Genomic DNA, 54973 nt, shown 5'->3' on the forward strand with positions numbered 1-54973 from the left:
CACCGTCCAGACCAGCGGCGGGGCCACATTCTATTTCGTCATTGACTACGACAAGCCCGTGGACGAGGAGGGCGAACAGTACGAAACCTATATTCTGAATGTGGTGGACGAGGCCGACCTGCTGGCCGCAGCCGAGGCCGCTGGCGTGGAACAGGCGGTGTGCTCCTGCTCCGAAAAATGTGCGGCGGGTGCCGTCAATACAGATTGCGCCGTCTGCTCTGTCAATATGGGAAAATGCGTGGGCGTTGCCCCGGAGCCTGCGGAAACTGAGGAGCCTGCGGAGGAGCCGGAAACAGGCGGTAGCATGGGGACGCTCCTGCTCATTCTGGCGGTGGCTGGGATCGGCGGCGGGGCCGCGTTCTATTTCAAGGTGCTCCGGCCCAAACAACAGCAGGCCGCCGAGCCGGAGGAGGACTACGGTGAGGAGGGCTATGAAGACGACGGCCCGCCCTGGGACGATGACGAGGAAAACGGCGAGGAGGAGGAAGGATGAATTTTACCAATAGCCCCTACGAAAAAATGATGAAGCAAAAGCCCCGGCCCCTGGCTCCCTCCATCCCCAAAGCGCCCAGGGGCTCCCGGTGCGCCGGGTGCCCCTACTGGCGGGGGATCGGCTGTGTTTCCTGCTACCGGGAGCTTATGCGGGCCCCGGCTGGCGGGAGGTGACGGTTTGGCCCGTGAGCTGACCCGCGAGGAAAAAAAGAAAATCCGCACCCTGGTGGTGAAGTGGTGCGCCAACTATGACAAGGAATATGGCTGCCTGCCGCTGGAGCAAGAGTGCTATATGTTCGGCAAATGCTGGACGGGGGCCTATTGCCGCTATTTCCGGGAGGCTGTCCTGCCCCTTGATCCGGCGCTGGAGGCCGCCCTTTTGACCGAGGGGCCGCCCCCGGTTTTCAAGCCCTGCCCTATCTGCAGCGGTGCCGTCCCCGTGGATGGGCGCATGGCCTACTGCTCCGAGGCTTGCGCCCGGATCGCCCTGCGGCGGCAAAAGCGGGATTATATGCGGAAAAAGCGGAGGTGATGTGTGGAAAATTAGGCCCCGGAAAACCCTCTGATCACAGGGCTTTCCGGGGCCGGTTTGGGGGTAGGCTATATGTTTCTATGGCCCGCCCCTGTTTTGCAGAAATGCTTTCCACATCCCCGCGCTGTCACTTCTGGACACTTTGTCCAGAGGTGGCAGCCTATCTGATTATGACAAGGAGGCGGTATTCTGGAAGAAAATCAAGGCTATGTGATCCGCCGCACGATCCTGTTTGACAACAAATGCGGCTTTGTGCTGGGGGAAAACCCAAAAGCCCCCAATCCCTATGTGACGTGGCAATTCAACGAACAGGACGGACACCGGGACTACTTTTGGGGCCATTACCACAACGAGCCGGATATGGCGGAACGGGATTTCCACAACCGGGCCGAGGACTATCAGCGGCGCTACCATGTGTTCGAGGTGGAGCAGGCCCCGGACAAGGAAACCTACAAATACTATTCCACCCAGCGGCCCATTGACATCGGCACCTACCCCAACAGCTACTTTAATCGCCCTATCCACATGGATTTATATTTCACCCGCCAGGACGTGACGGGCGAGGCGTTCCAGGCGTGGGGTGCCATTACCTATGCCCAACCGCTGACGGAGCGAGAAATGCAGGACTATGAGCTGCGGCCCGCCCGTGAAAATCTGGACATCCGGCGGCAGATGGATGCCCAGGCCCAGGTGGTGGGCAAATGGGAGGATGCCCACCATGTCCCGGAACAAAGGCGGCTGACCTGGTTTTACCCCGACTTTGGCAGCTATGTGGCGAAAGAGTATGTCACCCCGGAACAGCTCACCGCCCGCGCCCGTGGGGTGGAGCGTCAAGCGGCGTCTAAGGCCCACAAACAGACGAAAGAGAAACAGCCGATTGCCGAACAGATCAAGGCCGCCCAGCGGGAGGCCCTGGAGCACCGGGAGCCGGAGGCCCCGAAGAAGAAAGCCCCTGACCGGGGCGAGCGTTAGGAGGTGCGCGTATGGAAAAACAGAGGGAACAGGATCGGGCCGACCTGGAAATGAAAAGGCTGTGCGGCGTGTTTGGCTCTCCCCAGCCCCCAGAGGAGGAAAAGCCGCTGGACAGGGTAAAGGAGCCGCCCTGCCCCTATCGGAGCCGGGAGCGTGAGGAACGATGAGCCAGAAAAAGCGCCGCCGCCCTGTCCACCTTCATGTGATGGTGTCCGAGGAGGAGCTGGAGCTGATCCGGGAGCGCATGGCCGAGGCGGGCGTCCGCAACCTGGGGGCCTATGTGCGGAAAATGGCCCTCAACGGCTATGTGCTCCACGTTGACCTGTCGCCTGTCCGGGAGCTGGTGTCGCTCCAGCGGCGGTGCTCCAACAACTTAAACCAGGTGGCGATCCAGGCAAATACCTACGGCGGCATTTACCCTGAGGAGATCAAGGCGTTGCAGCAGGACTATGAAAAACTCTGGGAGCCCCTAGATAATCTTCTCAAAAAGCTAGCTGATGTGGTATGTTTGTGACATAGAAGGAGCGGCTCATGCCGCTCCTTCGCTCGCCAAATATCTATCGTAATTCATACCTACAACTTAGTTGGATAGCTCTTTGTAGTTGTTTAATTAAGGCTTCCTTATATCCTTTTTTTCGGTCCAATTCTGCATCCTTTGGACACGAATACTGCATAATTCTTTTCCCACGCAAATCAAAAGGAAGATCCTCAATTTTGCCAAACGCTGAGTTAAAGATCATAATTATATTTTCTTCATTAAGCACACCTTGTGCATACCCTAATTCAATAAGCACATTGGGATTTGGAGACATTTTGCAACTATCAGAGCCCACTGTTATCAAAGATATGTCCGCGATGAATAAAAAGCAATCATCTATTTTTTCAAATATTGTGTGAGCAATATCAGGAGATCCAGCTTTGTTTGAAGTGTCTTTATCAATGGCAAGGGGGATATTTGTCTCCTTGTTTATATTCAAGATGGCTTTTTCTAATGCGCTTTCAATAAAGCCTCTATTAGTTGTATTAGGCAAATCGCTTTGCCATGAGTAGAAGATTTTAAAACTGTTTTGAGTAATTGCTTGTTTTAAATAGTGATTAATTGTATTTAGATTGCTTATCAAATCAGGGACAGTAATATTAATTCCTCCACTGGGACCAGATATAAAATCTGGCCCGGTTCCAGCAGCTGTTTGAATGGCTCGGAATATACGACTAATATTCTCAATCTGCTCAATAGGAAATAAGAAAACAAACAAATCATCTAACTTGTTTCCGTCATAAAAAATATGATAAAAGGTGTTCCTAACTTCAAAAATGGGATCAAAGGACTTGCTTTCAGAAAGTCGATTTATAAGCAAATCAATTAGTTGAATCCCTTTTTTTATTTTCCTAAGTTCATTTTTAGTCATTAACTATCACCTTACATAAAAAGATTTTACATTATCATTTTTAAAGGCTACTTGCATTTTACCATTCCACATAATATGTATCAAGCAATATGAACTTATTGCTTTTGGATATTTTGTCCAGAGGTAGGGATAGCCGAGCCATCCTTGTTGGCCCCCTCCTGCGGAGTTATAATATACATATAGGGGCAAATATCAAACTTTTGTAGGAGGTATGAACCATGCGTATCCTTTTGAAAATCATCGCGGCCCCCTTTGTTCTGGCGCTGATCCTCGCTGTGGCGGTGCTCTCGTTCCTCTCCTGCATCGCGGGCGCGTTCTGCTGGCTGACGTGTACGGTTTTCGTTCTGCTGGCGGCCTGCGGTTTTTTCGCAGGGCTGCATACCGGGTGTATCGCCATGCTGGTGCTGGCGTTTTTGGTTTCCCCCTTTGGGCTCCCGGCCATCGGGGGGTGGCTGCTGGAGAGCCTGTATGGGGTGAAATACGCCTTGCAGGATTTTATGTTTAGCTGATGACCTCTGGACAAAGTGTCCAGAAGTGCCGGGCGGCGGGATTTTCCCGCCGCCCGCTTTTCGTCTATCTGGAGGAGGTGAGCCCTACGGCCACAACACGCTTGATCACCCACCACATCAGCAAGGGAGAAACCGTTGCCCAATCGCTGAAAGACCGTTTCGACTACGGCCAAAACCCGGAGAAAACCCAGGGCGGGGAGCTCATTTCCGCCTATGAGTGCGATCACCGTACCGCCGACGTGGAGTTCCTTTTGGCAAAGGCAAAGTACAAGGCCGTCACAGGCCGGGAGCAGCGGCGGGATGCGGATGTGCTCTGCTATCAGATCCGGCAGTCCTTCCGCCCTGGAGAGATCACCCCGGAGGAGGCAAACCGGGTGGGCTATGAAACGGCGATGCGCTGGACAAAGGGCAAGCACGCCTTTTTCGTTGCCACCCATACAGACCGCCAGCACATCCATAATCACATTTACTACAATTCCACCACCCTGGACTATACCGGAAAATTCCGGGACTTTTTCAGATCGGCGGCTCCCCTGCGGCGGCTCTCTGACCGGGTGTGCCTGGAGCATGACCTGTCTGTGATCCAAAACCCGAAGCTCCACAGCAAGGGCCGCTTTCTCCACTACGGCCAATGGATCGGGGAGCGCTCGCCCACGGCTCAGCAGCGGGTTCGGCTTGCCATCGTGGAGGCCCTGGGGAAACGGCCTGCCGACTTTGCGGCGTTCCTGCGGCTCATGGAGGAGTCCGGCTTTGCAGTGAAGCATGGCCGGGGCGGGGTTATCTCATTCCTGGCCCCTGGGCAGGATAAGCCCACCCGCCTGCGCTCGTCCACCCTGGGCCCCGGCTTTGACCCGGAGGACATCCGGGCGGTGATCGCCGGGGAGCGCCCGATCCCGGAGCTGCCCCAGGAGGGAGCGCCCCCGCCTCGGCGCGTCGATCTCATCATCGACATTCAAAACCGTCTGGCCCAGGGCAAAGGCCCAGCCTACGAGCGGTGGGCCAAAGTTTATAACCTCAAACAGATGGCCGCCGCGCTCCTGTATCTCCGGGAACATGGGATTGCCGATTACGAGGCGCTTACGGCCAGCACCGAGGCGGCGGTGGATCGCTTTCACGCCCTGGCCGGGGAGCTGCGGGACACCGAGGCCGCCCTTTCCCACACTTCCCAGCTCATGGGGGCGGTGGTGCAGTACGCAAAGGCGAGGCCCGTGTTTGACGGCTACAAGGCGGCCCGGTATTCTAAAAAGTATCTGGCCCAGCACGAGGCGGAGCTGGCAGACTATCGGGCGGCAAAGGCCGCTATGAGTGAGCTTTTGGACGGGGCAAAGCTCCCAAAGATGGACACGCTGAAAAAGCGGCGGCGGGAGCTGGCGGAAAAGAAAAAAGCCCTCTATACGGAATACCGCAAGGCCCAGGCGGATATGCGGCAGGCCGTGGCGGTCAAGGGCAACATTGACTTCCTGCGCGGCTATCCAGACGGGCGGGAAGATAAGACCCAGGAGCGGTAGCGCCGGGGCCGCAGACAACAAAGACTTCTGATTAAGGGGCCCCCGCAAAGCGGATGCTTTGTGGGGAGAGGAGGAACAGCGGAATGAATGAGAAAGCAGCTTTTGCCGCTTGCGAATGATATGGAGCTTGTGACGACGAGTCCAGAAGTCCGGCGGGTTTGGGGAGCTCCCCAACAAGCATTTTTGTGGGGCCCCGGCCACGCAAAAATAGCAGGTGTGGGCACACCTGCCCTGCTTGCCGAAACGCGCAACTCCGGAAGTAGTACGAAAAAGCGGCGGGCTTTATCCCTCCGCTTCTCGGGCTTTCAGTATTCCTTTTACGGTGTCTGATACGATCACAAGGTCATTTTCATGTACTTCGTCCAACAGTTTATCAAGCTGTCGGCGCTGCGTGCTTTTCTCAGTTGGACGTTGTGGGAAGAAAAATTGATCGACGGAAATGTCAAACAGTGTAACCAGTTCATAAAACACCTGCAAGCTGGGATGCTGTCCGTAGTTCTCAATTGATAACAGGTATCGGGGTGCCAAGTTTACCATTCCAGCGACTTGTTCTCTTGTCCACTGACGATCTTCGCGGGCCTTTTTGATTGCCGCACCAAACGCCTTGAAATCATAGATTTCTTTCTCTTTCGCCATAATATCACCCTATATCATTTTATAATTCCATTCGCAATCCTTAAATGATTTATAAAATCATAAAAGGTTAGATAATATATCCTCTCAATGCCTCAACATCCTTGTCGTAGGGTATTGGTGACGCTATAATGAATTACAAGAATATTCGAGTCTTAGGAAATTCTTAATCTTTTCTGAGGGGAAAGATAATCTTTGCGGAAACAGGGCTTGATATAATGGTTGTTATATGCCACATGAAAGGGACGGTGGGAAAATGCCAGATAAAATTCTGATCGTAGATGACGAGCGGGAAATAGCAGACCTAGTGGAGTTATATCTCCAAAATGAAAACTACTCCGTGTTCAAATTTTATTCGGCCAGAGATGCGCTTGCTTGTATTGAGTCCACGGAACTTGACCTTGCTATTCTGGATGTTATGCTTCCCGACCTAAATGGGTTTACGCTCTGCCAGAAAATCCGGGAGCGGTACACTTACCCCATTATCATGCTGACGGCCAAGGATGCAGAAACCGACCAGATTACCGGGCTTACTCTAGGGGCTGATGACTATGTTACAAAACCATTCCGCCCCCTGGAACTGGTGGCGCGGGTAAAGGCTCAGCTACGGCGGTATAAAAAGTACAATCCGACTCAGGCACAGACAGATGCTCCTTCTGTTTTTCTGTACGCTGGGTTGGAACTGAACTCCAGCACACATGAGTGTATTTTGAATGGAAAAGCCCTCGCCCTCACACCAACTGAATTTTCTATCCTGCGTATTTTGCTGGAAAAGAGGAGCCAAGTGGTCAGTTCAGAAGCACTATTCCATGAGATTTGGAAGGACGAGTATTACAACAAGAGCAACAATACAATCACGGTTCACATCCGGCATCTGCGTGAAAAAATGGGAGATACCATAGATGATCCCAAATACATCAAAACGATATGGGGGGTTGGGTACAAAATTGGAAGCTAAGAATAGAAAAAATGAGTTTGCCCGGCTGAAATCAAAAGTCTTTTTGCGGGGCTTTGGCATTGTTGTACTCTCATTCGTCGTTATCAGCATTATTTACACTCTTTTATGGCGGGGTCACGGTGGAGAGTGGCTGGTTTCTATCTTCCAATCCTTGTTTAAGATGGACTACGAAAACGCGCTGAATTTATATCAGCAGTTGATCCGCAATAACATGGGCATTGTGTGGGGCGGTTCGATCCTGCTTGTGTTCCTGATCCTTTACTATGCGATGCTTACTTGGTTCATCCGATATTTCAACCAGATTAACCAGGGGATCGACGCTTTGCTGAAAAATGAGGCCGGAGAAATTACCCTGCCCGCTGAGATGTCTGCTGTGGAGAAAAAATTAAATTCCGTTCGCCAGACCTTGGACCGGCGGGCCGTCGAGGCCAGGCTGGCTGAGCAGCGGAAAAACGATCTAGTCATGTACCTGGCCCACGACATTCGCACTCCGCTTACCTCCGTGATTGGCTATCTGAGTCTGTTGGATGAAGCACCGGATATGCCAACAGAGCAGCGGGCGAAATATGTCCATATCACGTTGGAAAAGGCCCATCGTCTGGAAAAGTTAGTCAATGAATTTTTTGAGATCACGCGCTATAATCTGCAGCAGATAAATCTGGAAAAGGAGCAGATCGATCTCTACTATATGCTCGTTCAAATGAAGGACGAGTTCTATCCCATCCTCAGCGAGAGGGGAAATACGGCGGTCCTCTGTGCCGATGAAAACCTGGCCGTCTATGGTGATCCCGCTAAGCTGGCAAGGGTATTCAATAATATTTTGAAGAATGCGGCGGCATACAATACGCCTAATACTGAAATCTTAATCCGGGCGGAACAGCGGGAAAACAGTGTGGTTGTCACCATTCAAAATCAAGGGCCGACGATCCCGGCAGACAAACTGTCCGCTATCTTTGAAAAATTCTATCGTATGGATGAGGCCAGAACCTCAGACACAGGCGGGGCCGGGCTGGGCCTTGCGATTGCGAAAGAAATCGTCACCCTGCACGGTGGAACGATCACAGCGGAAAGCCATGAGAATACCACTACATTCACGGTCGCGCTTCCCATTCTTCATTAGGAAAACCTCAATTCTGTGTTAGGATTTTCTTAGGAATCAATCAACTGGATATTAAAACTTGGAAGGCTCCTGTTCGGTATGATAAATACCAACAGGAGCCTTTCGCGTCCGAGTCCCTCAAAGGAGGATTATTCCATGATAAATGATGATACAGACAGTCATACCGATGTGCGGGGCCGCCGAAGGAGCCGAGCAAGACGGCGCCATAGAAAAGGGAACGCTCTTTTTACCTGCTTCTTGGCCGTATTTGTTTTGCTTGCTGGATTTTGGGCTTTATGGAAGGGAACCTCTCTTTTCCTGACCATGGATGCCGAAGAGCCAAGCACAGCCCAGGAAAATCGTCCGCCCACTGGCGGCAAGGAGGTGGAAGCGGATGGGACCAGGTGGAACCTGCTTCTAGTCAACAGGTGGAACCTGCTTCCCGACCAGTATGAAGTAGATCTAGTCGAACTGCCCGGCGGGGAGTCCGTTGACACAAGGATATACTCCGCTCTGCAGGAAATGTTTGATGCCATGCAGACCGATGGGGTCTATCCTGTTGTAGCGTCCGGGTATCGGACGGCAGAAGATCAGCAGCGCATCCTGGATGAATGGATCGCTGAATATCGGGCGCAAGGCTACTCTGACCAGGAGGCCCAGGCGGAAGCGGCGGTATGGGTGGCCCTCCCCGGCACCAGTGAACATCAGTTAGGGCTTGCGGTAGACATCAACGCGGACGGAATCCACTCCGCAGGCTATGAGGTCTATGACTGGCTGGACGAAAACAGCTATCAATACGGCTTTATTCAGCGCTACCCTGATGGAAAGACAGAGATTACCGGCGTTGGAAATGAGCCTTGGCATTACCGCTATGTCGGAGTAGAGGCAGCTAAGGATATGAAAAACACGGGCCTTTGCCTGGAGGAATATCTGGAAGCTATGGAAGAAAGCGAGCGTGAAACATGAATCAGAAAACAAATGTTGCCATCCTGTTTGGCGGCTGTTCCCCGGAGTACAGTGTATCTCTCCAATCGGCCCACGCGGTCATCGCACACATGGACCTTCAAAAATACAGGCCGGTGCTGGTGGGTATTTCCCCTGCCGGAGAATGGCTCCACTTTACCGGGAAGGTAGAGCAGATTGCAACGGACACTTGGCATACTCCCCAGGACTGTGCCCCTGCTTTTGTATCGCCCAGCCGTGGGGAGTGTGCCCTGTTGGTACTGGAGGGCGGCACTGTCAAAAAAATTCATCTGGACGCCGCCTTTCCAGTCCTGCACGGAAAGAACGGTGAAGATGGGACGGTCCAGGGGGTCTTTGAAACGGCAGGCATCCCTCTGGTGGGATGCGGCGTGTTGTCCTCCGCCCTGTGTATGGATAAGGACAGGGCGCATAAACTGTCCCATGCTGTCGGGGCGGCTGTCCCTGCGTCTTTTACGGCGGAGCGGGGCATGGATGCCGGAAAGGTGTTGGAGCAGGCGGAGCAGCTGGGCTACCCTCTTTTCGTCAAGCCCGTCCGGGCCGGGTCGTCCTATGGCATCACCAAGGTCATGGCCCGTAACGAACTACCCGCCGCAGTCAAGCTGGCGTTTGCCTACGATGACCGCATTATTCTGGAAGAGGCGGTCTCCGGCTTTGAGGTTGGCTGTGCAGTGCTGGGAAATAACCGCCTGACGGTGGGCGAACTGGACGAGATTGAACTCTCCGGCGGCTTTTTTGACTATACCGAAAAGTACACCCTCAAAACGTCGGCGATCCATGTTCCGGCCCGGATTTCCCCGGAGAAAGCCTTGGAAATCAAGGAATTGGCAAAGCGAATTTATCGGGCACTGGACTGTCGCGGCTTTGCCCGTGTTGACTTCTTTTTGGACAAGTCCGGACAGGTTCTGTTCAATGAGGTCAATACCATCCCCGGCTTCACAGCGCACAGCCGCTACCCCAGCATGATGAAAGCCGTGGGCCTGTCCTTTGAGCAGGTGATCTCCGCCGTGATCGGATTGGCGGTGGGACAATGAATTATTTGATCTTGGTCAACCGCCAGCACCCCTGTCCGGCAGATTTGCCGCTGGACCTCATTCCCGTCCATCCGGGCTATCCAAATATTCTGCTGGAGCGGGAGGCGGTGCGTGCCCTTGCCCGGCTGATGGAAAAATTGGACGGCTGGCGGTCTATTGTACCAGTCAGCGGCTGGCGGTCTATGGAAGAACAGGAAAAATTGTACCAAAATGCTCTGGCAGAAAGCGGCCCTAAATTTGCGGAGCAGTATGTGGCTCTGCCGGGGCACAGTGAGCACCAGACCGGACTTGCCATCGACCTGGGTCTGCGTCAGCCTGAGATTGATCTGATCCGCCCGGCGTTTCCCTACGAGGGGATTTGCCAGAAGTTTCGGAAACTGGCTCCGCTTTATGGGTTTGTAGAACGGTATCCGGCGAAGAAAGAGGCCGTCACGGGGATTGCCCACGAGCCATGGCACTTTCGATATGTGGGGCGCTCCCATGCCCAGCGCATGACGAACCTGGGGCTGACCTTGGAGGAATATCTCACATGAGCATCCGGGAAGCACTGATCGACTACTCAAGGGGGGATAATCTGCGCCTATACTGGCGGCTGTCCCGCTGGCGAGAACGGACCCGACGGAAACTCATCCAGGATGTCTTGACCTTTTTTCTGAACCGAACGGCCCATCATCACGGCGGATACATCGGAAATGGGGCCGTGTTCAAAGGTAATCCGGTTCTGCCCCACGGACTTCATGGTGTCTTTATCTCCCGGTATGCCCGTATCGGATCGGACTGCTGGATTTACCAGAATGTCACCATAGGCGAGGTGGAGCGGAAAGCCCCGCAGATCGGCGATCACTGTTTGATTGGAGCAGGGGCTGTGATCGTGGGCAATGTCAAGATCGGCGACCATGTCAAAATCGGCGCGGGCGCGGTGGTGTGTTCGGATGTTCCCGACTATGCGACGGTGGTCGCCCAGCCGCCTCGCCTGATCCTTCGGGGGTGAGGAAATGCCGGAATTTTGGAAAGGACGGGCCTGGATCGAACTTGACCGGGAGGCCCTTCGCCATAATGTGTCTTTCCTGCGCTCCCGGCTTCCCGACGGATGTGAACTTATGCCCGCCGTCAAAGCCAACGCCTACGGCCACAGTGCCGTCCTGATCGCCCAGGAATGTGAAAGGCTGGGAATCCGCGCCTTTTGCGTGGCGACGGCACAGGAGGGTGCAGAATTGCGCCGGGCGGGCATCGGCGGCGAGATCCTGGTGCTGGGTTACACGCACCCGCAGGAGTTCCCCCTGCTTCTCCGCTATGGATTGACCCAGACGGCCTTGGACCTGCCCTATGCGGAAACGCTTAATTCCTGGGGGCAGACAATCCGTGTCCATATCAAAATCGACACCGGGATGCACCGGCTGGGAGAATGCTGTGAGCATTTGGAGACGCTGCAAAAAATCTTAGATTGCCGAAATCTCCATGTCACCGGGACATTTACCCATCTCTGCACCGCCGACGGCGTGTCCGCTGAGGACCAGGAATTTCTGATGGTGCAGTGCCGCTCCTTTTACAAAACCGTAAATCAGTTGGAGCGGCTGGGCTATAACTGTGGGAAACTGCACCTTATGTCCAGCTATGCGCTGCTACGTCACCCTGAGATTGGCGGTAACTATGCAAGGGTGGGAATTGCCCTCTATGGTGTGTTGAGCGTAAAAGGGGATGCGGATCGTTTTGGATCGGAGCAGCTGCGTTCCGTCCTGTCGCTGAAGGCGCGAGTCGCCCTTGTCCGGGATCTTGTTCCGGGGGAAGGCGCAGGCTACGGCTTGCAGTTTCGGGCGGACAGGAACACAAAACTGGCCGTCTTGTCTATTGGCTACGCAGACGGACTGCCGCGAAAACTGGGAGGCGGTATCGGAGCAGCCCTGCTCCATGGCCGCAGGGCACCGATTGTGGGCCGTATCTGCATGGATCAGACCTTGGTAGATGTGACGGACATCCCAGCAGTTTCTCCTGGTGATGTAGCGGTTCTCATTGGCCGATCAGGAACCCAGGAACTGACCACCTGCGACCTCGCAGAACAGACTGGTACGATTTCAAACGAAATATTGAGCCGCCTAGGTGAGCGGCTCAAGCGGATGCTCCAATAAAAAGGAATAGGCCGCAGGACGGAAATAAAAAAAACGTCGTTCTGCGGCTCATTCACCACGCAATCTTAAAAAGTCAAAACGGCGGTTTGATGGATTCAAACTGGCCGTTTTATTTTGGCGGCAGAGGCGACGACAGGAGGATGTCCTATGCCGCCAATCTGCAAGCCTGACCCGAAGCGGTCAAAAAAAGCCCGGCCTCCGCCTTAGAGATTTGCGGATACGAAGTTACCTACACACATCACAAATCAGGAAATAATTTCCCTTGCGCTCGTACAGTTTTACCATGCTGTGCGAGCGTTTTTATACATCCGTACCTCTGGATACTTTGTCCAGAGGTGCGGTGCCGCTCCCCAGGGTGCCGCTCCCCGCCAGCCCTCCATTTTGTTTCCGTTCAACCCACCCACCGAAACAAAATGGAGGACAAGCTATGACAACGATCAATCTGAAAGATTTTTATTATTGGTACTTAACGGACGAGCTGGTGGAGGTGCCCGATGAAGTGGCCGAGGCGCTTCTGGCCAGCAAGCGGGCCGAGGCCGCCTATGCGGAGCGGGTGCGCTACAACAAGGCGTACTATTCCCTGGACTGCGACGATGGGATCGAATATTCCGCCTGCCTGCACGAGCCCAGCCCCCAGGAGCTCATGGATCGCAAGGAGATGTTCTTCCGGCTGTGGAACGCCCTCAACTCCCTGCCGGAGATCCAGGGCCGCCGGGTGGACGCTTATCTGATCCTGGGAAAGAGCTGCCGTCAGATCGCCCGCGAGGAGGGCGTAGACAAGAACGCCGTCCGCCGTTCCGTGAGAACGGGTATCGAGAGCATGAAAAAATATTTGCGAGAAAATTTCTAAATCGCCATCCCCATTTGGCCCTCTTTTTCTGGTGGTATGTGAGAGGAGGATTTCTCCCTCTCCGCAAAGGAGGCGCGGGGGCCGCAGGCCGCCGCCCGCCGCCCCCTTTGCGGGGGAGCGCCGCCGCCGAGGATGCTGTCTTATGACGGGGCAAGAAAATGAGCGAGGCGCTCCCCTATATCTTTCTGAAAAAGGGGAACGCTCTATGAACTACGATCCAGAATTGGCAGCCCTGCTCTCCCAGCCGTGGAGCGAGGGGGCCTGCCGGGGGTATGTGATCTCCGCGATGGAGCGGTGCGGCTTCAAGCCCGCCGACATTGAACAGGTTATGCTGGAACTCCATGAGATTTTTGACTACACCACCCCGGAGGAGGCCCAGGCATACTACGAGCAGAGCCCCTATTGACTCCTGGACAAAATGTCCAGAGGTCACACCGTCAAGCGGCCAGCGCCCTATGTGGGGGCTGGCCGCTGTTCATTTCGCTATGGGACAACAGAGAATTGCTCTTACTGATCCTGCCAGAGAAAGGAGGCTATCCATGCCAGCCACGACTGCCGTTTTTTCTATTGATGGGTACGAAATCTCCGCCACCTTTGCGGAGGCCAAAAATACCGAGGCCATTGGACAAGTCAAGCAGATATTGCTCTCGTCCTTTGCGGCATGTGTACCATCCCACCGGCCCGGAGTCATCCTTGTCAAATCCCCCAAAACAAGGGATAATAATGATAGGGGGTAGCCCCTATGCACCTTGACAAGTTCATTATTCCTGCGTATTAAAAGCATCTTTTCACTTGCCCAAACGACAGTTGAAAGGATGGTTTAATACATGGAAAATCAAATTATAACAGGTACTCGCGTTGACTGTTTATATCGGGTTTCCACCGATAAACAGGTAGATTACAACGACAACAACCAAGCCGACATTCCCATGCAGAGGAAAGCCTGCCACGCCTTTTGCGAGAAAATGGGCTGGACAATCGTTCACGAAGAACAGGAGGACGGCGTATCCGGCCACAAGGTAAGAGCCGAAAACCGGGACAAGCTGCAAATCATCAAGGAACGGGCCAAGCAGGGTAAGTTTGATATTCTGTTGGTGTTCATGTTTGACCGTATCGGACGGATCGCAGACGAAACACCCTTTGTAGTAGAGTGGTTCGTCAAGAACGGTGTCCGGGTTTGGAGCACCCAGGAGGGTGAGCAGCGGTTTGACAACCACACCGACAAGCTCACCAATTACATCCGGTTCTGGCAGGCGGACGGCGAAAGCGAAAAAACCTCCATTCGCACCAAGACCGCCCTGGGGCAGCTCGTGGAGGATGGAGGCTTCAAGGGCGGCGTCGCCCCTTATGGCTATGACCTTGTGAAAAGCGGACGGGTGAACAAGCGCAAGCATGAGGTCTACGAGCTGGCCCTCAATGAAACTGAGGCCGCTGTTGTCCGCATTGTCTTTGACAAGTATGTGCACGAGGGCTACGGAGCCCAGCGGATCGCCACCTACTTGAACAACCAGGGCTACCGGGCCCGGAGCGGCAAGATGTGGCACCACGCCACCATCCGGGGGATCATCTGCAACCTGACCTATACCGGCGTACTGCGGAGCGGAAAAAGCCGCTCCCCGGTGCTCCCGCATTTGCAGATCATTCCCCCGGAGCTGTTCGAGGCCGCCCAGCGCATCCGCACCAACCGAGCTAACGAAACCGAGCGCACCGTTCCCCGCAATATCGCGGGCCAGTCGCTCCTATCCGGTAACGTGTATTGCGGCCACTGTGGGGCCCGGCTCAACCTCACCACCAGCGGCAAGGCGTACCCCTGCAAGGATGATCCCCACCGGGTGATCAAGCGGGTGCGGTATATCTGTTACGGCAAAACCCGCAAACAGACCGACTGTGACGGACAGACGGGCTACACGGCCCATATCCTGGACGGGATCATTGATAAGCTGGTACGCCAAATCTTTGAGCGCATGAAAGCAATCCCGAAAAGTGAGATCGTCAACGCCCGCTACCGGGAGAAGATGGAGGAACGGAAAAGCCTGCTCCAAAGCGTCCGGGCTGAATACACCAAAGCCGCCGCCGAGCTGGATATGCTCAAAGCGGAAGTGATCAAAGCCCTACGCGGAGAGAGCGCCTTTCCCAAAGACTTGCTGGGCTCTATGGTGTCCGAGGCCGAGGCCAAGTGTACTGAGCTGCAACGGCAATTCGAGGCGGCGCAAGCTGCCTACGACGAAGGGGAACAGGTGCTTTGCTCCTTAACGGCGCAATATGATGACATCATTTCCTGGGCGGATATGTACGACACCGCCAGCCTGGAGGCAAAGAAGATGATCGTCAACTGCTTGGTCCGCCGGGTGGAGGTCTACCGGGACTATAAGCTCCACATTGATTTCAATATTGATTTTACGCAGTTCAGCCTGGGACTGGATATTGTAGAAATCGCCGCATAGAACAAAACCTCGCTTCCTTTCGGAAGCGAGGAAAAGCACTTTCCCTTGAGATGGTGGAGGTAAGCGGGATCGAACCGCTGACCTCTTGAATGCCATTCAAGCGCTCTCCCAGCTGAGCTATACCCCCAGATGTGGGAAAGTGCGTTTATTAACTTTTGTGTTCTTTACATGGGGGTGCTGGTACACGCTTGTACCGGGCTCCCAGCTGAGCTATACCCCCGTATAGGAGAACTGCTTGTCTACCAATATTGAGTTGTAAGTGGTGGAGATAAGCGGGATCGAACCGCTGACCTCTTGAATGCCATTCAAGCGCTCTCCCAGCTGAGCTATACCCCCAAATAAAAGCCTTACAGGTCAGGTGTCCCTGTTCAGCGCAAGTGATATCTTACCAGAAAGGCGTTGGTTTGTCAACGCAAAATTCAAACTTTTTTCAACTTTTTTGTCTGTCCTAGTCCAGATGTCCTGTCCCACGTCAGATGGAGAGAGTCACATACCCTTCCATATTCCCACACCGCTCTGAATCATGATTCCCCCGGCACAGACGGGAGTTTTCGGGCTGCAATAAAAACCGCCGCAGTAAATACTGCGGCGGTTTAACTGCTTAATAGAACTTCTTGCGATTCTTACGGGCGGCCTCAGACTTCTTGCGGCGCTTGACGCTGGGGCTCTCGTAGTGCTCGCGCTTACGAACCTCGGCCAGCACGCCAGACTTGGCACAGCTACGCTTAAAGCGCTTCAGGGCGCTCTCCAGAGATTCATTCTCTCTCACACGGACTTCCGACATTTATATTTCCCTCCCTCCGGCGCGGCGGGGCGTCCCCTGCTCGCGTAAGGGCCATTTTTATGGCTTTAACAGTAGTATTATATTCGTTCCACGGCCAGATGTCAAGGGCCAATTATGAACGGGCTGTAAACCTTTTGACCATAGCAGGATAGTCAAGCCTGGGGCTTAAAAATCAGACTAACCAATTTGCCCTTGACCACAATACTCTTTACCAAAGTCATACCCTCGGCCAGCTTGACAATCTTAGGTTCAGCCAGGGCGGCCGCCACAATGTCCTCGTCAGAGGCGTCGGCGGACACTACGATGTTGGCCTTCACCTTTCCGCTGACCTGGACGGCCATTTGAACGGTGGCGGTGACGGTCTTGCTTTCGTCATACACGGGCCAGGGCTGGAGACATACCTGCCCCCCGTAGCCCGCCATCTCCCACAGCTCCTCGCACATATGTGGGGCGAAGGGGGACAGCATCAGCAGCAGTGCCTTCATGTCGCCCCGGCTGGCACCGTTGGCGTAAAAGTCGTTGACCAGGGACATGAGAGCCGCGATAGCGGTATTGAACTTCATGGCCTCGATGTCCTCGGACACCTTCTTGATCGCCTTGTGGACCGCCAGCTCGTTGGCCTGGGAATACGCATCTCCCACATGCTCCTGCTCGGTAGCCAGGTTCCACACCCGGTCCAGGAAACGCTTGCACCCCTTCACCGCATTGGCGGACCAAGCGGCGGCCTTCTCGAAGTCGCCGATGAACATGATATAGGTACGCATGGTGTCAGCGCCGTACATATCAATGATGTCGTTGGGATTGACCACGTTGCCCCGGGACTTGGACATTTTCTCGCCCCCCTCGCCCAAAATCATGCCGTGGGAGGTGCGCTTCTGATAGGGCTCCTTGGTGGGCACAACGCCGATGTCATAGAGGAACTTGTGCCAAAAGCGGCTGTACAGCAGGTGGAGAGTGGTGTGCTCCATACCGCCGTTGTACCAGTCCACCGGGGACCAGTAGTCCAGTGCCTCCTTGGAGGCTAATGCCTTATCGTTGTGGGGGTCCATATACCGCAGGAAGTACCAACTAGAACCCGCCCACTGGGGCATGGTATCGGTCTCCCGTTTGGCGGGGCCGCCGCAGCAGGGACAGGTAGTGTTCACCCAGTCGGTCATCTTGCTGATGGGGCTTTCGCCGTCGTCGGTAGGCTCATAGCTCTCCACTTCGGGCAGGAGCAGAGGCAGCTGGTCTTCGGGGATGGGCTGCCAGCCGCACTTGTCACACCAAACCATGGGGATGGGCTCGCCCCAGTACCGCTGGCGGGAGAACACCCAGTCCCGCAGCTTGTAGTTCACCTGGGCATGGCCGATGCCCTTGTCCTCCAGCCACTTGGTGATAACAGGGATGGCGTCCTTCACAGTCAGGCCGTTGAGGAAGTCGGAGTTGACCAAGATGCCGGTCTCATCCTTGGCGGTAAAGGCGGCCTTCTGCACGTCCTCGCCGCCGGACACCACCTCGATGATCTCACAGCCGAACTTCTTGGCAAACTCCCAGTCCCGGTCGTCGTGGGCAGGAACGGCCATGATGGCGCCGGTGCCGTAGGTGGCCAGGACGTAGTCGGAGATGAAAATGGGGATCTCCCTGCCGTTGACCGGGTTTACGCCCCGCACGCCGTCCAGCTTGACGCCAGTCTTCTCCTTGTTCAGCTCGGTGCGCTCCAGGTCGGACTTGGAAGCGGCGGCCTTCTGATAGTCCTGGACCTCCTGGGCGTTGGCCAGCAGGGGCATCCACTTCTTCACCAGCTCGTGCTCCGGCGAGAGGACCATGTAGGTGGCTCCAAACAGGGTATCCGGGCGGGTGGTATACACTACGATGTCGTCCCCGGTGGTAGCCTTAAAGGTAACCTCGGCGCCGGTGGAGCGGCCGATCCAGTTCTTCTGCTGGATCTTCACCCGCTCGATGAAGTCCAAATCGTCCAGGTCGTCGATGAGCCGCTGGGCGTAGGCGGTAATCTTCAGCATCCACTGGCTCTTCTCCTTGCGGATGACAGGCGAACCGCACCGCTCACAGACGCCTTCCACCACCTCCTCGTTAGCCAGCACGCACTTACAGGAGGTGCACCAGTTTACCGGCATAGTGGTTTTATAGGCCAGGCCGTGCTTGTAGAGCTGGAGAAAGATCCACTGGGTCCACTTATAGTAGCTGGGGTCGGTGGTGTCCACCACCCGGTCCCAATCAAAGGAGTAGCCCAACATATGCAGCTGCTTGGTGAAGTTGGCGATATTGTCCTTCGTCACCTTAGCGGGGTGAATGTGGTTCTTAATGGCGTAGTTCTCAGTCGGCAAGCCGAAGGCGTCAAAGCCGATGGGGAACAGCACGTTGTAGCCGTCCATCCGCTTTTTCCGGGCTATTACGTCCATGGCGGTGTAGGGTCGGGCATGTCCCACATGCAGCCCGTTGCCAGAGGGATAGGGGAACTCAACCAGGCCGTAGAACTTAGGCTTGGTGGTATCGCCAGTCTGGCAGGCAAAGGTCTTTTCGTCCTTCCACTTGGTCTGCCACTTTTTCTCGATCTCGGTAAAATCGTACTTCAAAGTTATCACGCTCTCCTGTATTTCTTAGCCGGGTTTTGGCCTAAAGTTAAAACGATTCCGTAATATTATATATGATAGTGCCTCTGTTTGCAAGGGTCGCGGAGAAAAAGAGCATTCATTTTTATAATTATTTTTTGATTGATTCTTTCGCTTATCATGGTATAATTTATTTTAGATAGCTGTTTGCTTTTTTTATCGTTTGTTGCGAAAATTCACTATTTGAAAGGAGATTTAAAAATGAAAAAACTGTTTCGTCCCTTACTCTGCGCCGCGTTTTTGGCGCTAGCAGTAAGCGCCCCCGCTTTTGCCGCTGAACCTGACATTCTCCAGACGTTCCCCGACACCGTTTCCACCCGCCAGGGCGACTTCTATGTTCTGGTCAACGGGGAGTCTCTTACCTTCCCTGACGCGGTACCCAAGTTGAAGAGTGACCGCTCCTTCCTGCCCTTCGCGGCCACCTTTGAGGCGCTGGGCTATACCGGCATCACATGGGACGGCTCTACTGGCACCGTCACCGCCAGCAGGGATGGACAGCGCATCAGCCTGACCATCGGAGAACCCTCCATCACCTTGTACACAGAGGAAGCGCCGGATGGGCAGAATATCCCTATGGATGTAGCCCCCTATGTGGATCCCGCCACGGACCGCACTTATGTTCCTGTCGGGCTGATCGCTGACGCCTTGGGCTACAATGTAGGCTGGGACGGCTCCAACGGTACCGTCATCATTGACGACGTGGACGCCATCCTGGCGGCCAACACAGAAACCTATGAGCTGATGGACAAATACCTAGATTACAGTCGGACCTTTGCCCAGAAGAACCAGAAGGTCGGCGGCGAATACGCCATGGACATCTCTGTTTCCACCTCCGACGGCGAGCAGGATATGGATATCCAGTTCCTTGCCGACGGAGATTATGACATGATTACCGCCGGGTCCACCGCCTTCCAGTTCGATACTCAGATGGTACTGGATTACGCCGCCTCTCTCAATGGGGTAGACGCCACGGAGCTGTTGGACAGCACCGGTGAGCTCCCCTTCCCCCTTACCATTGACTTCGCTATGCGGGGTGATATGGAACAGGGGGCCCTCTATCTCAACTGCGCCGCCCTGAACCAATTTATCCTTGGGGAGGGTGCCTCGGACGATACCTGGTACAAGCTGGATATGAAGTCCTTTTACGACCAGAGCGCCGCTCTCACCGGCTTCACTTATGCTGACCTGCTGGCTCTGTCCAACGCCAGCCTGGACGCCAGCTTTACTGAGCAGTTGGAAAACGTCCTGCGGACCGCTCCTTTGACCAGCTATCTTACCACCTCTGACTACCTGGACCTGTATAACTCCATCTGTGGCGACAGCCATTTTAAGCGGTCCGGTTCCTCCTATGTGAACCAATTTTTAGCGGAAGACGGTGTCACTGGCACCTTCACTCTGTATACCACCGGCTCCAGAGTCAACGGATACGCAATGGAGTTGACTGCCGTTGACCCCTCCTTCGGCGAGATGGAGATCGGCGTCTCCATGCGGAACAGTAAAATGGAGATGTCCATTGACCTGACTCAGTCCTCCTCTCTCCCCACTGGGGAAGATCCTTCTATCTCTACGCTGCCCGGAATTCTCTCTAGCGAGGTTTCTATGCACATGGAAATGGACGGCGCTTATCAGTCCACAAGCGCCAAGCCAAGCACCCAGCCCCCCGCAGATGCCACCGTCCTGGATATGTTCCAGCTGATGTCCCCTGACGACCAGGTGGAAGTTCCTGATGGCACTGCCGCTTAATCACTGCCCACACGCTCAACAAACAGCCCCCGGAAACCATAAGGTTTCCGGGGGCTGTTCCTCTTTGCCTTCTCTCACATAGCCAGTAGATGGATGGTGTCATCCTCCACCAAGGCTTTCATCTGGGAAACGGGGTGCTGATATCCCTCGATCAAGCGGACCGCAATGGCATCCTCCAGCTCCTTCTGGATGATCCGGCGAAGGTTCCGGGCTCCATAGACGGCGGAATAAGACTTCTTAACCAGATAGTCCAGCAGGGACTCCTCCCAGGAGAAAGAGATGCCCTTCTCCGCCATCGCAGTTGCCAGCTCCTTGAGCATCAGGACGGCGATGGACCTGAAGTTCTCCTCCGTGAGCTGATTGAAGTAGACAATCTCGTCGATCCGGTTGATAAACTCAGGGCGCAGGAAGTCCTGGAGGGCCTTCATGGCCCGCTCCCTCCCCTGCTCATTGGCGGTGCGGCCAAAGCCCACGGAGCCCACCTTGGTATTGCTCCCGGCATTAGAGGTCATGACGATCACCGTGTTCTCAAAGTTCACCGTCCGGCCGTGGGCGTCAGTGATACGGCCATCGTCCAAAATCTGAAGCAGGATGTTGAGCACATCTGGGTGTGCCTTCTCGATCTCGTCGAAGAGGACCACAGAGTAGGGCTTGCGGCGGATCTTCTCTGTCAGCTGGCCCGCCTCGTCATAACCTACATAGCCCGGAGGGGATCCAATGATGCGGGACACGGCGTGCTTCTCCATAAACTCGGACATATCCAGCCGGATCAGGGATTCAGGGGTATCGAACAGGTCCGCGGCCAGCTGCTTGACCAGCTCGGTCTTGCCCACGCCGGTGGAACCTACAAAGATAAAGGATACCGGCTTGTGCTTGGGGCTGATGCCCACCCGGCCCCGGCGGATGGCTGCGGCCACCGCCTTCACCGCCTCGTCCTGTCCGATAATGTGGCTCTCCAGCCGCTCCTCCAGCTTGGCCAGGCGCTGGTACTCCTGCTCCTGGATGCGGCTGGCAGGGATGTTGGTCCACAGCTCAATGACGTTGGCCAAGTGCTCTTGGTCTAGGGCGGGATGGGCCTTCTCCTCCAGCCCCCGCTTCTCTTCCTCCAGGCGCAGCTCCATGCTTTTGATGGTTGCCAGCCGCTCATAGGCCTCCTCCGTGGCGGCGGCCATCATAACCTCCCGCTCCTTGGACAGATCGGCCAGTTCTTTCTCCACATCGGCCAGACGGGCCAGGGCCTTATTCTCCAGATTCACGTTGGAACAGGCCTCGTCGATCAGGTCGATGGCCTTGTCAGGGAGATAGCGGTCAGTGATATACCGCTCGCTCATCAGCACAGCCTGGCGGCACATCTCCTTGGAGACCGTGACCTGGTGGAATGCCTCGTAGTAGGGGGCGATACCCTCAATGATCTTCACGCTGTCCTCAATGGAGGGCTCCTCCACAACGACGGGTTGGAAACGCCGCTCCAGGGCGGTATCCTTCTCGATGTGTTTGCGGTACTCATTGAGGGTCGTGGCACCGATGACCTGGAGCTCCCCACGGGACAGGGCGGGCTTCAGAATGTTTGCGGCATTCATGGACCCCTCGGCATCCCCGGCCCCCACGATAGTATGAACCTCGTCGATGACCAGGATGATGTTGCCCAGCTTGCGGATCTCCTCGATGAGACCCTTCATCCGGCTCTCAAACTGGCCCCGGAACTGGGTGCCCGCCACCAGGGCGGTCAGGTCCAGGAGGTAGACCTCCTTATCCGCCAGCTTGTAGGGGACCTCCTTCTTGTATATCCTCTGGGCCAGCCCCTCAGCGATAGCGGTCTTGCCCACGCCTGGCTCACCGATGAGACAGGGATTGTTCTTTTGCCGGCGGTTCAGGATCTGAATGACCCGCTGGAGCTCCCGGTCCCGGCCGATCAGCTTATCCAGCTCGCCCTCCTTGGCCTTTTGGGTTAGGGAGATGCAGTAGCTGTCCAAAAATTTTCGCTTAGGCTGCTTGGGGGCGCCGTTCTTCTCTGGCCGGGGGGACGCGCCGCCCCCCTCACTGGGCTGCTGGGGCGCTGGGGTTGCCCCACCTCCAAAGAGCTGGTTCAGGAAGGGGAAGGTGGCGGTACGTCCGTCGTCCTCCTCGTCCCCCTCCTCCTTGGGCTGGTTCATCAGGCCCTCCATTCCCTCAGCTCCGCCGAAAGCGGACATCATTTCGGAGGTCAGGTTTTCCAGGTCCTCGTCGCTGATGCCCATCCGCTTTATGATGTCGTCAATGGGTTTTATGCCCAGCTCCCTGGCACATTTGAGGCACAGCCCCTCGTTCTTCGAGGTGCCGCCCTCCAGTTTGGTGATAAAGATGACCGCCACGTTCTTGCCGCAGCGGCTGCACATTGTAGGCTGCATGGTGTCAAAACTCCTTTCAGGAGATAAAATCAGATCAGCGCTCCGGGTCTCCGCCCGGCCTTTTGGGTGGTCATAACCACACAGGGCATATCATACAGCAGAAATATGAACTTGTCATGAACTGCCCCCTGAGAAATTCAGGGAAGGAGGGACAAAGGGTCAAAGGTACAAAAAAAGTTCAGCAGATAGGTATTCTGTATCGCCTCAGGGGGGATCAGGCTGTTTCGGAGCAGCCAGCAGGCGATGAAAATCAACGCCCCGCCCTTGAGCAGCCCCAGGGCCGCCCCGCTCCAATGGTTTAAGGCGGACAGGACGGGCAGCCGGAAGGCCAGGTCCAGGGCATGGCTCAACAGGAACCAGGCGATGAGAACAGCTACAAACGCCAGCAGGAAGAGAACCATTCTGGCCAGCTGGACGGCGGCGTATTCCGCCAGTGCCTTAGCCGCGCTGGTGGTCACCTGAGCCACTCCGTTGTCCACGGCCTCCTGGAATGCCTGTGCCAGGCCGCGGTAGAGCGCGGACTCCTGAAGCGCTTCCAGCACCTCTGAGATGGGCAGCTCCTCCAGTGCCGGCGCTTCTCCCCCGGTAGAGGCGAGGGAGTCCTCCACTTGAAGGGACTGCTCCAGCGTCCCCTGGATCTGGCGCTCGATGGCGGGCCGTATGGCGTCTGCCACCGGCCTGGCCAAGTTGTCCGAGATAACTGTGGCTCCGATAAAGGCCACAAAGATAGCCAAAAAGCCGCACAATGTCAGGATAAAACCCCGGCTGTACCCCCGCCACAGGGCAAAAAGGAGAATCAAGGCGATGATCACGTCAAAAATCAGATAATTCATAAAAACCTCCATGGGAAAACGGGGAGAGATCAGCTTGGGATATAGAGCCAGGCCAGCTGGTCGTCGGCCAGCAGGGCAGAGCCGTTGGAGGACAGGGCGGTATATCGTGCCCCCTGGGTGTCTCCCAGTCGGGCGTATTCCACCAGCTCCGGCGTGTAAATGGTCAGTCGGCTGCCGGTGAGCAGGGAACAGTAACCGCCAGCGCTGTCAAAGTCCAATACCTGGCTCCGCAGCTCCATGCTGCTCCTCACTTCTCCCTCCGGATCGATGGTCATGACCTGGTTCGCGCTGCCTGCCCGGTATCGGCCCAGCAGGAGCAGCGCAAAGCCCTCCCCTCCAAAGTCGCAGCCCTTCAGATAAGACCGCCCAAAGGGATAACTGTTGGCAGATTTTCCATCGTCAGACAGTGTCATGACTCTGTCCTCCCCCAGCACCCAGAGAAGGCCGTCCTCATAGTCCAGATCCAGCACTGTCACACTGCCCAGGCTGACCTGGGCCTTGGGCTCCTTCTGGTCCACGGGGAAAAAGAGCACCTGACTAAGGAAGGTCCCGCCCTCCTGGTCCATTGTGACCACCGCCACGGTCTTACAGTCGGGAGACAGGGCAGCGTCCACCACAAAGGTGGAGGACAGGCTGATCTGGATTACTTCGCTTCCAGAGGCGTCGTAGACTGTGACCGCCCCCTTGTACCCGCTCCGCTGGGCGGTGACCGCCAGCCAGCCGCTGTCGTTGGCCCGGGCGGACAGCAGGTCGCCGTCCCCCTCTAGGGACAGGTCAAAGACCTCCTCCGTCCCCCGGAAGAGGAACAGGGACTGCCCCCCGGCGTCATACACTACCCCCGCTTTTGCAGAGGCAGACAGCACCGGGTTGTCCATCGACAGCACTTCCTCGGCGTACTGGCGGCCAGAGAAGGAGTAGTAGTGGGCCCCAGCGGCTGAGGACATTAGAATACCATTTTCCAGATACGCCAGTGACATCTTGTCCCCGCCGGCGTGGGTGAAGGGGACCGCCTCGCCGGTATCGCTGGTTTGAATAGAGCGGTAGGCCAGCCACCGCTTCACCGCGTCCAGGTTGAAGCGGTCCCGGTACACGACCAGAGCCAGGGCGCCCAGCACCAGGGCCGCCGTCACCAACAGGGCCAGCAGCCGAAACAGGATATTCGGTTTTTTCGCCTTCTTGGCCGGCTGTTTTCCTTCCATTCTATTCGTCCTTGCTTCTCTTTAGTAGGGGTGCTCCCCTAGTCACAGCACATCTTCCTCATACCACAGCCTGGTCATATACAGCCCCCCCGGCGGGACCGTGGGGCCAGCCAAGGTGCGGTTGCCCGAATCCAAAATGGCCGGGATGTCCTCTGGAGCCAGCTTGCCCTCGGCAGCATAGACGATGGTGCCTACCATCGCCCGAACCATGTTGTATAGAAAGCCGTTGGCGCACACCTTACACTCTATCAGTTCCCCCTGGCGGGAAACGTCGAAATAGTACACCGTCCGCACAGTGGTCCTGGTTTCGGTGCCCACGGACCGGACCGCCCGGAAGTCGTGAGTGCCCACGAACTGGCTGGCCGCCCTCCTCATCACGGACTCATCCAAGCGCTTTGGATAAAACCAGGCCCGGTCCACATAGAAGGGGTTGCCCAGCCGGGAGTTATACAGGCGGTAGGTATACTCCTTTTTCTGGCAGGAACCGATGGCGTTGAAAGAATCGGGCACCTGGGTGGCCTTGACCACCACAATATCGTTGGGCAGCCGGGTGTTGACCGCCAGAGGGATCCGGTCGCAGGGAATCGTGGAGGTGGTGCGGAAGTTGGCCACATAGACCTCAGCGTGGACGCCCGCGTCGGTACGGCCCGCCCCGGTGCATTTCACTGGATGGCAGACCACAGTGGACAGGGCCTTTTCCAGGGTTTCGGCCACGGACACAGCGTTTTTCTGAACCTGCCAGCCGTGATAGGCCGTACCGTTATACATCAGCTTTAAGGCAATATTGCGTTCCATGTAACACCTCGGTTCGGGTTGGTAAGAAGCGGGGTCGGCCCCTATTGGTTGATCTCCCGCCGCTCCGTCCGGCCCATCAGGTAGTCCAGGCTGACGTTGAAGTAGTCGGCCAGAAACACCAGACCAAGGGCGGTAGGGTGGCACTTTCCATACTCATAATCCTGATAGGTTCGGTATTTGACCCCGCAAATATCAGCAAGCTGGTTTTGAGTCAGATGCTGCTCGTTCCGTAGTTCCTTGATACGTTCTGAAAATGTTGCCATAATACATCCTTTTCTCTTGGCACACGGAATTTTCGTGCTATACTATATAATGCACGGAAAAATCGTGAGATTCAGAGGGGTAATCAATTATGAACATGATACTTTATAAACTCTTTCAAGACAACCCTGGGCTTGCCGGGGAAGTGGCAAAGTTCTGCCGAACCGTCCCTGGTTACCAGGCGGCAGAGGCAGATTTTGCCAGCCAGGCTGACCAAATCAGCCGGCTGGTAGGGCCGGAATGTTATCTCCCCTTTGAGGCGGCTATGAACGCCCAACTGGCCTATGAGGCGCGGGCCTACTACCTGTTCGGTCTGGGCCTGCGGCGGGAGCTGCTCTCCGCCCTGGAGCCGGATGATCAAAGCCCAATATGCGCCAGCACGCCCACTCCCACGGCCATGGCCAGGAAAAAGGCCAGCACCATATAGTCCCTGGCCTGATACTTCAGCTGGCGCAGGCGGGTGCGCCCCTCTCCCCCGTGGTAGCAGCGGCACTCCATCGCCACCGCCAGCTCATCCGCCCGGCGGAAGGCGGAGATAAACAGGGGGACCAGCAGCGGGATCAGGGCTTTGGCCCGCTGGATCAGGTTCCCGCTCTCAAAATCGGCTCCCCTGGCCCGCTGGGCGGACATGATCTTGTCCGTTTCCTCGATCAGAGTTGGGATAAACCGCAGGGCAATAGACATCATCATGGACAGCTCATGGACGGGGACCCGGATCTTCTTCAAGGGATTCATCAGGGACTCCAACCCGTCCGTGAGCAGGATGGGCGAGGTGGTGTAGGTCAACAGAAAGGTGCCAGCAATAAGCATCATGATGCGGACCACCATAAAGAAGGCCTGGAACACCCCCTCCATGGTGATGGTCAGTACCCATATCTTTACCAGCACATGGGTGCCGGGGGTGTAGAATAGGTTGAGGATGGCCGTAAAAATGGCAATGAACAACACTGGCTTCATCCCCCGAAGGATGGAGCGCACTGGGACCTTGGATACGGCGATGGACAAAGCCAGCAGGCAGAACATGATGGCATAGGTGACAAACCACTTAGCCAGAAACAGGGCCACGATATAGATCACCACAGCGATCAGCTTGGTACGGGGGTCCAGCTTGTGGACCAGGGAGTTACCTGGAAAATACTGTCCCAGGGTGATATCCTTCAGCGCCATTCAGCCCACCCCCTTCTCATTGCGGCCCAGCTTGGCCAAAATGGCGGCCTTGGCCTGCTCCACCGTGAACACCGAGGGGTCGATGTCCACCCCCAGGGCCCGAAGCCGGTGGAACACCCTGGTCATCTGGGGGACGCCCAGCCCCATCTGTTCCAGCTCGTCCCCGTGCTGAAACACCTCACGTGGGGTACCCTGGAAGGGGATGGTCCCGTCGTCGATGACCACCAGCCGGTCCACAGTGCGGGCCATGTCCTCCATGGAGTGGGACACCAGGATAATGGTGGCGTTGTGGGCCTGGTGGTAGTCCCGGATATTTTGCAGGATGGATTCCACTCCCTCCGGGTCTAGTCCGGCGGTGGGCTCGTCTAAAATGAGCACCTTGGGCTCCATGGCGATAACTCCGGCGATGGCTACCCGGCGCTTCTGGCCGCCGGACAGTTCAAAGGGAGATTTCTCCAGCTGGTCGTCCCGCAGGCCCACAAAATAGGCGGCGGACCGCACCCGGCGGTCGATCTCCTCCTCGTCCAGCCCCATATTTTTCGGACCGAAGGAGATGTCCTTATAGACTGTTTCCTCAAAGAGCTGGTACTCCGGGTACTGAAAGACCAGCCCTACCTGGAACCGGCTTTTTCGGGTGGTCTGGGGGTCGGTCCAGATGTCAGTGCCCTGGAGGAGTACCTGGCCCGATGTGGGCTTGAGCAGGCCGTTCAGATGCTGGATCAGGGTTGACTTCCCCGAGCCTGTGTGGCCAATAATGCCCAGATACTCTCCGGGATAAGCCTGAAAATCCACCTTCTCCAGTGCGGTGCGCTCAAAGGGTGTGCCGGCGGAGTAGGTGTGGGTCAGTTGTTTCGTTTCAATGATAGGGTCCATGAGAGGTTCCATCCTTGTATCAGTGGTACACGCCCCAGTGATGGAGTCGCGTCCAAAAAACTCTCCCCCAAGGGAAGGCACATGGGAGCGCGGCAGAGCCCGTCCCCAACAATAACATATCAGTTCCCGCTTACGACAGCACGGACCACAGGGCCGCGGCACACTCCTCGTCTGAGAGGGCGTCCAGAGGGACGCTGATTCCCTCCTGCCTCAGCTCCCAGAGAAGCTGGGTGGTCTGGGGGACCGTGAGCCCTACCGCCTTCAGCTCCTCCACATGGGAAAAAACCTCCTTGGGCACTCCGTCGGCCACCACACGGCCCTTAGACATAACCACCAATCGGTCAGCCTGTGCGGCCTCGTCCATGTGGTGGGTGATAAGGACCACCGTAACTCCCCGCTCCTGGTTCAGCGCCTTGATGGTGCGGAGCACATCGGCCCGTCCGGTGGGGTCCAACATGGCGGTGGGCTCGTCCAGCACGACGCACCGCGGTTCCATGGCGATGACTCCGGCGATGGCGATCCGCTGCTTCTGCCCTCCGGACAGCAAATGGGGAGCGTGCTCCCGGAACTCATACATATTTACCGCCTTCAGGGCCTCATCCACCCGCTTGCGGATCTCTTCCGGGGGGACACCCAGATTTTCAGGTGCGAAGGCCACATCCTCCTCCACCACATTGGCGACGATCTGGTTGTCCGGGTTCTGAAACACCATACCCACCGCGCGGCGGATGTCCAGCAGCCTGTCCTCATCCGTAGTGTCAATGCCGTCCACGTACACCTTGCCTCCGCTGGGCAGCAGGATAGCGTTCATATGCTTGGCCAAGGTGGATTTTCCGCTCCCGTTGTGCCCCAGGACGGCTACAAAGGAGCCTTCCTTGATGGCCAGATCTACACCGTCCAGCACCACTGGGGACACCCCCTCGGCCGCCGGGTAGGAGAAACGGAGGTCTTCAGTTTTGATGATGGTGTTGCTCATAAGATAGCCCTTTCTGGATAGAGTTGAGAGCAGAGAGCAAAGAGTGGGGATATAGCCGCATATCCGTGCGGTTTCACTCCGCCTTCCGTCCTATTGTTGTTCCACCACACGGCCGGGACTCGCCCTGATCTCTTCCCTCTCAACACTTCACGCCTCATGCTTGACCCAACGCCCCGTGGCCCCACAGGGGAGGACCAGCCCGCTTTCGGTGACAGGCAGCCCCAGCTCGTCACTGGTAGTGTGGCCGCCGAAGCGTTTGGAGAGGATGGTCTCCAGGATATAGGTCACCACGCTGGGCGCCAGCCCGGTGGTGTAGGAGTTCAAAATAACGAACAGCGGGTCGTCGGACAGCACTCCAGATACCAGCTCCACGAATGGAAACAGGTTTTCCTCCAGCTTCCACACCTCTCCGGTGGGGCCCCGACCATAGCTGGGCGGGTCCATGATGATGGCATCGTACCTCCGTCCCCGGCGTATCTCCCGTTCCACGAACTTGGCACAGTCATCCACAATCCAGCGGATGGGCGCTTCCTCCAAGCCGGAGGCCCTGGCGTTCTCCCGTGCCCACTGGACCATACCCTTGGCTGCGTCTACATGACAGACGCTGGCTCCGGCCGCGGCGCAGGCCACGGTGGCCCCTCCGGTATAGGCAAACAGGTTAAGCACCGAAATAGGCCGGCCGGCCTTTTGAATCTGTTCCCGGGCAAAGTCCCAGTTGACCGCCTGCTCTGGAAACAGGCCGGTGTGCTTGAAGTTCATGGGCTTGATGTTAAAGGTCAGGTCCCCATAGGATACCGTCCACCGCTCCGGCATGGACTTATTCTGCCACTGTCCTCCCCCCGTGGAGGAGCGGGCATATCGGCCGGCATTCACTTTCCAACCCCGGTGGGTCCGGGGCGTGTTCCAGATGGCCTGGGGGTCAGGGCGGACCAACAGCTGGTCCCCCCACCGCTCCAGCTTTTCTCCCCGGCCACAGTCGATCAGCTCATAATCCTTCCAGTTGTCGGACGCCCACATATATGGCACACCTCACCTGTTCGATCCTCCTGATATACAGGGGCAAAACGATTGGAAAACTAAGTTAGTATATCATTCCAGACCGTTCCAGTCAATGAATTATGACTGATTCCCTGTCGAAAGGGCAGAAAAACCTTCCTTTCCCCTGCTGGGGCCAGAGAAAGGATTGTAATTATTCCCGACCTGTGGTAAGATATCTGGGAAAATGACAAAAACCGCGGTTTGTTCCGCGTTTCAGAGAGGTGCTATCCATGGACCATCCCTTTCGAGGTGCTGCCTTCGGCGGCTTTAACCGCCAGGACGTCCTGACCTATTTAGAAAATACCGCCAGGGAAGCCGCTCAACAGCGCGAGGCCCTGGAGCAGCAGTTGGAACAGCAGCGTCAGGCCGCCGAGTCTGCCCTTCGCCAGATTGAGGAACAAAGCCAACAGATCCTCCAGCTCCAGCAGGCCAACCAGCGGCTCCAGGAGGAGAAGGACGCCCTCTCCGGTCAACTGGAGCAGACCAATGTGGCCCTGTCCACCAGCCGTACCGAGCGCAGCCAGTTAAGCGACCGGCTGGCCCAGCTAGAGAACTCACTGGCCCAGGCCCAAACCAGGATCGCCGCCTTGGAACCGGACGCCGAAGCTTACGCCGCCCTGAAGGAGCGGACCGCCGGCGTAGAGCTGGAGGCCCACCGACGGGCCCAGACCGTCCAGGAGCAGGCGGAGGAGCAGGCCCGTCAGCTCCGCCGTCAGATGGAGCGTTGGATGCAGCGAGTGGAGCAGGAATACGATGTTCTTCGTACCCAGGTGGAGTCCACTGTTTCTCATGCTGCCGACCAGCTGGACAAGGCTGGCGCCGCCTTGAAAGAGGTGGGCGTCCTCCTGGAAGCCCAGGATGTGGCCCTGGATTCTCTGGCCCAGGCTTATGCGGACAGCGACCTCACCAAGGTGAAGGCTCCCATGCCCATCCCCGAAAGCTGACTGAAAAAAGCAGGACCGCCGGTGGCGGTCCTGCTTTTTCTGTTTCCATCAATAGTTTTCAGCCTTCAGCTGGAAATAATCCCTGGGATGGGCGCAAACGGGGCATACCTCGGGGGCCTGCTTGCCCACATGGATGTGGCCACAGTTGGAGCACTGCCAAATCATGTCGCCATCGCGGGAGAAGACAATGCCGCCCTCCACGTTGGCCAGCAGCTTCAGGTAGCGTTCCTCGTGCTCCTTCTCGATCTTGGCGACCTCCTCAAACAAGAAAGCGATATGGTCGAAGCCTTCCTCCTTGGCCTCCTTGGCCATGGTGGCGTACATATCGGTCCACTCGTAATTCTCACCCTCGGCGGCAGCCTTTAGGTTCTCCGCGGTAGTTCCAATGCCCTCCAGCAGCTTAAACCAGATCTCGGCGTGCTCCTTCTCGTTGGCGGCGGTCTCTTCAAAGATCTTGGAGATCTGGACATAGCCGTCCTTCTTGGCCTTGGAGGCGAAATAAGTATACTTGTTGCGGGCCTGGGACTCGCCGGCAAACGCGGTCCACAGATTGGCTTCGGTCTTGCTTCCCTTCAGCTCAGGCATGATAATTACCTCACTTTCCTGTATTTGTTAAATGAGAATTATTCTCAATAACTTAGTTTTAATATAGCAAACCGGCGCGAAAATGTCAATGGGAAAAGCAAAAATTTTCCTCAATTTTTTCTCACGCTCCCCTGGAAAAAAGGCGTGGAACCTGTACCATAAAACAGGCAGAAATCGATCAGCCGGGGGCGGCCATTCCTTTGCAGGATGGCCGCCCCCGGCATCTCCCTGTTATACCCGCTTCCAGGACGCGCCTCCGGGCACGTCGGTGACCTCGATGCCCATCGCCTTCAGCTCATCCCGGATGCGGTCGGCTTCGGCAAAATTCTTTGCCTTTTTGGCCTCGCCCCGTGCCAGCACCAGAGCGTCGACGGCCGGCTCCCCTTCGCCGGTGACGGTATAGCCGCCGGCAGACTGGGACTTCTGAGCCGCCTGCTCCTTCCGCACCTTCTCCGCCTTTTCCAGCAACGACAGGGACAAAACCTGGTCAAAGTTGTTCAGGATGGCCAGCTTGGTGGCCCCGTTGGTCTTGGCCTTCAGGGCGTCATACAGGGCGGTGACTCCCATGGATGTGTTCAGGTCATTGCCCACCTGCTGACGGAATTTCATCTGATACTCACCCAAGAGGTCCTCGTCCACCACACCGTCCTTGGGGTCGATGGCCGCGATCTTGGCGATCAGCTTTTGGTAAGCCCCAGCGGCGTTATCCAGATTTTCCCAGGAAAAGACCAGACCCTTGCGGTAATGGGACTGGAGGCAGAAGAACCGATAGGCCAGAGGGTCATAGCCCTTCTCCTCCAGTAAGGACACAGTGAGGAACTCCCCCTTGGACTTGGACATTTTTCCGCTGTTTGTATTTAAATGGTGGACATGGAACCACTGCTTGCACCAGGGGTGACCCAGGTAGCTCTCCGACTGGGCAATCTCGTTGGTGTGGTGGGGGAAGGCATTGTCGATCCCGCCACAGTGCAGGTCCAAATACTCTCCGTTGTGCTTGAGGGAGATACCGGTACATTCGATATGCCATCCGGGATAGCCCACCCCCCAGGGGGAATCCCACTTCAGGGCCTGGTCCTCGAATTTGCTCTTGGTGAACCAGAGGACGAAGTCGTTTTTATTCCGCTTGTTGGAGTCCTCCTCCACGCCCTCCCGGACGCCTACCGCCAGGTCCTCCTCATCGTGGTCGTTGAACACATAATAGCGGTCCAGCTTGGAGGAGTCAAAATAAACGTTTCCTCCAGCCAGGTAGGCGTACCCCTTTTCGATCAGGCCGGACACGATCCGGATATAGTCCTCAATGCAGTTGGTGGCGGGCTCCACCACGTCGGGCCGCTTGATATTCAGCTTTTCACAGTCGTTGAAAAAGGCGTCAGTATAGAACTTGGCAATCTCCATGACTGACTTGTGCTCCCGTTTGGCGCCCTTGAGCATCTTATCCTCGCCGGTGTCAGCGTCAGAGGCCAGATGGCCCACATCGGTGATGTTCATGACCCGATTGACCTCGTACCCATCGTAGCGCAGGAATTTTTCCAGCACATCCTCCATGATATAGGAGCGCAGGTTGCCAATGTGGGCAAAGTGGTATACTGTGGGACCGCAGGTATACATCTCTACATGTCCGGGAGTATGAGTTTGAAATTCCTCTTTGTTATGGGTCGCGGAATTATACAGATACATGGTACCTCTCCTTTTTATCTAGTCTCTTTCTCTTGTCCTCAGAGCGCAGGCGGCCGGTCAGACCGTCTCCCGCTCTCCCTGTTCCCTAATAATCTCGTATCGCTCATCCAGCAGCTTTTCGATAAATTCCAGTCTGGAGGACAGGGCCTCCAGGCGCTCCAGCGTGGGATTTTCCACGCTGGTCTGGTCCACTTCATCCGCGTATCGGGTGGTGCGTCCGGCGATGCGGACGATCTGGGCCGGGATACCCACGGCAGTAGCGTCCTCCGGCACCTCGGACAGGACCACGGCGTTAGCCGCGATCCGGGAGTTGTCGCCCACCTTGATGGGGCCCAGCACCTTGGCCCCGCAGCTGACTAGGACATTATTGCCAATGGTGGGGTGGCGCTTGCCCTGATCCTTACCGGTCCCCCCCAGAGTGACTCCATGGTAGAGCAGGCAGTCGTCCCCCACCTCGGCGGTTTCTCCGATGACGATGCCCATACCATGGTCCATGACCAGACGGCGGCCGATCTTGGCCCCAGGATGGATCTCAATACCGGTCCAGAACCGGCTCCACTGGGAGACTGCCCTGGCCAAAAATTTCAGATTATGACAGTATAACCAATGGGCAAGCCGGTGATACAACAGGGCATGCACCCCTTGATAGAGCAAAAATATCTCCAATTTGGAGTGCGCGGCCGGGTCACGGCGCTGATACGCCTCCAAGGTTTCCATGAGGGATCTGAACATAGGCTCCTCCTTCCTTATTTTGCGGTAATCCTGCCCCTCGCTGGGCAGGACAAAAAGAAAACCTCTTATGCCCATTTTGGCATAAGAGGCGATAACTCGCGGTTCCACTCTCATTTCTCACTTGACCGGCCGCTATCGGGGCCGAACCGGAGGCCATTACGCCCCGCGCTCCCGGACGCACTTCACGTCTGCCGCTGTGGGCCCCCTTTCAGCCGGTGAAGGGCCCTCTCTGTCCGTTGGCCGGGACGCTACTCTTTCCGTTCCTTGCGCTTGTTACAAATCATTATATTAGCATCCTTCCTGGGAGGTGTCAAGTATAGCCCCGCCTTTTTCTCTGTTTTTCCCCCTCCAGCCGCCTGTCAACTTCAAGTTGACAAATTTCCAGCTTATTTTTCTTGTCATATCGTGGGATTTGGGGTATCTTGGATGCAGAATCAGAAAGGTGGGAGGACCATGATGGAACTGTATGAACGGATCGCCCTGGCCCGGAAGCAGGCCGGATTATCCCAGGAGCAGTTGGGAGAAAAGCTAGGCGTCTCCCGGCAGGCGGTAAGCAAATGGGAGAGCGGAAATCCCCAAACAAAAAGATATTAAGGAACAGCCCGTGTTTACCTGCTTGTAGAATGCTGTTGTATAAGAAATGACACTTGAAATATTGTATTTTTTTCTACATCTAATAAATTAGAATTTGCAAAGGAGACCAGTTATGAAAAAAATCACTAATAAATATAATGGAATGATGTATGGGATGTGTATTGGTGTAGGTGTAGGAACGGCATTAGGCGTGGTATTTAATCACACTATATTAGGATTAGCTATAGGGCTTGGAGCAGGTATGTTTATCGGGAGTTTTTATACTAATAAACATGATGACGATGTAGAGTAGTAAGTGTAAATAAAATTGCAGTTTGTAGATACCAAAATATCGTATTCAGACGGAGCGATCCAGACACGGCGGTGGGAAAATCTCTTAGATTTTTCCGCCGTTTTTAGTGGCTGGTTCACTTCGGCAGTTGAGCGAGCTTGCGAGCGAACAGTAAGCCCCCGTTATCTAACAAGGGGGGCACAAAAAACAAGAGATAAAATGGTCCGGGACCGTTTAGCTCAGTTTTATCGGGAGGTGCTGCAAGATGAGACCTATTCCGCTGTCCTACCGGACGCCATCCTGCGAGAGGCGGAGGCGGGCGTTCTTTCCTCCCACTCTGTCGAGAATATGCTCCTGTTCCCGCCGGTCATATTGATTACAAACGCCAGTTATACCACGGTCCAGCGGGCCCTGAAGCTGCTGGACCACTTTGCGGACCTCCGCTCCTATCCCTCCGACGCGGGCAGCGACCTGGAGCAGTTGAGCAAGAGATCCCCTGTGGATGACCTTTCCAGCCGTGAGGAGCCCCGCCGGGAGCCCCTGTCTTTCGGTGCCGCAGTGGGTGCCGTTATCTTAGGCTTAATAGTAACCGTGCTGCTCCTCAGCTTCCTCTGACCTTGGATATTCGGACATTTGACCTGCGGGTGTGCGGCGGGGTCCTGGTATTTTATATCGTCAACCGCTGCCTTCTTATTCCTAACTCAGACGGACACTTAGGATGGTTCCTGTCCTGCTATGCCAACGACCTGTTTGCCGGGGGAGCCATATGCGCCTGGGCTGACTACCTTTTGCGCTGGGGCAGGCTAGCCCCCCTTCGCTCGGTAAAGCACGCGGTCCCCCTGCTTTTGGCCTGCGGGCTGGTGTGGGAGGTTCTCGCCCCACTTTGGAAAGCGGGGGCAGTCTTCGACCCCTGGGACTTCGTCGCCTATCAGGCGGGCGGACTGCTCTACTTAACCGCCAGAGAACGGGCCTGTCGATAGCGGTCCTCCGGGCTTATTCTGAAGAAAGGGTCGTCTAAAGCACCTGTGAAAGTTCAAAAAACCGGCTGACCACGCCCGGTCGAAAAAACGGCTGTGGGAGATGTGATCAAAAGACCATCTCCCACAGCCGTTTTCTATGCCAATAGGCCGTCAGCTTTTCGGGCGGTAGCAATACCACAGCAGGCCGCCCAGCCCCGCGCCGCCCAGGACGTTCCCAATCGTGACGGGGAGCAGGTTTCCCAGCAGGAATCCCCCCACTGTCAATGCAGACAAGTCCAGCCCCGCCTCCGCCGCCAGTTGGGCATAGGCCGGGACCATCTTGGCCATAAGGCCAGCGGCAATATAGTACATATTGGCAACGCAGTGCTCAAAGCCGCACAGGACAAAGTAACATACCGGAAGAAATGCCCCCATCAGGCGGCTGGCTGTGTCCCTGCCCGACATGGCCATGACCACGCCCAGGCAGACCAGAAGGTTGCAGAAGAAGCCCAGCACCACCCCATTCTGGAAGGGGATGGCACACTTGGCGGCCGCCATTCTCATTGTGAACAGGGCCAGCTGCCCGCCGGAGTAGTCGAACTGACCGAACCAAGCGCAGCCCGCCGCCACCAGCAGGGCTCCGGCAAAATTAGACAGGTAGACGATGCTCCAATTCCGCAACATCCCCCGCCAGGAGCAGCGCCCATCCAGCAGAGAAATGGTGATCAGGCAGTTGCCGGTAAAGAGCTCCGCCCCGGTGGCTATCACCATTCCCAGCCCGAAGGGGAACAGCAGGCCACACACCGTCCGGGCGGTCCAGGTGCCCTGGATGCCATAGGAGGCCGTGTTAGTGGCGGCGCTGCCCATGGCGATCAAGGCCCCAGCCAGGATGCCCAGCAGAATCAGGACAGAGGCTGGCTTTCCGGCCTTCTCCGCCCCAGCGGCGGCGTAGAGCGCCGTCACCTGGGCGGGGGAATTGAAATGGTTATCCATGTGCCCCCCTCAGAACAGGCCGGAGATTACTCCGTTCTCATCCACGTCGATCTTTTCCGCGGAGGGTACCTTGGGCAGGCCGGGCATAGTCATAATATCCCCAGTCTGGACCACCACAAAGCCGGCGCCCGCAGACACCTTCACCTTGGACACCGTAATGGTAAAGCCCTCGGGGCGGCCCAGCCTGGTCTGGTCATCGGTGAGGGAATACTGGGTCTTGGCCATGCACACGGGCAGGCCGCCCATGCCCATCCTCTCCAGCCGCTCCAGCTCCTTGGATGCGGCAGCGGAATAGCTCACGCCCACGCCCCCATATATCTTTTTCACCACAGCCTCGATCTTGCTCTTTAAAGGCTGATCTAACTCATAGGCGTAGGTAAACTTCTTGGGCTGCTCACACAGGCGGAGCACCTCCTGGGCCAGTTGGATACCGCCCTCGCCCCCTCTGCCCCACACTTCGGACAAGGCCACGTTGACCCCCAGTTCTTTACACTTGGAGCGGATCAGGTCCAGTTCTCTGTCGGTGTCGTTGACAAAGCGGTTGATGGCCACCACACAGGGCAAACCGAAGACCTGGGTGATATTCTCCACATGCTTGAGCAGGTTGGGCAGGCCCCGCTCCAACGCCTCCAGGTTTTCCTCTCCCAACTGGGCCTTGGGCACACCGCCGTTGTACTTCAGCGCCTTAACCGTGGCCACGATGACCACCGCGTCCGGGGTCAGTCCGGCGGCCCGGCATTTGATGTCCAGAAACTTCTCCGCACCCAGGTCAGCTCCGAAGCCCGCCTCGGTGACCACATAGTCGGCCAGCTTCAGGGCGGTGTCAGTGGCGGAGACGGAGTTGCAGCCGTGGGCGATGTTGGCAAAGGGGCCGCCGTGGACAAAGGCGGGAGTGTTCTCCAGCGTCTGGACCAGATTGGGCTTGATGGCGTCCTTCAGCAGGGCGGCCATGGCTCCCTGGGCCTTCAGGTCGGCGGCGGTCACCGGCCGGTCGTCATAGGTGTAGCCCACGATGATACGAGCCAGCCGCTCCTTCAAATCCTTCAGGCCGGTAGCCAGACACAGGACCGCCATGATCTCGCTGGCCACCGTGATATCAAAGCCGTCCTCTCGCGGGACGCCCTGCATCCGGCCGCCCAGACCGTCCACGATATTTCGCAACTGCCGGTCGTTCATATCCACACAGCGGCGCCAGGTGATCTTCTTCACGTCGATGCCCAGCTCGTTACCCTGCTGGATATGGTTGTCCAACATGGCGGCCAGAAGGTTATTGGCCGCTCCGATGGCGTGGAAGTCGCCGGTGAAGTGGAGGTTGATATCCTCCATAGGCACCACCTGGGCGTAACCACCACCGGCGGCGCCGCCCTTGACGCCGAACACAGGGCCAAGGGAGGGCTCCCGCAGGGCCAGGATTACGTTCTTGTCCAGCTTTTTCAGCGCGTCAGCCAGCCCAACGGAGGTGGTGGTCTTGCCCTCTCCGGCGGGGGTCGGATTGATAGCGGTGACCAGGATCAGCTTGCCCTTCCGGGCCTTGTCCCGCAGGGGGGTGATGTCGATTTTAGCCTTATAGCGCCCATAGTATTCCAGCAGTTCCTCGCTGACCCCCGCCTTGTGGGCCACCTGGCCAATTGGAAGCATCTCCGCGGCCTGGGCGATCTCGATGTCAGTCTTCATCTTCCATAACTCCTTCCTGTTGCGCCCGCAAAAATAAAAGGGCGCACTAAGCAATAGTGCGCCCAGACGGTCGGCAATATGGCGTTTCACACGCCGGGCCCTGTTCCACGTGGTCACTCCACTTCCGTCAGTCGCAGGGCTTGGATTCAGTTTAGCATAGGCCTCCTCCCTCGTCAAGGGGGGCGGTGTGGTTTCTCTCCGTCCCTTTTGCTGAAAATCAGGCCCGATATTTGTTCAAAGGTTGGCGGGACGGTCAAAGCGGCTGTAATACTCCTTGATCAGGTCGATAAACGTTCTGGCCGCCGGTGACAGGAATCCATTTTTCTTGTAGACCACCGCCATGGGGCAGGTCAGTGGCGGCTCTCCGATGGTAAAGCAGGCCAGCCGGTCCAGATATGGGGTGCGAGAGATGCCGCTCTCCTGTAAAAAGGCGAAGCCCATGTTTTCCGCCACCAGATTGATGGCTGTGGTATTGTTGGTGGTCACCAAAATATTCTGGGGCTCCACGTTATGGACGGAGAAGGTATTGTGGAGCAGCTTGGACAGCCGCCAGTCCGGGGGCAGCATCACGATACGCTCCCGCTCCAGCTGCCGCAGGTCGGGGAAGGGTATGGGGTCGTCGTAGGTACTGGTGAGCCCTCGGACCAGGGGGTGGTCCCGGTGGGCCAAAAGGAAAATATGCTCCCGCATGACCAGTTCATAGGTCAGCTCCGTCAGATCCCCAGGGATGTGCATGATGCAGAAGTCCGTGACACTGCCCGCTGCCAGATCCCCCAGTTCGGGCACCGGCGCCTCATGGAGAACCACCTGCACGTCGGAGTATTGCTTGGTGAACAGGGGCAGCACATCGGGCAGTAGGGTGGAACCACGCCAAGGGGATACGCCGATGTGGAGGACAGGCCGCTTCTCGTTCTGCAGATCCCGCAGGTCGCTGACCAGCTGCCGGTCCAAATAACTCTGGCGCTCCAGATAGGCATGGAACACCTCCCCTGCCGGCGTCAGCTTTAGGGGCGAGTGGGAACGGTCCAGCAACACGGCCCCCAGATTGGACTCCAGCTTGGCCAGATACTGGCTGAGATAGGGTTGGGAGAGATAGAGCCGCTCCGCCGCTTTGGAGATGCTCCGCTCCTTGACGATGGCCATAAAATATTCCGGATTCTTGACGAACATAAACAGCACACCCCATAACTAAAAAGCTATGAGGATTATATCACAGTTCCCCCAGTATGGAAAGGGGTATCTTCCTTTTTCTGATACAGAAAGAAAAACCGGAGCCGTGGAATGATCCACGGCCCCGGTCTGCCCGGCGGTATTGCCTGCCCCGCCCAAGCGTCTGGTGGTCAGAGCGCGCCCTCAGTCAGGAAAAGTGAAAGTAGGGAGGTGTAAGGAGGATGAGAGTTAGCTCTCTCTAACCACGTATAGGTTAGCACATCCTAACTCTCTTGTCAACCCTTTTTTCCGACCTCCTCTATCAAAGGAATTGGTTGCGCTCTCTATGGTAGGTGTAGCCTATGGCAGCCAGCTTATCCTCCACCCCGCTCTGCTCTACATCCAGCTGCGCGCACAGCTCCTCCAGGGTGCAGCCGTCATCCCTAAGCCGGGTATTCAGGAAGCTGAGGAGGATGGCGGGATCATTCGGTACCATCCCCTTCTTCCTCAGCCTGGAGGCCAGGTCATATCCCGGCCAGACAGAACATGGAAATGGAGATGGGGGACAGACTGGCCCGCCTGCTCCCCAATATTGGACACCACACGGTAGCTGTCCAGGCCCAGCTCCTTGGTCACTTTGGAGATGACTGCGAAAATATGGGCCACTACGGCGGCGTTGTCCTCTGTCACCTCGGCCACAGATCCGATATGGGCCTTGGGGATAACCAAAAAGTGGGTGGGCGCCTGGGGATCGATGTCATGGAAGGCAAAGCATACCTCGTCCTCGTAGACTTTGTTGGACGGGATCTGCCCCTCCGCAATCTTACAAAACAGACAGTCAGACATTGGGAAACCTCCTTTGTTTGTTAGTAAGACCATTGTACCCCCTTTTGCCAGAATTGCCAAGGTTTTTATTCCTCCACCGGGAGCAGCCCTCCCAGAGAGAAGGTCTGGCCTAAGATGGTAAGGGATGTCACCTCATCCGGGTCCACAATTTGATTCAGTTGGAACACAAATTCTCCCATCCCGGTATCTGGATTATAGCTCTGGCTCACTGTGCGGCCTACAGATGCGGTTTGGCCGTCCAACAGATTCAGAACGGTAGTACTTTCTATTTCGGAAAACGCCGCTGGCCCCCACATACGGAAATCGTTTTCCTCTCCTTGAATCATAAAGGCAACACTGATGGGCGAAACATACAGCGACTGCAGGACCATATTGTCTTCTCCCACCTGAATGGGAAGCCCGGCCTCATATTGTCGTCCGCTGTCCTGGTCAGGCAGTTTCACACAAAAGTCATGCCGCTCCTGAGAAAAGTCAGCCAAGTTCTCAAAGGTGGTCTTTTCAACCAGGCGCAACGGAGTAATCGTAAATTCCCCACCCAGAAATGTCTGAGCATCTGCCTGAAGATAGGTGGTCGGTCCCCGATACCACAAAATCGAGATGTGATGGTCACCCGGATCATCATCTGGTAAAACAATGGAGCCGGACACCCAGCCGCCCACGCCATTCTCTTCCGACTCAGGCTCAATATCGGAAGTTGCCAGAACAGAATAGTCCTCTCCCCACAAGGCAGTCTCCTCTGGGGCGATCACGTCCAGCAGGACCGCCAAGGTATACCGGTCCACCAGCATTTGTTCCACTTCAACCGTCCATCCATTTTCATAGGTGTGTCTTTGATCGACCTGCACCACACCGTCTTTGATCAGCCTTGTCTCCTGCTCCCCTGCCCCAAACAGCGCCGCAAATTTCTGATCCAACCCCGTAGCCACTGTAAAGGCACAGGCCAGCAGGAGCACGGCGGCGGCCGCCAGTACAGCGGGCATCTTCTTCATTCGACTCACAGGTTTGACCTCCTTCTGCCCTGTCAGGAGGCGGTCCAGCATAACCCGTTCCTGCTCTTGAGTGGGTTTTATCTGGTCAAACACCCGCTTGAGCTTATCCTCGTCCATACTCTTCCACCTCCAACATTTCTTTCAGTTTCCATCTCGCCTGAACCAGCCAGGTACGAATGGTGGATGGGTTCTTCCCCAAGATCTCCGCTGTTTCCAGCGCGGTGTAACCCTGGTAGTAGTGGAGATACAGCACCATCCGGTATTTCTCCGGTAGGGTAAGGATCAGATCCCACAGCTCCCCGTCCGACGGCTGCTCCCAGGTCAGGTTCTGAAGTATCTCTTCTCCCGCCCTCTTTGTCCTCCACCAGTGCTTGAGCTGGTTTTTGCACTCGTTCCGGGCGGTAACGATAAGCCAGGCCTTTTCATGCTCCGGATCACGGAAGAGGCCCTCATGCTCCATCGCTTTTCGAAAGACCGTCTGGGTGGCGTCCTCTGCGTCGGGTACATTTTTCATCAGCATCAGACAGATCTGATAGACCATGGTCACATATCGGCGGTAGAGGGCGGCCATCTTCTCCCCGCTCTGGCTATGTTCCAAACAGGACACCTCCCTTTTTGTCTCTCTGCTTATCACACAATCTGGCTGGGGAAAATGTTGAGATTCTCCCAAAAAATTTTAAGGGACGGCCCAAGGGCCGTCCCTTTTGAAGATGGGGTCCGTTTACCGTTTTTGCTTCAAGTACACAGGGCCTCCCCGTCCCAGCCGCGGTTTTCATCTGTTCCAGTCAGAGCCGGGGCGCCGCCTTTTCCAGCCTACTAAAAAAACAGTCAAAATTAGATTTAAATCAAAGTGAAAGATAAAAGAGCCGTGCGGCAACGGTCCAGTTAACCGTGCCGCACGGTATCTGTTAGCATAAAAAGTCAAAATCAGGAAGGCAGATAGAACTTCGATGCTGGAAGATCTTGTCCCTGCAAAGCCCGTTTCCTTATCCCTGTCCTGTCACTCTGGATACTCCAGTCCCAGCACATCATAGTATTCGTTGGAAAATTTCATAATCGTGGGATCAAAGGCGGCCTGAAGGGCCTTGACCTGCTGATACGGAGCAGCGGGAGCCAGGTCAAAGGCCCTTGCTATCCTCTCCAGGGCTGTCTGTTTCCCAGCAAAAAATGTCTCACACCCAGGCCAGACAGCCCTCTTGTCCTCCTCCAACAGTTCCCGGAACCGTTCTTCCGTCAGCCACCAGATCTGGGAGAGGGGGTTGGCATCCCGGCAGTAGAGGACAAAGGACAAAAATTCCCGAAAATCTGTCGCTACTGGCAGGACATAGGTCCCCGGCTCCCCCATAGCGGGGTCCACGCAAAACACCCGCTCATCCCCGGGCAGAAGGACAAAATGGATACCGTCGCAGCCCAGCCTCCCTACCGGCTCGGCATTCATCGGAGTACAGAAATAAGGCTCCAAGGAAAGTCCAGGCTCCATCAAGCCAATACTTTCAAAGTCAATATCCAGAGCGCAAAAGCGCTTGAGATCCTCGCGGGTCATGGCTCACAGCCCCAGCTTCATGGATACCACGTTATCCACCATAGCGAGGGCGTTGTCCACCATCAGCGGGTCTTTGCCGCCGCCCATTGCGGAGTCAGGCTTGCCGCCGCCGGAGCCGCCGGCGATGGCGGACACCTGCTTGACGATCTCTCCGGCCTTGACTCCCTTCTGGACGGCCTCCTTGCCACAGGCGGCCAAGAAGGTAATCTTCTCCCCATTGATGGCGGCCAGGACGGCCACAACGTTGGGCTCCTTGTCCTTCAAAAAGTCCCCCATTTTGCGCAGACGGTCGGCGTCCGCGTCCGGCACCGTGGCGGTAAGCACCTTCAGGCCCCCTACCTCATGGGCAGCGAAAAGGAATCGCTCGGCCTCGCTGACCGCTTCACGGGCCTTGAACTTCTCCACTGCCTGGTGGAGCTGGCGGATCTCGCCCATGGCAGCCTCCGCCTTCTCCCGCAACTCACCGGGTTTAGCCTTCAGGGCTGCAGCAGCCTGGAAGAGCAGCTCCTGATTGCGGTTCATTACCTCTAAAGAAGCCATACCGGTAGTAGCCTCGATGCGGCGGACGCCGGAGGCCACAGAGAACTCGCTGGAGATGTGGAACACCCCCACCTTGGCGGTGTTATCCAGGTGAGTACCGCCGCAGAACTCCACGGAGTAGCCTTGACCCATGTCCACGACTCGGACCACGTCACCATATTTCTCTCCAAAGAGGGCGATAGCCCCCTTCTGCTTGGCCTGTTCAATGGGCAGCTCTTCGGTCACAATGTCATAGCCGGCCAGCACAGCCTCATTCACCATGGCGCTGACCTTGGCCAACTCCTCTGCCGTCATGGCGGAGAAGTGGGTGAAGTCAAAACGCAGCCGGTCGGCCTCCACTAGAGAGCCTGCCTGGTGGACGTGATCGCCCAGAACAGCGCGCAGGGCCTTATCCAGCAAGTGGGTGGCGGAGTGGGCCCGCATGACGGCCCGACGGCGGTCCAGATCGATCTGGGCCCGAACCGTGTCGCCCACCTTCAGGGTTCCCTCCATCAGCCGGCCATAGTGCATATACTTGCCGCCCTTGTTCTTCTGCACGTCATGGACCTCAAACAACATCCCACGCCCGCTCTCACAGGCGATCACTCCATGGTCGGCCACCTGGCCGCCCATCTCGGCGTAGAAGGGCGTTTTGTCCAGCACCACAATGGCCTCGCCGCCGCCGATGATCTCATCCCGCTGCTGGCCCTCGGCCACAATGGCCACCACCTTGGCATCCAGCACGGTATCACACCCGTAGCCCACAAACTGGGTCTCTGGCACATCCTTACCAAATTCCACGCCGGCCCAGCCCAAATCGCCCAGAGCCTCCCGGGCCTTCCGGGCCCGCTGGCGCTGCTCCTCCATGAGCTGGTGGAAGGCGTCCTGGTCCAAGGTCATGCCCTGCTCCTCCACCATCTCCAGCGTCAGGTCGATAGGGAAGCCGTAGGTATCATATAACTTGAAAGCGTCGGCGCCGGAAAAGGTCTTTTCCCGCTTCTCCTGGTGCCCCTTGAGCATCTCGTTAAAAATCTTCAGGCCGCCGTCGATGGTCTTGGCGAAGTTCTCCTCCTCCACCCGGATGACCTTTGTGATATAGTCCTGCCGCTCCCGCAGTTCGGGGTAATGGCCCTCGTTCTCGTGGATGACGGTGTCGCACACCTTGTAAAGGAAGGGCTCGTTGACGCCCAGCAGCTTGCCGTGGCGGGCAGCCCGGCGGAGCAGGCGGCGCAGGACATAGCCCCGACCCTCGTTGGAGGGAAGCACGCCGTCACAGATCATGAAGGTAGCGGAGCGGATGTGGTCGGTGATGACCCGCAGGGAGACATCCTTGGCAGGGGTCTCGCCATAGTGGGCGCCGGTGATTTCGGATACCTTGTGGGTGATGTTCATGACGGTGTCCACATCGAAGAGGGAGGGCACTTTCTGGCAGACGCAGGCCAGCCGCTCCAGGCCCATGCCGGTATCGATGTTTTTTTGCTTCAGCTCAGTATAGTGACCCTCACCGTCGTTGTCAAACTGGGAAAAGACGATATTCCAAACCTCAATATAGCGGTCACAGTCACAGCCCACAGTGCAGCCGGGCTTGCCACAGCCCCACTCTGGGCCCCGATCGTAGTAGATCTCCGAGCAGGGACCACAGGGGCCGGAGCCATGCTCCCAGAAGTTGTCCGCTTTGCCGAATTTGAAGATGCGGTCGGCGGGAATGCCGATCTCTTCGTTCCAGATACGGAATGCCTCATCATCGGCGGGGGTGGTCTCGTTCCCCTCAAAGACAGAGGGGTACAGCCGATCCGGATCCAGGCCCACCCACTCCGGGCTGGTCAAAAACTCCCAGCCCCAGTGGATGGCGTCCTTTTTGAAGTAGTCCCCAAAGGAGAAATTGCCCAGCATCTCAAAGTAGGTGCCGTGGCGGGCAGTTTTGCCGATGTTCTCAATGTCTCCGGTGCGGATGCACTTCTGGCAGGTGCAGACACGATGGCGAGGGGGCTCCTGCTCCCCAGTGAACCAGGGCTTCATGGGGGCCATGCCGCTGTTAATCAGCAGCAGGGACGCGTCATTCTGAGGGATCAGGGAAAAGCTGGGCAGACGCAGATGGCCCTTGCTCTCAAAAAAGGACAGGAACATCTCGCGCAGCTCGTTCAGTCCGAAAGGCTTTGGATCATGCATAGGAATTACCTCCGTATATCATCTTATTTCTTTTTCACTTCCGCATATATGCCGATCAAGTTCAGATTGGTGTCAAAGGAGAGCTGATAGGCGATGTTTTTCTCCTCATGCTCACAGTAGATCACCGCCACCGCATAGTCCTCTCCATAGTCTTTGTTCTTTCCGCCCACCGCCATCCGCTTTATGGTTTCCACATAGGGTCCGGCTTCCGAAACCTTGTCCATCTCGGACTGGATTGTATCCGCGGTGACGCCCAGCTCCTCGGCTATGTCCGGCCGGAAGGCGTCAACCACTCCTTGATAGTCCCGTGCGACCAGCATCTCCACAATCTCCTGGCCCGCCTGTCCCACCGCTTCCTCCTCCATGCCGCTGGGCAGGGGGCGGGTGCCGCAGCCGGCCAGCAGCAGGACGGCTAGCAGCGCCGCGGCCAGCAGGCCTGTCGTTCTTCTTTTCATCAGCAGTCCTCCAACATCAGTTCACACCTGGCATAGAGAGCTGCCCGGCCGGCCAGGATAACCCGGTCCCCCTCCAAGCGGCAGTAGAGGGTTCCGCCTCGCGGAGACGCCTGGCGGGCGGTAAACTCCCTCCGTCCCGTCCGGGCAGCCCAGTAGGGGATGATGTGGCAGTGGCCAGAGCCGCACACCGGGTCCTCTGGCACCCCCATTTTGGGGGCGAAGGACCGTGACACACAGTCAAACTCCCCGCTCCCCGGAGCGGTAACCTGCATCAGAGCCCCCTTCAGCTCCTTCAGCTTCTCCTGGTCTGGCTCAAGGCGGATGACGGTCTCCGGGTCCTCAAAGACACACAACAGGTCACGGGCCCTCCAGACCTCGCTGGGTCTGGCCCCCAACGCCTCGGTGATCTGGTCGGTCACCTCCAAGCGCTTGAGCTGATAGGCCGGGAAATCCATCTCCAGCAGCTCGCCCCGCTTTCTTACCGTCAGCCGCCCGCTGAGGGTGTCAAAGAGGACGACATCCAGACCCGGAGAGATAAATTCCGTGATCACGAAGGCCGCAGCCAGAGTGGCGTGGCCGCACAGGTCAATTTCCCCGCTGGGGGTAAACCAGCGCAGCCGGTATCCCTCCCCTTCCGGGACGGCAAAGGCAGTTTCAGAGAGATTGTTTTCCCGGGTAATCCGCATCATCCGGTCCTCTTCCGGCCAGCGGTCCAGCACACATACTGCTGCCGGATTGCCCTCAAAAACCCGATCCGCAAAGGCATCTACAATATATTGCCGCATTTTATACCCCTTTCGAAATAAAAAACGCCCCTGACAGCAGTCAGGGGCGGAAAGCATCCTTCCACGGTACCACCCTGATTATCCGGCGCGGCACGTCAGCCGGACATCTCAGTCATCCGCTCACGGGGATGGGCCGTCCCGCTCCTCACGGGCTGCTCAGAAGTGGCTCGTACAGCTTTCAGCCGAGGGCTTTCACTGTCCCCTCTCGCTAAAGACACCCCGCTGTACTTGGCTTCATCAACACATTTCCGGGACTATTCTACCATGTTTTTTCCCATTGTCAAGGTGTTTGGCCTACTTTTTCATCTGTCCTTCCCCTTTTTCTACCTCCTTTCCTCCCGCGTTCTCTGAACAGGCTTCCTCCATCTGGCATAGCATGGGGTGCCCCCTGCTTACGTTTGGGGCTGTCCAGACAAAATAACTCAGAAAGGAGAAAGGCCAGGCTCTCCCTGACCTGCCTTATCCATATGGAACGAATTAACGACAACACCCCGGTGATCCCTTTGCCCAATCCGGGTGAGGGTGGACCAGTCTATGATGGTAATTCTGGAAATACCCCGGTCATTCCTCTGCCCAATCCGGGAGAAGGCGGACCGGTCTATGATGGCAGCACCGGGAATATCCCGGTCATTCCCCTCCCAAATCCGGGAGAAGGCGGGCCAGTCAACGGCGGCTCCTCCGTCCGCCCCCCTATCTGGCTCCCATTATCCAGAGTCCGTTTTCTCAATGCCGCCTTCGGCTACACCCCTATCCGCATCCAGATCAACCGCGTCCGGGTGGTCACCCGGTTGGGTTACGCCTCGGTATCCTCCTATGTCCAAGCCCCTGGTGGCTATCAGACTATCACTGTATCCGGTCTCGACGGCTACACCTATCTCCGCAAGACCATGCCGCTTCCCCCAGGCAGTCTGTCCACCATCGCTGTCATCAATACCCCTAGTGGGCTGGACCTGCTCCAGATCTCTGACCAATGCTGCCTTCAGGGCAACTGCGCTTCCAATTTCCGGGTAAGCAATCTGGCTCTGAACAGCCCCCCGATTGATGTGCTGTTGAAGGACGGCCGGGTGGTCTATGCTGATGTCCGTTTCAAGGAGACCACCATTTTCAAGCGCGTCCGGCCAGGGACTTATCAGTTCCTTTTTGCCGAGACTGACCGTTCCCCCATGCCCTCCTGGATGGACATTGAGACTCTAGACAGTGCCTTCCTGGGTACTCCCGACCTGCCCGACACCATTGTTTCCCTGAACCTGGAGGTGGAGAAAAATACCAACTATACCGTGTTCCTGTTGAGCAGCGGCACTGGGGAGCGGGATATCCAGACTATGGTAGTCACCGACCGCTAGTACCGTCCCGCAGTTGATTTTACTCCCCCTCCGTGTTAAAATGGCCGCACTATCATAAGGAGGCCAGCTATATGATCAACAGGGACCGTCTTTTGGATACCTTTTTGGACTATGTACGCATCGACAGCGAGAGCACTCATGAGGGCGCTATTGCCGCCCGCGTGGCAGAGGACCTTCAGGCCATCGGCTGTCAAGTGGATCTGGATGATACCCAGGCCCAGACCGGAAGCGACACCGGCAATCTGTACTGCACCCTGCCTGGGACCGCTCCCGATCAGCCCATCCTTCTGTCCGCCCACCTGGACACAGTAATTCCTGGCACGGGAGTGGAGCCGGTGCTGGAGAACGGGGTGATCCGCTCCAAAGGAGACACAGTGCTGGGCAGCGACGACAAGGCGGGCGTGGCCGCTATCGTAGAGGCCCTGCGCTCCCTGGTAGAACAGCGGCTCCCCCACCCTCCAGTCCAGGCGGTCTTTACCGTGTGTGAGGAGATCGGCCTGCGTGGCTCTCGCCATCTGGATGATAGCCGCATCCTGGCCAAACAAGCGGTGGTACTGGATAGCGATGGGGACGCCGGACGTATCATTACCAGTGCCCCCGGCCAGTACCAGATCACCGCGCGGATCACCGGCCGCCGCGCCCATGCGGGCGTCGCCCCGGAGGAAGGGATCAGTGCCATTCAGGTGGCGGCGGAGGCCATCTCCCAAATGCGTCTGCTGCGGGTGGACCAGGAGACCACGGCTAACATCGGCTCTATTTCTTCCCAGTATGCCACCAACATCGTCCCAGAGGTGCTGGACCTGGCGGCGGAGGCCCGCAGCCGTGACGCGGAAAAGTTGGAACGGCAGGCGGAGCACATGGCTCAGTGTCTCCGTCATGCCTGTGAAAAATACGGGGCGGCGTTGGATCTTCAGATGAGCAAGGCCTACTCCCCCTTCTCCATCCCCAGCGAGGACTCCTTCCTCCGGGCAGTGATGGCCGCCTGTGAGCGGGTGGGGTTAACTCCCTCCCTGTCCGCCACCGGAGGCGGCAGCGATGCCAACAATATGAACGCCCACGGTATCAAAGCTCTGGTACTGGGGGTAGGGATGTCTAAGGTCCACACTACTCAGGAGGAAATCAGCGTCCAAAACCTGGTAGATACCGCTTCCCTGGTACTCTCCCTCATCACAGATGAAGCGCCTTAAAAACTGTCGATTTTTGGCGGTTCCATCCCAATGTTCACAAAAAATTCACAGCAAAGTCACGGTTTTGCCTTAATTGTATTGTATGATGAGGCCGTGATCAGATAAGAGATCAAGTTACTCCCATTTCTCCCTCTCCTTACACAACACACAGCAAGAAGCCCCGGCCTAAAGGCCGGGGCTTCTTGTATGTACGGCACATTTCTACCAGGTCTGGTGGCCCAGGGCAGCGCCTCTTTCCCAGTTGAGCGGCGGCATTTCTCAACCATCCTCCTATTGTGCTCCATGTTCCAAATGTGGTTTCCCAAGAAGATGAAATTCTCTTGCATTTCCTGAAATGGTAAAATATTATATACCTATTGGTGCTTTTACTTCCTTTCATTTGGGAAATATAATTTTACCGAATGGAGGAATCAGTATGGATGATGCCACCTTAGCTGTAGTGATCGGAGATAATATCCGAAGATACCGGGAGAGAGCTAACCTGACACAGGGTCAGTTGGCAGAACAGGCCGGGGTCGGGACTGCGTTTATCTCCCGGGTCGAACGCGGCGAAAAGATGATGAAATTAAAAACTCTGTACGCCATCGCGGACGCGCTCCAGGTTGGGTTTGACGCCCTGGTGTACCAGGAGCACCACAACGTTTCTTCTCAAAACATCATAAAGATGCTTTCTAATAAATCCCCCGAATTTATCAGTGGAGTAGAGCAGCTGGTGCGGGTATGTATCGATCAGTTTGACAAAGAGGATCTATAAACAGGGATGGGAGTGCACGCGCATGGGCCACAGAGACGCATCAAGTCAAGAAGCGTTTTTCAACTGCCTATACGAGGAACGGTTTAGCAAGATGAAGCGATACGCCCTGATCCTCCTGTCAAATCCAGAACTGGCGGAAGAAGTTGTGCAGGATGCCTTCTTGGAGCTGTATCTGCACATCGATGAGGTGATGGCCCATGAAAAGCCGGAGTTCTGGCTGCAAAAGGCAGTAAAATATAAATCGCTCCATAAATTGAGGGAGAGGGCCAGGGATCTGAAGCAATATGTGTCCCTGGATTCGGACGCGATTCCGCCCATTTCCGCTCCAGACGAGTTTGAAAAGATAGAGGAAGATCCAGACAGTCTGGAGAAACTCAATCGAAAAATCTCGGAGGCGCTGCCGGCAGAAGATTTACATATATTCAAGCGGGTAGCGTTAGACGGCGTTCCATATAAGAAAATATCTGAGGAAAGCGGCTTAACCATTGGCGTCTGTCAAAAACGGGTTCAACGGACCAGGCAGAAATTAAAGAAACGCCTGCTGGAGCAGCGGGACTAAAAATTTTTGAAAATTTTTTGGAAATTCCTGTCCGTTTTTCCATTTTCCTGGAATTATATTTTGGAAGGGGGTTCAGAGCATGGCAAATAAGAAGTATGCCAAACTGGACCAGTTGACCACCGCAGAGCTTGAATCCATTTTGCGGGCAGACCTCTCTGACGTTGAGAGCGATCCCGAGCTGATAGACCATGTGCTGGAGGTGATTTTAGAGAGAGAACAAGAAGAAAGTGACAGCAGCTCCTCCGACCGGGCGAGAGCCAGGGCGGATTTTGAGAAGCTATATAAAGGTTTGAACGAGCCTCTTTACCCTATCCCAGAGCGGACAACTGGTCCCGGCCACGAGCTCCCCTTCCACATCAAGAGCCGTCGTCGGAAGGTCCGTCGTACTTTACTCGCTGCCGCCGTGGTGGCTGTGCTGGTCGCGCTGACCTGCATCCCTGTATTGGGAGATGCCAACCTGTTCCAACTGGTCGCCCATTGGACCACCGAGCAGTTTTCGTTCCGGGTCATGGAGGACGGATCATCCTCCGTGGCATCCGCGGACCCAGATCCAGTACCGGAGGAATTTTCCGTGTTCCAGGACCTGGTCGGAGAAAAGGGTTTAACACCTGTCATCCCTGTGATTCCGGATGGGTTTGTGGCGACAGAATCACGACTTTTTACTTCCTCTATCTCTAAATTATCGCAACTTTCTGTCCTATATGAAAATAAATCAAATTTTATTGTATTTGAGATAATGGAAATAGGGGGACAACCAAAGTCAAGTTATGAGAAAACTGCTGAGTTAGTAAAAACTTTGACATATGATGAGGTTCAATATTATTTTTTAGTTAATAATAGAAACAATTCTGTCGCTTGGAATCTGGATGGCTTAGAGTATAGTGTTTCCACTGATTTGCCGATCTCCGCTCTTGAAGAAATCATAACTTCAATCTAAGAGGAGTGGTAACATTGAAGCGCAAGTATTTTCGCAACATAGTAGCGATGGTCTGCTGTCTAGCAATGCTGGGTTGCACAGCTTTTGCTACAGAGGTTTCTGAAAACAGGGCCAGTGATCAGATTATTTCATACTATATTGAGGTAACCACCGACCCAGGGAAGATAAATGTGGAGTTCTCTGTCACTGGGGTAGGCCGAGTAGACAAACTGGGATGCGAGAGCATCTATGTCTACGCCAAACAAGACTCCAGATGGAGGCTCGTGGAGGCCTGGGTGGAGGACGACGAAGGGATGAGCAGAAGCAATACCTTTGTCCATTCCAATGTGATTTTCTGCAACGGCACCGCCGGTGTCGAGTATAAGGTCGTCGCCACCATCTTTTCTGAAAACAGCCTCGGCCGGGACACAAGATCGGAAACCACTTACGTGACAGGGGAATAAAGGCCATCTCATAAAAGACCAGGGCGGTTCTATCCGTCCTGGTCTTTTCTTGTGCAGCCACAGGGTCGGGGTCCCTTTCTCCCGCCCATCTAGCCCCGGCCTCCCTTGATTTTTCCCCTTGCAATACTTTTGAAAGGAAGATGAGTATGAAGATTTATTATTTGGTCCCTGAGGACGAGCTGCCGCAGGATCAATTCGACAGAAAAGCTCTGGATATAGAGGCGCTCTTGAGACGGTTAGGTGTTACCAGAAAGTTGACCGGCTTTCAGTATGTGTGCTACATGGTGAACCAAGTCGTAGAGGACCCCAGCCGGCTCAGTTTGATCACAAAGCGTCTGTATCCAGAAACCGCCCGCCACTTCCATACCACCCGTGATAGCATCGAGTTGGCCACACGCAACGTAATTCGGGCCGTATGGGGTCAGGCGGATCACCGTCTATTGGATCACATTGCGGGAATCCATCTGGAAAAGCGGCCCAGCAACTGTGAATTTATTGATATTTTATCCAGCTTTTTAAGCCGCCCCCAAGAAGATAAAGAGATTTCATCTGAGGGCAAGTAAGGATTAAAAAGCGGTATAGGATCACACGGGTACGACTGCATCGCCCACAGGTGTTTTCAGGCTCTACGGTTCTTATAAAAATAGCCACCCCAATACTGATAGTTCCCATAGGTACATTTTCTGAACCGGGTGAATTGTCGGGCACAGAGGCGGACGGCGGAAGCCGTCCGCCTCTGTGTTTTCATGCCAGCAACCGCATGATTTCTTCTTTCTCTGTGATCTGTTTCGCCATGTGCGGTGCGTGGTCGCCCTCCCGCATAGGCGTGTCCAGCGCACCGATGTCCCGGTAAACGATCCGAATGCTCTGACCGGCGGAACGGGAGTGTTTCTTCGACCGCTCCCCGATCTCAATGCGCTGGATGAACAGCCGCAGCAGCTGGGGCGTCAGTTCATCGATGGCGGTGTGCTGCTTGGCCTTCTCGATGAAGGCGTCCACATTGGCGACCGAGGCTTTCAGCCGTTCCAACTGTCCCTCCTTTGCGGGGATGGCCGACTCCAATTCTTTCTGCTCCGCATTATAGTCGGTGGAGAGCATCCGGAACTGCTCGTTGGTCACACGCCCCAGCACGTTGTCCTCATAGAGCCGCTTGAACAGGGCGCTCAGTTCTCCGTTCCTGCGGCACATGGCATCCAATTCCTTCTGCAAACGGTTGATCTCCCGCCGCAGCTCCAAGGTGTTTTTCTGGTTGATGTACTCCGCGAACTGCCGCTCCTTCATCCGGGCGAAGTGGGTCACCCTGCGCAGATCGTCCAGCACGATCTGTTTCAGGTCGGCCTCCCGGATCTGGTGGGGGGTGCAGGCGTCCTTCCCCCGCTTGCCGTAGGTGGAGCACCGGAAGTAGTACTGATCCTCCCGTGTCTTCTCCGTCCGGCAGAGCACCAGGTACTGTCCGCAGTCGGAGCAGTAGACCAGGCCGGAGAATAGATTCGGCTCCTCCATGTGCTTGGGCGGGCGGCGCTTGTGTGCCCGCACATCCCGCACGATGTCCCACAGCTCTTGAGATATCAGCGGAGCGTGGGTGTTCTTCACCAGGATCTGTTCGCTCTCCGGCCTGCGGATCTGCTTTTTGTTTTTGTAGGAGAGCGTCGTGTGTTTCATGCTGAGCGTGTGTCCGAGATAGACGATATTCTCCAGGATATTTGCCACCGTTTTGCCGCACCAGCTATATGGGCGGGTCGTGTCCAGGTGGTTGCAGGCCGTCCCCGTGGCCTGGTAGTACTGGTTGGTCGGATTCAGGATCTGCTCCCTGGTCAGGATTCTGGCGATCTGGTTGGGCCCCTTCCCAGCGGCGCACAGCTCGAAGATTCGACATACCACCGGGGCAGTCGCCTCATCCGGCACAATTTCCTTGGAGTCCTTATCCTTCTTCTTGTATCCGTAGGGTGGTTTGGAGCCAGAACGCTCCCCGCGCTCCGCCTGCATCTTCTTGATGGCCCGCACCTTTTTGCTGGTGTCCTTGGCGTGGAGCTCGTTGGCCCAGTTGCGGATGGGGTTGAAGTCGTTGCTGCTCTCCACCAGGGAATCCACTCCGTCGTTGACCGCGATGAACCGGACGCCCTTCTCCGGGAAGTAGAGTTCCGTCAGTTGTCCCACCTGCAGGTACTCCCGTCCCAGCCGGCTGAGATCTTTGACGATCAGGGCCTCCACCTCACCGTCCTCGATCATCTCCACGATTTTCTTCCAAGCGGGCCGGTCGAAGTTGGTTCCGGAGTATCCGTCGTCAGACAAGAACAGCGTGTTGTCAAATCCATTTTCAGTTGCATATCGCTCGAGAAAGAGCTTTTGAGACGAGATTTGTCAAGGTGTATTTCTCCAACAAATTTATATCTATAAAATCGATGAAACAGCTCATAAATTCTCCAAAAATAAAATAATCCATAAGCCTTCATCCTAATAGGAAAAATGAAATCTGATGGATTTTTTATAGCTATTTTATTTAGCTTATCTTCGAAATCTCTGAGCGGATGTGATAAAGAATCAAAAAGTCTTTACCGGTTCGTTTCAATACGCTGAATATGTTCCCAGCTTTTTCTGTGCCAATAGTTCATAGCTGTCGCTATTATTTTTATTACAATATTGAGCGGATG

60 protein-coding genes, 2 tRNA genes, 1 pseudogene and 1 riboswitch (2 of these 64 cut by a window edge) are annotated in these 54973 nt (G+C 56.0%); of the genes and pseudogenes, 32 read left to right on the forward strand and 31 right to left on the reverse strand.

Going from position 1 to position 54973, the window contains the following annotated elements; translation table 11 throughout:
- The 6 genes from ACEVJK_RS00860 to mobC form a co-directional block, all read left to right on the forward strand.
- Nucleotides 1–493, forward strand: the 3' portion of a protein-coding gene (locus ACEVJK_RS00860) for a DUF4366 domain-containing protein (RefSeq protein WP_374739775.1). It extends 233 nt beyond the left edge of the window; only the last 493 of its 726 coding nucleotides appear in the window; its start codon lies beyond the left edge, outside the window; it ends in the stop codon at nt 491–493.
- Nucleotides 490–666, forward strand: coding sequence for a hypothetical protein (locus tag ACEVJK_RS00865; protein WP_374739776.1), 177 nt, complete (start codon nt 490–492; stop codon nt 664–666). Before ACEVJK_RS00860 ends, ACEVJK_RS00865 begins: the two co-directional genes overlap by 4 nt.
- Before the next feature lie 4 nt (nt 667–670).
- Nucleotides 671–1024: a cysteine-rich VLP domain-containing protein gene (locus tag ACEVJK_RS00870; RefSeq protein WP_374739777.1), complete on the forward strand. Its 354-nt coding sequence runs from the start codon at nt 671–673 to the stop codon at nt 1022–1024.
- 210 nt (nt 1025–1234) lie between these two features.
- Nucleotides 1235–1996, forward strand: a complete 762-nt coding sequence (locus tag ACEVJK_RS00875) for a hypothetical protein (protein WP_374739778.1) — start codon at nt 1235–1237, stop codon at nt 1994–1996.
- Nucleotides 1997–2007: 11 nt separating this feature from the next.
- Nucleotides 2008–2163, forward strand: a complete 156-nt coding sequence (locus ACEVJK_RS00880; protein WP_374739779.1) for a hypothetical protein — start codon at nt 2008–2010, stop codon at nt 2161–2163.
- Complete coding sequence (gene mobC, locus ACEVJK_RS00885) at nt 2160–2510, forward strand: plasmid mobilization relaxosome protein MobC (RefSeq protein ID WP_374739780.1); 351 nt, start codon at nt 2160–2162, stop codon at nt 2508–2510. The genes ACEVJK_RS00880 and mobC overlap by 4 nt, the downstream gene beginning before the upstream one ends.
- Nucleotides 2511–2553: 43 nt before the next feature.
- On the opposite strand, the gene ACEVJK_RS00890 is transcribed toward mobC, so the two are convergent.
- Nucleotides 2554–3405 carry a hypothetical protein gene (locus ACEVJK_RS00890; protein ID WP_374739781.1) on the reverse strand — a complete coding sequence of 284 codons (852 nt, stop codon included), beginning with the start codon at nt 3403–3405 and terminating at the stop codon, nt 2554–2556.
- A 218-nt stretch (nt 3406–3623) separates the two neighbouring features.
- Here ACEVJK_RS00890 and ACEVJK_RS00895 point away from each other — a divergent pair, with 218 nt between their 5' ends.
- Together ACEVJK_RS00895 and ACEVJK_RS00900 are read left to right on the forward strand one after the other, a co-directional pair.
- Nucleotides 3624–3914 carry a CD1845 family protein gene (locus ACEVJK_RS00895; RefSeq protein WP_374739782.1) on the forward strand — a complete coding sequence of 97 codons (291 nt, stop codon included), beginning with the start codon at nt 3624–3626 and terminating at the stop codon, nt 3912–3914.
- A 146-nt stretch (nt 3915–4060) separates the two neighbouring features.
- Nucleotides 4061–5422: a relaxase/mobilization nuclease domain-containing protein gene (locus tag ACEVJK_RS00900; RefSeq protein WP_374740032.1), complete on the forward strand. Its 1362-nt coding sequence runs from the start codon at nt 4061–4063 to the stop codon at nt 5420–5422.
- A 282-nt stretch (nt 5423–5704) separates the two neighbouring features.
- Here ACEVJK_RS00900 and ACEVJK_RS00905 read toward each other — a convergent pair whose 3' ends face one another.
- Nucleotides 5705–6058: a helix-turn-helix domain-containing protein gene (locus tag ACEVJK_RS00905; protein WP_374739783.1), complete on the reverse strand. Its 354-nt coding sequence runs from the start codon at nt 6056–6058 to the stop codon at nt 5705–5707.
- Between the two features lie 253 nt (nt 6059–6311).
- Here ACEVJK_RS00905 and vanR point away from each other — a divergent pair, with 253 nt between their 5' ends.
- The 10 genes from vanR to ACEVJK_RS00955 all read left to right on the forward strand — a co-directional run bounded on the left by vanR (nt 6312) and on the right by ACEVJK_RS00955 (nt 15547).
- Nucleotides 6312–7013 carry a VanR-ABDEGLN family response regulator transcription factor gene (gene vanR / locus ACEVJK_RS00910; protein WP_374739784.1) on the forward strand — a complete coding sequence of 234 codons (702 nt, stop codon included), beginning with the start codon at nt 6312–6314 and terminating at the stop codon, nt 7011–7013.
- Nucleotides 6958–8133 (forward strand): vancomycin resistance histidine kinase VanS, encoded by a 1176-nt coding sequence (vanS, locus tag ACEVJK_RS00915; RefSeq protein WP_374739785.1) that lies wholly within the window; start codon nt 6958–6960, stop codon nt 8131–8133. The genes vanR and vanS overlap by 56 nt, the downstream gene beginning before the upstream one ends.
- Before the next feature lie 135 nt (nt 8134–8268).
- Nucleotides 8269–9078, forward strand: coding sequence for a D-alanyl-D-alanine carboxypeptidase family protein (locus ACEVJK_RS00920; protein WP_374739786.1), 810 nt, complete (start codon nt 8269–8271; stop codon nt 9076–9078).
- Nucleotides 9075–10127, forward strand: a complete 1053-nt coding sequence (vanG, locus tag ACEVJK_RS00925; RefSeq protein WP_374739787.1) for a D-alanine--D-serine ligase VanG — start codon at nt 9075–9077, stop codon at nt 10125–10127. The genes ACEVJK_RS00920 and vanG overlap by 4 nt, the downstream gene beginning before the upstream one ends.
- On the forward strand, nt 10124–10660 hold the full coding sequence (locus tag ACEVJK_RS00930) for a M15 family metallopeptidase (protein WP_374739788.1): 537 nt from the start codon (nt 10124–10126) through the stop codon (nt 10658–10660). The genes vanG and ACEVJK_RS00930 overlap by 4 nt, the downstream gene beginning before the upstream one ends.
- The gene (locus ACEVJK_RS00935; RefSeq protein ID WP_374739789.1) at nt 10657–11118 is read left to right on the forward strand and encodes a serine acetyltransferase; all 462 of its coding nucleotides are present in this window, start codon (nt 10657–10659) and stop codon (nt 11116–11118) included. Before ACEVJK_RS00930 ends, ACEVJK_RS00935 begins: the two co-directional genes overlap by 4 nt.
- A 4-nt stretch (nt 11119–11122) precedes the next feature.
- Nucleotides 11123–12253: a serine racemase VanT catalytic subunit gene (gene vanT / locus ACEVJK_RS00940; protein ID WP_374739790.1), complete on the forward strand. Its 1131-nt coding sequence runs from the start codon at nt 11123–11125 to the stop codon at nt 12251–12253.
- 427 nt (nt 12254–12680) lie between these two features.
- Nucleotides 12681–13103: a sigma-70 family RNA polymerase sigma factor gene (locus ACEVJK_RS00945; protein WP_374739791.1), complete on the forward strand. Its 423-nt coding sequence runs from the start codon at nt 12681–12683 to the stop codon at nt 13101–13103.
- A gap of 205 nt (nt 13104–13308) precedes the next feature.
- Nucleotides 13309–13509, forward strand: a complete 201-nt coding sequence (locus tag ACEVJK_RS00950) for a hypothetical protein (RefSeq protein WP_374739792.1) — start codon at nt 13309–13311, stop codon at nt 13507–13509.
- A gap of 421 nt (nt 13510–13930) precedes the next feature.
- A complete protein-coding gene (locus tag ACEVJK_RS00955) occupies nt 13931–15547 on the forward strand; it encodes a recombinase family protein (protein ID WP_374739793.1) in 1617 nt (538 codons plus the stop codon).
- A 51-nt stretch (nt 15548–15598) separates the two neighbouring features.
- Here ACEVJK_RS00955 and ACEVJK_RS00960 read toward each other — a convergent pair.
- The 4 genes from ACEVJK_RS00960 to leuS all read right to left on the reverse strand — a co-directional run bounded on the left by ACEVJK_RS00960 (nt 15599) and on the right by leuS (nt 18907).
- A tRNA-Ala gene (locus tag ACEVJK_RS00960) sits at nt 15599–15674 on the reverse strand.
- Between the two features lie 133 nt (nt 15675–15807).
- Nucleotides 15808–15883: transfer RNA gene (locus ACEVJK_RS00965), tRNA-Ala, on the reverse strand.
- A gap of 265 nt (nt 15884–16148) precedes the next feature.
- Nucleotides 16149–16331: a 30S ribosomal protein S21 gene (gene rpsU / locus ACEVJK_RS00970; RefSeq protein ID WP_023348912.1), complete on the reverse strand. Its 183-nt coding sequence runs from the start codon at nt 16329–16331 to the stop codon at nt 16149–16151.
- Between the two features lie 152 nt (nt 16332–16483).
- On the reverse strand, nt 16484–18907 hold the full coding sequence (gene leuS / locus ACEVJK_RS00975) for a leucine--tRNA ligase (RefSeq protein WP_186852040.1): 2424 nt from the start codon (nt 18905–18907) through the stop codon (nt 16484–16486).
- Between the two features lie 237 nt (nt 18908–19144).
- On the opposite strand from leuS, the gene ACEVJK_RS00980 reads away from it, so the two are divergent.
- A complete protein-coding gene (locus ACEVJK_RS00980) occupies nt 19145–20686 on the forward strand; it encodes a copper amine oxidase N-terminal domain-containing protein (protein WP_374739794.1) in 1542 nt (513 codons plus the stop codon).
- A gap of 74 nt (nt 20687–20760) precedes the next feature.
- On the opposite strand, the gene ACEVJK_RS00985 is transcribed toward ACEVJK_RS00980, so the two are convergent.
- The 5 genes from ACEVJK_RS00985 to ACEVJK_RS01005 form a co-directional block, all read right to left on the reverse strand.
- A complete protein-coding gene (locus tag ACEVJK_RS00985) occupies nt 20761–23073 on the reverse strand; it encodes an ATP-dependent Clp protease ATP-binding subunit (RefSeq protein ID WP_374739795.1) in 2313 nt (770 codons plus the stop codon).
- A 137-nt stretch (nt 23074–23210) separates the two neighbouring features.
- Nucleotides 23211–23906, reverse strand: coding sequence for a CvpA family protein (locus ACEVJK_RS00990; protein WP_240287233.1), 696 nt, complete (start codon nt 23904–23906; stop codon nt 23211–23213).
- Between the two features lie 29 nt (nt 23907–23935).
- Nucleotides 23936–25105 carry a DUF5711 family protein gene (locus tag ACEVJK_RS00995; RefSeq protein WP_374739796.1) on the reverse strand — a complete coding sequence of 390 codons (1170 nt, stop codon included), beginning with the start codon at nt 25103–25105 and terminating at the stop codon, nt 23936–23938.
- Nucleotides 25106–25147: 42 nt separating this feature from the next.
- Nucleotides 25148–25900: a tRNA pseudouridine(38-40) synthase TruA gene (gene truA / locus ACEVJK_RS01000; protein WP_147572081.1), complete on the reverse strand. Its 753-nt coding sequence runs from the start codon at nt 25898–25900 to the stop codon at nt 25148–25150.
- A 41-nt stretch (nt 25901–25941) separates the two neighbouring features.
- Nucleotides 25942–26163, reverse strand: coding sequence for a helix-turn-helix domain-containing protein (locus tag ACEVJK_RS01005; RefSeq protein WP_240287229.1), 222 nt, complete (start codon nt 26161–26163; stop codon nt 25942–25944).
- 89 nt (nt 26164–26252) lie between these two features.
- Here ACEVJK_RS01005 and ACEVJK_RS01010 point away from each other — a divergent pair, with 89 nt between their 5' ends.
- Nucleotides 26253–26588 (forward strand): hypothetical protein, encoded by a 336-nt coding sequence (locus ACEVJK_RS01010; protein ID WP_374739797.1) that lies wholly within the window; start codon nt 26253–26255, stop codon nt 26586–26588.
- Here ACEVJK_RS01010 and ACEVJK_RS01015 read toward each other — a convergent pair.
- The 4 genes from ACEVJK_RS01015 to ACEVJK_RS01030 form a co-directional block, all read right to left on the reverse strand.
- Entirely contained in the window at nt 26519–27328 is an 810-nt protein-coding gene (locus tag ACEVJK_RS01015; RefSeq protein WP_147572078.1) for an energy-coupling factor transporter transmembrane protein EcfT, read from the reverse strand. The two genes, ACEVJK_RS01010 and ACEVJK_RS01015, sit on opposite strands and share 70 nt — an antisense overlap.
- Nucleotides 27329–28201: an energy-coupling factor transporter ATPase gene (locus ACEVJK_RS01020; protein ID WP_147572077.1), complete on the reverse strand. Its 873-nt coding sequence runs from the start codon at nt 28199–28201 to the stop codon at nt 27329–27331.
- 130 nt (nt 28202–28331) lie between these two features.
- Nucleotides 28332–29177 (reverse strand): energy-coupling factor transporter ATPase, encoded by an 846-nt coding sequence (locus ACEVJK_RS01025; RefSeq protein ID WP_374739798.1) that lies wholly within the window; start codon nt 29175–29177, stop codon nt 28332–28334.
- Between the two features lie 147 nt (nt 29178–29324).
- Nucleotides 29325–30194, reverse strand: coding sequence for a class I SAM-dependent methyltransferase (locus ACEVJK_RS01030; RefSeq protein WP_147572075.1), 870 nt, complete (start codon nt 30192–30194; stop codon nt 29325–29327).
- Between the two features lie 251 nt (nt 30195–30445).
- Between ACEVJK_RS01030 and ACEVJK_RS01035 the strand changes: the two genes are divergently transcribed.
- The gene (locus ACEVJK_RS01035) at nt 30446–31159 is read left to right on the forward strand and encodes a hypothetical protein (RefSeq protein WP_186852032.1); all 714 of its coding nucleotides are present in this window, start codon (nt 30446–30448) and stop codon (nt 31157–31159) included.
- Between the two features lie 48 nt (nt 31160–31207).
- On the opposite strand, the gene rbr is transcribed toward ACEVJK_RS01035, so the two are convergent.
- The 3 genes from rbr to epsC form a co-directional block, all read right to left on the reverse strand.
- Nucleotides 31208–31744 (reverse strand): rubrerythrin, encoded by a 537-nt coding sequence (gene rbr, locus ACEVJK_RS01040; protein WP_147572073.1) that lies wholly within the window; start codon nt 31742–31744, stop codon nt 31208–31210.
- Between the two features lie 231 nt (nt 31745–31975).
- Nucleotides 31976–33421 carry a cysteine--tRNA ligase gene (cysS, locus tag ACEVJK_RS01045; protein ID WP_374739799.1) on the reverse strand — a complete coding sequence of 482 codons (1446 nt, stop codon included), beginning with the start codon at nt 33419–33421 and terminating at the stop codon, nt 31976–31978.
- 57 nt (nt 33422–33478) lie between these two features.
- Nucleotides 33479–34153 carry a serine O-acetyltransferase EpsC gene (epsC, locus tag ACEVJK_RS01050; protein ID WP_147572071.1) on the reverse strand — a complete coding sequence of 225 codons (675 nt, stop codon included), beginning with the start codon at nt 34151–34153 and terminating at the stop codon, nt 33479–33481.
- Nucleotides 34154–34609: 456 nt separating this feature from the next.
- On the opposite strand from epsC, the pseudogene ACEVJK_RS01055 reads away from it, so the two are divergent.
- The 4 genes and pseudogenes from ACEVJK_RS01055 to ACEVJK_RS01070 all read left to right on the forward strand — a co-directional run.
- Nucleotides 34610–34723, forward strand: a pseudogene (locus ACEVJK_RS01055) (helix-turn-helix transcriptional regulator); the annotation flags it as partial.
- Between the two features lie 136 nt (nt 34724–34859).
- Entirely contained in the window at nt 34860–35039 is a 180-nt protein-coding gene (locus ACEVJK_RS01060; RefSeq protein ID WP_374739800.1) for a hypothetical protein, read from the forward strand.
- A gap of 198 nt (nt 35040–35237) precedes the next feature.
- On the forward strand, nt 35238–35633 hold the full coding sequence (locus ACEVJK_RS01065; protein WP_374739801.1) for a hypothetical protein: 396 nt from the start codon (nt 35238–35240) through the stop codon (nt 35631–35633).
- A gap of 2 nt (nt 35634–35635) precedes the next feature.
- A complete protein-coding gene (locus tag ACEVJK_RS01070) occupies nt 35636–35998 on the forward strand; it encodes a hypothetical protein (protein ID WP_374739802.1) in 363 nt (120 codons plus the stop codon).
- 150 nt (nt 35999–36148) lie between these two features.
- Here the strand turns inward: ACEVJK_RS01070 and ACEVJK_RS01075 are convergent, their stop codons facing one another.
- From ACEVJK_RS01075 to ACEVJK_RS01125, 11 genes are all read right to left on the reverse strand, one after another.
- Nucleotides 36149–36970 carry a formate/nitrite transporter family protein gene (locus ACEVJK_RS01075; protein WP_374739803.1) on the reverse strand — a complete coding sequence of 274 codons (822 nt, stop codon included), beginning with the start codon at nt 36968–36970 and terminating at the stop codon, nt 36149–36151.
- 9 nt (nt 36971–36979) lie between these two features.
- The gene (locus ACEVJK_RS01080; RefSeq protein WP_374739804.1) at nt 36980–38644 is read right to left on the reverse strand and encodes a formate--tetrahydrofolate ligase; all 1665 of its coding nucleotides are present in this window, start codon (nt 38642–38644) and stop codon (nt 36980–36982) included.
- 53 nt (nt 38645–38697) lie between these two features.
- Nucleotides 38698–38789, reverse strand: a riboswitch (ZMP/ZTP riboswitch).
- A gap of 89 nt (nt 38790–38878) precedes the next feature.
- The gene (locus ACEVJK_RS01085) at nt 38879–39814 is read right to left on the reverse strand and encodes a LysR family transcriptional regulator (protein ID WP_147572059.1); all 936 of its coding nucleotides are present in this window, start codon (nt 39812–39814) and stop codon (nt 38879–38881) included.
- 301 nt (nt 39815–40115) lie between these two features.
- Complete coding sequence (locus ACEVJK_RS01090) at nt 40116–40289, reverse strand: DUF4250 domain-containing protein (RefSeq protein ID WP_186852028.1); 174 nt, start codon at nt 40287–40289, stop codon at nt 40116–40118.
- Between the two features lie 11 nt (nt 40290–40300).
- The gene (locus tag ACEVJK_RS01095; protein WP_340405171.1) at nt 40301–40639 is read right to left on the reverse strand and encodes a histidine triad nucleotide-binding protein; all 339 of its coding nucleotides are present in this window, start codon (nt 40637–40639) and stop codon (nt 40301–40303) included.
- A 65-nt stretch (nt 40640–40704) separates the two neighbouring features.
- Nucleotides 40705–41745, reverse strand: a complete 1041-nt coding sequence (locus ACEVJK_RS01100) for a hypothetical protein (protein ID WP_374739806.1) — start codon at nt 41743–41745, stop codon at nt 40705–40707.
- Nucleotides 41732–42235 carry an RNA polymerase sigma factor gene (locus ACEVJK_RS01105; protein ID WP_374739807.1) on the reverse strand — a complete coding sequence of 168 codons (504 nt, stop codon included), beginning with the start codon at nt 42233–42235 and terminating at the stop codon, nt 41732–41734. The genes ACEVJK_RS01100 and ACEVJK_RS01105 overlap by 14 nt, the downstream gene beginning before the upstream one ends.
- A 393-nt stretch (nt 42236–42628) precedes the next feature.
- Nucleotides 42629–43171 carry a hypothetical protein gene (locus ACEVJK_RS01110; RefSeq protein ID WP_262670379.1) on the reverse strand — a complete coding sequence of 181 codons (543 nt, stop codon included), beginning with the start codon at nt 43169–43171 and terminating at the stop codon, nt 42629–42631.
- A gap of 3 nt (nt 43172–43174) precedes the next feature.
- On the reverse strand, nt 43175–45859 hold the full coding sequence (alaS, locus tag ACEVJK_RS01115; protein WP_147572052.1) for an alanine--tRNA ligase: 2685 nt from the start codon (nt 45857–45859) through the stop codon (nt 43175–43177).
- Nucleotides 45860–45882: 23 nt separating this feature from the next.
- A complete protein-coding gene (locus ACEVJK_RS01120) occupies nt 45883–46314 on the reverse strand; it encodes a DUF3887 domain-containing protein (RefSeq protein WP_374739808.1) in 432 nt (143 codons plus the stop codon).
- The gene (locus tag ACEVJK_RS01125; RefSeq protein WP_147572050.1) at nt 46314–47099 is read right to left on the reverse strand and encodes a PhzF family phenazine biosynthesis protein; all 786 of its coding nucleotides are present in this window, start codon (nt 47097–47099) and stop codon (nt 46314–46316) included. The genes ACEVJK_RS01120 and ACEVJK_RS01125 overlap by 1 nt, the downstream gene beginning before the upstream one ends.
- 467 nt (nt 47100–47566) lie before the next feature.
- Between ACEVJK_RS01125 and ACEVJK_RS01130 the strand changes: the two genes are divergently transcribed.
- The 7 genes from ACEVJK_RS01130 (at nt 47567) to ACEVJK_RS01160 (ending at nt 52885) form a co-directional block, all read left to right on the forward strand.
- The gene (locus tag ACEVJK_RS01130) at nt 47567–48442 is read left to right on the forward strand and encodes a DUF4397 domain-containing protein (RefSeq protein ID WP_147572049.1); all 876 of its coding nucleotides are present in this window, start codon (nt 47567–47569) and stop codon (nt 48440–48442) included.
- Between the two features lie 71 nt (nt 48443–48513).
- Nucleotides 48514–49629 carry a M20/M25/M40 family metallo-hydrolase gene (locus tag ACEVJK_RS01135; RefSeq protein ID WP_374739809.1) on the forward strand — a complete coding sequence of 372 codons (1116 nt, stop codon included), beginning with the start codon at nt 48514–48516 and terminating at the stop codon, nt 49627–49629.
- Nucleotides 49630–50044: 415 nt separating this feature from the next.
- Nucleotides 50045–50383, forward strand: a complete 339-nt coding sequence (locus ACEVJK_RS01140; protein ID WP_147572047.1) for a helix-turn-helix domain-containing protein — start codon at nt 50045–50047, stop codon at nt 50381–50383.
- Nucleotides 50384–50405: 22 nt separating this feature from the next.
- Nucleotides 50406–50942, forward strand: coding sequence for an RNA polymerase sigma factor (locus tag ACEVJK_RS01145; RefSeq protein ID WP_262670383.1), 537 nt, complete (start codon nt 50406–50408; stop codon nt 50940–50942).
- A gap of 79 nt (nt 50943–51021) precedes the next feature.
- Complete coding sequence (locus tag ACEVJK_RS01150; RefSeq protein WP_374739810.1) at nt 51022–51879, forward strand: DUF4367 domain-containing protein; 858 nt, start codon at nt 51022–51024, stop codon at nt 51877–51879.
- A 14-nt stretch (nt 51880–51893) separates the two neighbouring features.
- Nucleotides 51894–52322 carry a hypothetical protein gene (locus ACEVJK_RS01155; RefSeq protein ID WP_374739811.1) on the forward strand — a complete coding sequence of 143 codons (429 nt, stop codon included), beginning with the start codon at nt 51894–51896 and terminating at the stop codon, nt 52320–52322.
- Between the two features lie 146 nt (nt 52323–52468).
- A complete protein-coding gene (locus ACEVJK_RS01160; protein WP_374739812.1) occupies nt 52469–52885 on the forward strand; it encodes a sporulation initiation factor Spo0A C-terminal domain-containing protein in 417 nt (138 codons plus the stop codon).
- Between the two features lie 181 nt (nt 52886–53066).
- Here the strand turns inward: ACEVJK_RS01160 and ACEVJK_RS01165 are convergent, their stop codons facing one another.
- Together ACEVJK_RS01165 and ACEVJK_RS01170 are read right to left on the reverse strand one after the other, a co-directional pair.
- On the reverse strand, nt 53067–54680 hold the full coding sequence (locus ACEVJK_RS01165; RefSeq protein ID WP_374740034.1) for a DUF4368 domain-containing protein: 1614 nt from the start codon (nt 54678–54680) through the stop codon (nt 53067–53069).
- A gap of 194 nt (nt 54681–54874) precedes the next feature.
- On the reverse strand, nt 54875–54973 hold the end of the coding sequence (locus ACEVJK_RS01170) for a glycosyltransferase (RefSeq protein WP_216402211.1). 1290 nt of this gene lie beyond the right edge of the window; 99 of the gene's 1389 nt are visible here — the last part of the coding sequence; the start codon falls outside the window, past its right edge — the gene reads right to left on this strand; it ends in the stop codon at nt 54875–54877.

Origin of the sequence: Flintibacter sp. P01028 (assembly GCF_041925235.1) — a bacterium.
Taxonomy (GTDB): domain Bacteria; phylum Bacillota; class Clostridia; order Oscillospirales; family Oscillospiraceae; genus Lawsonibacter; species Lawsonibacter aceti.

What these genes read in the sequence shown, in the direction of transcription:
- ACEVJK_RS00865 (WP_374739776.1), top strand. Translation starts at nt 490, where the DNA reads ATGAATTTTACCAATAGCCCCTACGAAAAAATGATGAAGCAAAAGCCC.
- ACEVJK_RS00880 (WP_374739779.1), top strand. Translation starts at nt 2,008, where the DNA reads ATGGAAAAACAGAGGGAACAGGATCGGGCCGACCTGGAAATGAAAAGG.
- mobC (WP_374739780.1), top strand. Translation starts at nt 2,160, where the DNA reads ATGAGCCAGAAAAAGCGCCGCCGCCCTGTCCACCTTCATGTGATGGTG.
- ACEVJK_RS00890 (WP_374739781.1), bottom strand. Translation starts at nt 3,405, where the DNA reads ATGACTAAAAATGAACTTAGGAAAATAAAAAAAGGGATTCAACTAATT.
- ACEVJK_RS00895 (WP_374739782.1), top strand. Translation starts at nt 3,624, where the DNA reads ATGCGTATCCTTTTGAAAATCATCGCGGCCCCCTTTGTTCTGGCGCTG.
- ACEVJK_RS00905 (WP_374739783.1), bottom strand. Translation starts at nt 6,058, where the DNA reads ATGGCGAAAGAGAAAGAAATCTATGATTTCAAGGCGTTTGGTGCGGCA.
- vanR (WP_374739784.1), top strand. Translation starts at nt 6,312, where the DNA reads ATGCCAGATAAAATTCTGATCGTAGATGACGAGCGGGAAATAGCAGAC.
- vanS (WP_374739785.1), top strand. Translation starts at nt 6,958, where the DNA reads ATGATCCCAAATACATCAAAACGATATGGGGGGTTGGGTACAAAATTG.
- ACEVJK_RS00920 (WP_374739786.1), top strand. Translation starts at nt 8,269, where the DNA reads ATGATAAATGATGATACAGACAGTCATACCGATGTGCGGGGCCGCCGA.
- vanG (WP_374739787.1), top strand. Translation starts at nt 9,075, where the DNA reads ATGAATCAGAAAACAAATGTTGCCATCCTGTTTGGCGGCTGTTCCCCG.
- ACEVJK_RS00930 (WP_374739788.1), top strand. Translation starts at nt 10,124, where the DNA reads ATGAATTATTTGATCTTGGTCAACCGCCAGCACCCCTGTCCGGCAGAT.
- ACEVJK_RS00935 (WP_374739789.1), top strand. Translation starts at nt 10,657, where the DNA reads ATGAGCATCCGGGAAGCACTGATCGACTACTCAAGGGGGGATAATCTG.
- vanT (WP_374739790.1), top strand. Translation starts at nt 11,123, where the DNA reads ATGCCGGAATTTTGGAAAGGACGGGCCTGGATCGAACTTGACCGGGAG.
- ACEVJK_RS00945 (WP_374739791.1), top strand. Translation starts at nt 12,681, where the DNA reads ATGACAACGATCAATCTGAAAGATTTTTATTATTGGTACTTAACGGAC.
- ACEVJK_RS00950 (WP_374739792.1), top strand. Translation starts at nt 13,309, where the DNA reads ATGAACTACGATCCAGAATTGGCAGCCCTGCTCTCCCAGCCGTGGAGC.
- ACEVJK_RS00955 (WP_374739793.1), top strand. Translation starts at nt 13,931, where the DNA reads ATGGAAAATCAAATTATAACAGGTACTCGCGTTGACTGTTTATATCGG.
- rpsU (WP_023348912.1), bottom strand. Translation starts at nt 16,331, where the DNA reads ATGTCGGAAGTCCGTGTGAGAGAGAATGAATCTCTGGAGAGCGCCCTG.
- ACEVJK_RS00980 (WP_374739794.1), top strand. Translation starts at nt 19,145, where the DNA reads ATGAAAAAACTGTTTCGTCCCTTACTCTGCGCCGCGTTTTTGGCGCTA.
- ACEVJK_RS00985 (WP_374739795.1), bottom strand. Translation starts at nt 23,073, where the DNA reads ATGCAGCCTACAATGTGCAGCCGCTGCGGCAAGAACGTGGCGGTCATC.
- ACEVJK_RS00990 (WP_240287233.1), bottom strand. Translation starts at nt 23,906, where the DNA reads ATGAATTATCTGATTTTTGACGTGATCATCGCCTTGATTCTCCTTTTT.
- ACEVJK_RS00995 (WP_374739796.1), bottom strand. Translation starts at nt 25,105, where the DNA reads ATGGAAGGAAAACAGCCGGCCAAGAAGGCGAAAAAACCGAATATCCTG.
- truA (WP_147572081.1), bottom strand. Translation starts at nt 25,900, where the DNA reads ATGGAACGCAATATTGCCTTAAAGCTGATGTATAACGGTACGGCCTAT.
- ACEVJK_RS01005 (WP_240287229.1), bottom strand. Translation starts at nt 26,163, where the DNA reads ATGGCAACATTTTCAGAACGTATCAAGGAACTACGGAACGAGCAGCAT.
- ACEVJK_RS01010 (WP_374739797.1), top strand. Translation starts at nt 26,253, where the DNA reads ATGAACATGATACTTTATAAACTCTTTCAAGACAACCCTGGGCTTGCC.
- ACEVJK_RS01015 (WP_147572078.1), bottom strand. Translation starts at nt 27,328, where the DNA reads ATGGCGCTGAAGGATATCACCCTGGGACAGTATTTTCCAGGTAACTCC.
- ACEVJK_RS01020 (WP_147572077.1), bottom strand. Translation starts at nt 28,201, where the DNA reads ATGGACCCTATCATTGAAACGAAACAACTGACCCACACCTACTCCGCC.
- ACEVJK_RS01025 (WP_374739798.1), bottom strand. Translation starts at nt 29,177, where the DNA reads ATGAGCAACACCATCATCAAAACTGAAGACCTCCGTTTCTCCTACCCG.
- ACEVJK_RS01030 (WP_147572075.1), bottom strand. Translation starts at nt 30,194, where the DNA reads ATGTGGGCGTCCGACAACTGGAAGGATTATGAGCTGATCGACTGTGGC.
- ACEVJK_RS01035 (WP_186852032.1), top strand. Translation starts at nt 30,446, where the DNA reads ATGGACCATCCCTTTCGAGGTGCTGCCTTCGGCGGCTTTAACCGCCAG.
- rbr (WP_147572073.1), bottom strand. Translation starts at nt 31,744, where the DNA reads ATGCCTGAGCTGAAGGGAAGCAAGACCGAAGCCAATCTGTGGACCGCG.
- cysS (WP_374739799.1), bottom strand. Translation starts at nt 33,421, where the DNA reads ATGTATCTGTATAATTCCGCGACCCATAACAAAGAGGAATTTCAAACT.
- epsC (WP_147572071.1), bottom strand. Translation starts at nt 34,153, where the DNA reads ATGTTCAGATCCCTCATGGAAACCTTGGAGGCGTATCAGCGCCGTGAC.
- ACEVJK_RS01060 (WP_374739800.1), top strand. Translation starts at nt 34,860, where the DNA reads ATGAAAAAAATCACTAATAAATATAATGGAATGATGTATGGGATGTGT.
- ACEVJK_RS01065 (WP_374739801.1), top strand. Translation starts at nt 35,238, where the DNA reads ATGGTCCGGGACCGTTTAGCTCAGTTTTATCGGGAGGTGCTGCAAGAT.
- ACEVJK_RS01075 (WP_374739803.1), bottom strand. Translation starts at nt 36,970, where the DNA reads ATGGATAACCATTTCAATTCCCCCGCCCAGGTGACGGCGCTCTACGCC.
- ACEVJK_RS01080 (WP_374739804.1), bottom strand. Translation starts at nt 38,644, where the DNA reads ATGAAGACTGACATCGAGATCGCCCAGGCCGCGGAGATGCTTCCAATT.
- ACEVJK_RS01085 (WP_147572059.1), bottom strand. Translation starts at nt 39,814, where the DNA reads ATGTTCGTCAAGAATCCGGAATATTTTATGGCCATCGTCAAGGAGCGG.
- ACEVJK_RS01090 (WP_186852028.1), bottom strand. Translation starts at nt 40,289, where the DNA reads ATGGTACCGAATGATCCCGCCATCCTCCTCAGCTTCCTGAATACCCGG.
- ACEVJK_RS01095 (WP_340405171.1), bottom strand. Translation starts at nt 40,639, where the DNA reads ATGTCTGACTGTCTGTTTTGTAAGATTGCGGAGGGGCAGATCCCGTCC.
- ACEVJK_RS01100 (WP_374739806.1), bottom strand. Translation starts at nt 41,745, where the DNA reads ATGGACGAGGATAAGCTCAAGCGGGTGTTTGACCAGATAAAACCCACT.
- ACEVJK_RS01110 (WP_262670379.1), bottom strand. Translation starts at nt 43,171, where the DNA reads ATGACCCGCGAGGATCTCAAGCGCTTTTGCGCTCTGGATATTGACTTT.
- alaS (WP_147572052.1), bottom strand. Translation starts at nt 45,859, where the DNA reads ATGCATGATCCAAAGCCTTTCGGACTGAACGAGCTGCGCGAGATGTTC.
- ACEVJK_RS01120 (WP_374739808.1), bottom strand. Translation starts at nt 46,314, where the DNA reads ATGAAAAGAAGAACGACAGGCCTGCTGGCCGCGGCGCTGCTAGCCGTC.
- ACEVJK_RS01125 (WP_147572050.1), bottom strand. Translation starts at nt 47,099, where the DNA reads ATGCGGCAATATATTGTAGATGCCTTTGCGGATCGGGTTTTTGAGGGC.
- ACEVJK_RS01130 (WP_147572049.1), top strand. Translation starts at nt 47,567, where the DNA reads ATGGAACGAATTAACGACAACACCCCGGTGATCCCTTTGCCCAATCCG.
- ACEVJK_RS01135 (WP_374739809.1), top strand. Translation starts at nt 48,514, where the DNA reads ATGATCAACAGGGACCGTCTTTTGGATACCTTTTTGGACTATGTACGC.
- ACEVJK_RS01140 (WP_147572047.1), top strand. Translation starts at nt 50,045, where the DNA reads ATGGATGATGCCACCTTAGCTGTAGTGATCGGAGATAATATCCGAAGA.
- ACEVJK_RS01145 (WP_262670383.1), top strand. Translation starts at nt 50,406, where the DNA reads ATGGGCCACAGAGACGCATCAAGTCAAGAAGCGTTTTTCAACTGCCTA.
- ACEVJK_RS01150 (WP_374739810.1), top strand. Translation starts at nt 51,022, where the DNA reads ATGGCAAATAAGAAGTATGCCAAACTGGACCAGTTGACCACCGCAGAG.
- ACEVJK_RS01160 (WP_374739812.1), top strand. Translation starts at nt 52,469, where the DNA reads ATGAAGATTTATTATTTGGTCCCTGAGGACGAGCTGCCGCAGGATCAA.